Genomic DNA, 55039 nt, shown 5'->3' with positions numbered 1-55039 from the left:
ATGCAGTAGTCCATGACGCGACCGCTCAGTCCTCGGTCCGGCCGGGGCCGGCAGGCACCCGGGCGGGGCGGGAGCCGGCGAGGGGGACACGCCGCGTTGTTGCCGTCGGAGCAGTCATAGCCATGTGCGAACCTCATTCACCGGTCTCGAGGTGGGTCACCGGTTACCGGGGTCAACGGTGCGGACGGAGGGCGTGCTCACCGACCGGCCGAAAAGTGGGATACGCAACTTCGCGGCCGCTCCCCACCAGGGCGCCGGATCGGCTCCGTTCGCGGCCGCGCCCGGGTGGTGTGACAAGGCGACGTATTGCACCGTCCAGGTGATCCGCCCGGAGTGCTGCAACCGCGGCCCGCGCCGTTGGCCTCTGTCCTCACCAAGACCGTCGCAAGCACGCACAGCGGTGAGAACGGAGCATGACATGCAGACACTGAGGCCGATCGCCGACCTGTCCTGGGACCGTGCAGCGGACGAGGACTTCCTGCTGCCGCCCCCGAACCCGGGCCAGCGCATCGCCTGCCACGTCCAGCCCGAGGACATGCGACGCCTGGACCTGCACGCGACGCTGACCGCGGCCGGCATCGCCCCCTCGCCGGGCGACCGGGAGGCGATCGAACGCCTCAGCACACTGCCGGACAGCGTGCACGAGGCCCTCCGCCGCTGGCTGCGCGCGGCGGGCTGAGCGAGGGGCCGAACTTCTCCGCAAGCGGGGGAAGCGTATGGCTGTCGGTGGTGCGCTCTATGGTGCGCCCAGGGTCTTGGAGGAGGTTCCCGTGGGTTTTTCAGGCCACTTGGTCTTCGGTTGCAGCAAGCGGCCGCTGCTGCAGTCGCCCGTCTTCGACGCCATGCACCAGGAATTGAAGGACAGCGTGCACACGTCGTGGCCGCGTTCGGGCGGCTGGCAGACGCTCCAGTTGGATGACGGCCTGTGGGAAGAGGGGGACCTGGCCGCGCTGGTCTCGTGGACTCAGGCACCAGCCTGCGTCGCCGACGTCTACGACAGTGGCGTCGCCCTGCTGACCGGGCGAGCACCTGATGGGCAGAAGTGGCAGGCGTGCCTGAACATGGAGGTGGCCGCGTCGCTCTGGGCCGAGGAACCCGACGACCTGGAAGACATGAGTGCGTGGGTGAGCACACCCGAGTTCAGCGAGTCGGTGAGACGCAAGCGTGCCGAACTCCTGGCGGAGGTGCCAAACTCCGCCCGCGGGGCTCTCGTCTGGGCCGCAGCGGCCGGCCGGGCAGGCACTGCCGAGCAGTCCACGATCGAGGAACTGCTGTGTTCCAACGAGACTTTCGTGGAGGACCTCTTCGACGCCCTGCTGGACGCGCTGGGCTTTCCTCCGGCTGTGGAACCCTCGACCAAGTCAGGGTAACGGACCTGTCAGAGGCGCCGACGACGGTGAAAGCCGTTCGCCTCATGCCAGGTTGGCCTCGGTGATGGCGGAGGCCGCCGCCATGATGCTGAGTTGGGGATTGACCTCGGGGCACGAGGGCAGGACGGAGGCGTCGGTGACCAGGACGCCGGTGACGCCGCGCAGGCGGCCGCGGGGGTCGACGGGTGCGCGGTCCGGGTCGGCGCCCGCGGCGGCTGTCCCGGTGGGGTGGAAGGCCGACAGGTGCAGGTGCCGTGGGGTGACGCCGGCGAGGATCGCGTCCAGTTCGTCCGGAGTGCGGGCGTACGGGGCGCCGGGGATGCCGGTGAGGACCTCCTGCGCGCCGGCGGCGAACAGGAGCCGTCCCATGGCGCCCAGGGCGGTGTGCAGGCGCCGGCCGTCGGCCGGGTCCAGGGCGTAGCGGACCAGGGCGCGGTTCCGGCCGCTCACCCGGCCCGAAGGACGGTCCGCGATCATGGCGCCCAGGATCGCCAGGCGGTCGGCGCCGTCGAGTTCCCGGCGCAGGCTGCGACCGAGGCCGGGAAGGATGAAGCTGCTCATCCCGGGCGGGCTCGCGGTGGCCTCGATCAGGACACCGTGCTCGTGGAGTTCCTCGACGCCGACGCTCTGCAGGACGCCGTGCCAGGAGGTCACGGGTTCGCCGAAGCGGCCCGCCAGGCTGGTCGCCGGATGCACGCTGAGGTTTCCGCCCAGCCGCGGGTGGGCTCCGAGACCGGAACGGCGCAGCAGCGGCGGGGTCTCCAGGGCGCCCGCGGCGGCGACCACGAGCGGGGCGAGGATCTCGAAGGCGCTGCCGTCGGCCCGCAGCACGTGAACTCCGGCCGCGCGGGGCACCCCTGGGCGGTCGTGGTCGACCAGGATGCGCCGTACCCGCGCGCCGGTGACGATGCGGGCGCCCGCGGCGCAGGCGTCGGGCAGTACGGACACCTGGACGCTCTGCTTGGCGCCGGTGGGGCAGCCGACCACGCACTGGCACGAGCCCGCGCAGCCGGGCGCGTTGCGGCGCAGCGGCCCGGCCCGCCACCCGAGCCGTTCGGCGCCGGCCAGGGCGAGCAGCCCGTTGCTGCCGAGCACGTCCAGCGGCTGTGTGCCGACGCGCAGGAGCGCCTCGGTCGCGTCGAGGTGCGCGTCGAGTCCGTCGGCGAGGTCGAAACCGAAGCGGCCGCTCCAGCGGGCGAGGACGTGCGGGGGAGTGCGGTAGCAGGTCCCTGAGTTCACGACGGTGGTGCCGCCGACGGCGCGTCCCACGGGCAGCAGCAGGGGCGGGTTGCCGAGAGCGGCGGTCGCGCCGCCGTCCCGGTACAGGCCGGTGAAGCGCTCCAGGGGCGTACGGCGCTGGAAGGAGGCCGTGGAATGGTGCTCGCCCTCTTCGAGGACCACGACGTCGGCCCCGGCGCGTGCCAGGGCGCGGGCGGCGATCGCTCCGCCCGCCCCCGAGCCGATCACGACGGCGTCGGCGGTGGACCGGGCGGGCCACTCCCCGGCGGGCACACAGGCGAGGGGCGGGTCCGCGCGCGGAACGGGAGAGGGCGCCGGCGCCGTCCGCTCGGTGGCCGCGGCGAGCAGGACCGGCACCTTGAGGAGGTCGAGCAGGGGAAGCAGCCGTGGGCGGCCCGCCAGCGAGGCGAGGACCGCCTCACGGTCGTCGGGGCTCAGCGAGGCCAGCCGGCGGCCCGTGCGGAGTACGCCGTAGACGTCGACGGCGGCGGCCCCGGTGCGTACCGCGGCCCGTACCGGTCGCGGCAGCGCGGCCAGCAGCGTGTCGAGGCGGTGCGGCACGCGTGCGGCCCACGGGTCGTCGCCGGTGTCGGCGATCAGGGCGGCCACGAATCCTTCGGCGGTCACCGGTCACCCACCTCGACGTGCGCGGTGCCGTCCAGCGTCCAGGCCGCCTCGGTGCGCCACCGGCCCCACCAGCGTTCGAGTACGACCTCGGCGTCGGCGCGCTCGCTGTTGCGGCACACCGCCGGGGCGCCGTCCGGATCGCGGTAGTCGAGGGCGAGGGTCCGGTCCGCGGGCTGGGTGACGGTGACGCGGACGCGCCGCAGGGCGGTGCGCCCGGTCACCGTCCACTCCGGCAGGCCGATCCGGGCACGGAACCGCCCGATCCCCAGCAGCCCGGCCGCCGAGCGCTCCGGCCGCGAGGGCCAGGTGCGGCCACGGTGCTTGAGCCGCAGGAAGACCAGAGGCGGCAGACGGCGCAGCCCCGGCCTGGTGGACACGGCCGCGACGACTTCCAGGACGTCCCCATGGCCGAGATCGGCGTGGAGCCAGGCCCAGCGACGGGCGTTCCCATGGCCGTAGATGCGGGCGGAGGCCCCCGGCGCGTCCCGCAGAGTGAGCGTGCGTTCTCCGTCGTGGAGTGTGCCGCTGTAGGCGGCGCGGGAGGCCGGCAGCAGGTGCGTCGCCGGGAGGAGGGTGCGCCGCCACGACCAGCGCGGAAAGGTGAACAGCGGTGCGCCCGACGGGGTCTCGGTGAGGTCCCAGCTGAAGTCCTCGGCCGCGCCGTTCAGTTGTCCGCCCACCGCAGTGACACCGGCGGCGCTGAACCCGCCGGCGGGTCGGGGCCAGGGGGCGGGCCCGAAGCGGGCGTGACGCACCTTTCCCTCCCGCGGGAAGGTGGCGACCCAGCCGTGGGCCGCGGGCGGGGATCCGTCGGTGGGCACGGTGAGTTCGTGGTGCAGCCAGACTCCGGTGCCGGTGGCCGGGTCGGTGAGCGTGGTGTACCAGACCTCGGTGCGGCCGGGCCGGCCGTCCCACCGGGGCGCGGCGTAGCGGTCGGCCTCCTCCCGGCCGGGGAAGCGGAAACTGAGCAGGAAGGGGAGCAGTCCGGTGGCGGCAGGGAAGCGGAGCGTTCCTGTACCGACGCGCGCTCCGTCCTCGTAGAGGGTGACCGGCAGGACCGTCATCGACTTCACCGGATGACGGGCTGTCACCGACTTCCACCCGTCCAGAGTGAGCATGCGCCGGTCGGCGGTGGTGAAGGACAACTGGTAGCGGATACGGCGGCGGGTGAGCGGTGAGATCTGCATGGTGCCCCGCGTGCGCGGGTCGTCGGCCATCCCCGTGATGCGCAGTCGGCCGTTCAGCCGGGCCGTGGTGGTGCGATGCGGCCGCAGCACCTCGTCCGCCTCCGCGCGCAGGTCCAGACGGATACGCCGGTCGTGGTCGTCGCTGTCGAGACGGACCGTGCCCAGCAGCGTCTCCGCGAACGAGGTTCCCCTCACGACAGCCCCTCCAGCATGATCTGCTCGGTCTCCCGCAGGTAGGTGTCGGCGGACGCCCTCGCCCTGGCGGTGTCCGCCGCCGTCACCGCCTCGACCACGGGAGCGAGCCGCCGGTGAGCGGCGTCCGCGTCGGTGAAGGGTCCGCGCAGCGCGGCCCGCACGGGGAGGTAGGCGTTGAACAGGGTGTTGGTCAGCAGCACGTAGACGCGGTTGCCGGTGGCGCGGGCGAGGGCGCGGTGCACCTCGACGTCGGCCAGCTGTACGGCGTCGGGGCTCTCCGCGTCGCGTACGGCGTCCAGCAGGGCCCGCAACTCCCTGCGCCGCGCGTCCGTGGCCCGCTCGGCGGCCCGCTCGGCGATCAGGGCGCCGATGCTGCGGCGCACCTCGAACACCTCATGGATCCACCGCGCGTCGTGACGTACCAGCATGGGCAGCAGATCCGCGCCACCGAGGCGGGCGAAGTCCCGTACGCGGGTGCCGACACCGTGCCGGGTCTCCAGCAGCCCGGCCTGCATCAGACGCCCGAAGGCGTGCTTGAGGGTGGTGCGCGTGACGCCGTACCCGTCGGCGAGCTGACGCTCGGGTGGGAGATAACTGCCCGGCGGGCGGCTGCCGTTCAGGATGTCCTCGCGCAGCCGGTTCTCCAGGACATCCACGATCGTCTCGCGGGGCAACGCCTCCACGGTCCCTCCTCGGGGCGGCTCAGTGACTGAGTGGCTCAGCCACTGAATCAGCGCGCACGAGGGACCGTCAACCCCTGCGGCCCCCAACGAGTGCTGTCTACTGGTGCTGCTGTCCGTGCCTGATACTGCTGATTCCGTGCTTCACGGGCGGAAGGTGACGACGGAGCTGACAACGGACACAAGCAGCAGTGCCATTCCGACCAGGAGTCCGAGGGTTGCGGACCGCTCAGACCGCTCCCTGTGCTCGCGGTCCTCCTCGGCGTTCTCCCTCTGCCGAATGCGTGCATGAAGTCCCGCCGCGGTGGGATCGTCGGCCACTTCGCTCATGCCACGCCTCATCAGGCGCCTAAGGTCTCGATCGGTGATCTTCCATGACGGGGTGGGGGCGGATTCCTCTGCCATGACGCACCTCATGGTCGGCGACTCTGCGACATCCTCGCACAGAGAGTGTCCCTCAACCCGACTCCTGAATAGCTGCGTTGGACGCGGAATGCCTTGGCGACAGGCGACAGGCGACAGGCGACAGGCGACAACGCGGCTCGATCCGCGCCCGGCGGTCTCAGCAGTTCGCGCTGTAGCGAACGCATCCGGGTGGCGGGGTGTGGCTGTGGTCCCACTCGTGCTGCGCGGCCGCCAGCGAGCCGCCTGCCAAGAGGGCCACCAGCAGGTGCGCGATCACCGTCCAACGGGCACGGAAGACGGCCGCGAGAACTGCCAGGACGAGTACGGCGATCAGCAGCACCCGTACCCGCCCGATGTGCGCGAGGCCGGCCGCGTCGATCTGTGCTTGTTCGCCTTGCGCTGCCCATACCTCCAGGCCGTAGCCGTATATCCAATCCACCACGAGCCACGCGGTCTCCAACAGGAACAGCGGGATCGCGAGGGCGAGGTCCACGCCCGGGCGTGTTCGGTGCGACCAGGGGCGCCGGCGTTCCGGAGCCGGGAGGGTCTCGGTCATGGGTGCAGGATGCCGCGCCTGGTGGTGGTGCGGATGAGTACCCGTACCCAAGTCCGTGCGGATCGTGGATCATTCGCAGCGCGATGGCAACGTGCAAGGGACGAGGCCGAGCTCGGCCTTGGTCCGCCCTACGCGAGCCGGCGGACGGTGAGAATTTGTTCGGCCTGGCCGACGGGACCGTGGACGTCGTGCAGGACGCTGCTGGTGAGCCCCTGCCCCGACGGGCCGAAGGTGACGGTGGTGTCCAGCCCCGTCCAGGGGCCCTGCGGCTGACGGTGCAGGTGGATCGTCAGGTCGAGGTTGGGGAACATCCACTCGGTGGGATCCTGCTGCACGGCGATGCCGTTGGCGGTGTCCACGAGGGCGATGTAGGAGGCGAGCGGGCTGCTGGGCTCGCCGGCGACTAGGTCGACGAGCGACGAGATCCAGGCCGTCGTGCGGCCCCTGCGGGTCGGCGGCAGCCGCCGGACGTCGATCGACGAGATGTAGCCGCCGTCCCACGCGTCGCTCATCGCCCAGCGTGAGAGGGTCTCGGGATCGGGGAGCGGTTCGTGCGGGCTGTCGGCCACGGCCGAGGTGTCGTAGGAGGCGAGGAGCCACGCCCGGGCACGCACGACCGTCCGCCCACCGATGGCCACGACGGCTTCGAGGAGTTCTATCGTCCGGCCTGATCGCACCGTCTCCACGGTGATCTCACACTCGTCCAGGGCGATGCGCCCGAGGATGTCGTAGCTGATCCTGGCCAGGTTCAGGTTCCGTGCAGGGTGCTGGGCGAGGTGGCGGTCGATGGCGTGGACGACGAGGCCGGCGAGCGGACTGAAGTGCTGCTCGTCGGTGCTCCAGGCGCCTCCCGCATGGGCCGTGGGCTTGTAGCGGCGCTCGTCGGTGCGCTCGTAGTAGCTCTCACGGGCGCCGGTGCCGGTGGTCACGGGATCCTTCTCCTCTGGCCAGAACAGGACGTCATGCGGAACAGGCAGCTCCGTGCCGATGCTGATGATCGTAGGACGCGCCGTCCGCCTCGTCACCGTGAGGCATCGCACAACAGGACAAGGCGGGCGATTCGGTGCCGCTCGCACCGCGCGCCGGATCCTGCGGACGCCGGCAGAGCGACCGATTCAGCCGGTGCGGCGCAGAACGGCCCAGCACGGCTCTCTACCCACAGGTGGAGTGCCGCCCCGCCCCGGCCGCCGGCAGCCTCACATCGCTCACCCCGCGATCATGCCCGCCAGACGGCCGGACGGCCAGACGGCCGGACGGCCAGACGGCCGGACGGCCAGACGGCCGGACGGCCAGACGGCCGGACCGACCCACCATTCCCCTCAGGCCGGACGCCGCGAAGAGGGGAGTGAGCGCCCTACGGTCAGCTCAGCCCGTCTCCGAAGCCGTTCGTCAGCGTCCTCAAGCAGCCGCCGCGCCGCCCGCAGCCTTGCGGCTCCGCCCCGTGCGTCCAGCAGCCGGTACGCCGAGACACGCACCCACCGGGGACGTTCCGTGCCGAGTCGCTCCGTCAGCCAGTGTTCCGGCAGCAGTTCGGCGGAGGGCAGCAGGGCGAGGGTGGCTTCGCGCACCACCCCCGGCGCCGGGTCGTCCAGCAGCAGACGCATCCGCGCCACGTCCGTCGCGTCCAGCGTCCGCAGCCCGGCCACCGCCTGCGCCCGCACCCGTGACACCGGATGGTCCAGCAGCGGCCACAGCAGGGCGGCGTCTGCGCGCTCCCCGCACTCCGCCAGCCCGATGGCGGCACCGGGCGGGAGCGCGTCGTCCGCCGGGTCGGCGCACCGCTTCCGGTACCAGGCGAGCGGATCACCTCCGAGCCGGCGTACGACATACCGGGCACAGGCCCGTACCAGGCCCGATCGGTCCGTAAGGAAGCCCACGGCCTGCTCCGACCGCCCCAACCTCCGCAGCGCCGTGACCCCGGCCGACCGGGCGCGGGGACTGCGGGCGGCGAGGAGGAGCCCGACGACGTCGTCGGCATCGCCTTCCTCCGCGTCCCCCTTCGCCACGGCCGCCAGCGCGGCGTCGGCGCACAGACTCTGGACGACGGCGTCCTCGTCGCGTGCGGCCGCGCGCGCCAGCTCGACAGGGGAGAGGAGCCCCTGCCCGACGGCGAGGCGGTGCGCGAAACGGCGTACGGCGCGGTCGGCGTCGTCGAGCAACGGCGTGAACCGTTCCTTGGGCGCCCGGCACAGCACCTCGCTCACCAGGGCGACGGCGAAGTCGCCGCGGCTGCGCCGGCCGACGCGCAGCACCAGCGAGGTGAGCCGGACGGCGGTCTCCGCGTCCAGCGCCCGCGACAGCTGACCGCGGGCCAGCTCCCGCACCGGCTCCGCCCAGTCCGCGCATCGCACGACCACCAGCGGCAACAGCTCCCGGTGCCCGACGGCCTGCCCCAAGGCGCGGTGCCGGATCCGGCCGTCCCGGTGGCACAGGGCGAGCACGAGCTGGGACTCCGTCAGCCGTCCGCCGCCCCGCAGCGCCGCGGTCAGCCGCCCCCTGCCCCGCAGAGCAGAGTTCAGCCGGGCCCCTTCCTCCGTCGTCTCCCAGGCCGGGAGGCCGTACGGCGTCGGCGAGTTCCACAGGTCCGCACGCACGCCCTCGTCCAGCGCCAGCCATGCGCCCGGATCACCGATGTCGACGACCTCCCGCACCCCGGCGCCGCGAGCCAACTGCCCGGCTGCCACTGCTCCGCCCCTGACGTCCTCGTCCACTGACCGACCTCCCCCGACCTGCCGTTCTGAGTGATCGTAGGGCCGAGGCCCACGTACAGTCGCCCGGATTACGGTCCGCGCGGCCTCGCGGCCGACAGGGCGTGGAAGGACCGCACTCTCCGTGATCGGTCAGGGCCCAGGCGCGGGCCGGTGGGCCGGAGGGGTCTTCGCGCAAGCGGGGTTGTGTCACTTGATCAACTGCCCTTACCTTGCCTCCCCATGAGCATGTCACGAAGAACGATCCTCAAGGGCCTGGCCGCCGCACCCTTCGTCGCGGCAGCGGGAAGCGTGCTGTCACCCACCGTCGCCGAGGCGGCCGCCATCGACGCCGGCCAGTTCACGCTCGCCGCCCGATCCGGCAACAAATACGGCGAGTTCGCGGCCCTGACCGCCGGCCTGGCGGCCAGGCTGACCACGGTGGACGCCATGACCGTCATCGCCGACACCAACCGCAGCGCCACCCACCTCACCAGCGCCCCCAGCACCGTCGAGGCGTTCGCCACCGGCTTCGCCTGGGACAGCGACGACCAGGCGGTCGACTACTGGATCCCGCAGGGCGTCACCACCAGCGCCGACGCCTACGGCAACGGGGTCTACCCGTCGGGCGGCACCAACAAGGTCGTGCTCGCCTCCTGGTACTTCGAGACCGACCCCGACGGCGACGGCGTCGACGAGTACACGCTCGACAAGGGCCTGCGGCTGACGTTCGTCGACTACAACACCGCCTCCACACCGACGTACCGCCACGTCCTTCTGGTCGAGCCGGTCACCACCGCCACCGGGGAATACTCCTTCAACCCCATCCGCAAGCACGCCGGCGGCATCATGTGGTACGGCAACCTGCTCTATGTCGTCGACACCTACAAGGGGTTGAGGGTGTTCGACCTGAACACCCTCTTCACGGTCGACACCGCCCAGAAGGACGTGTGCGGCCTGCACACCGACGGGTTGTACTACGGCTACGGGTACCAGTACGTCCTGCCCCAGAGCTACGCCTACGACAACGCCGGGACGTACCTGCGCTACACCGCCATCGGGCTCGACCGCGCCAGCACCCCCGACAGCCTGGTGGTGAGCGAGTACTCCCTCTCAGGCACCGTCGACTACACGGACGGCACCTTCAACGGCACCGGCCCCGGAACGACCACCCCCAAGGTCGTCCGCTGGAACCTCGACTACACCAACCGGCAGGTGGGCTCGCTCACCGCGTCCGAAGCCGTGACCGTCGCCCAGCAGAAGATCCAGGGCGTCGTGTCACGCAACAGCAAGCACTACCTGTCGACGAGCGCCGGCCCCTCCACCAAGGGTTCACTGCGCACCTTCACCTCCGGCGACTCGACCGCGACCGTCGTCTGCGACCTGGCCATCGGCTGCGAGGACCTCAGCTACCACAGCAGCGGCGCGTCCGGCTGGGCCTACAGCGAGTCCGTGATCTGGAACGCCAGCGAGTACGTCAACAAGCGGTACGTCTACGCCGTACACGCCGACGGGACGTGAGCGGGTCGCCCTCAGTCCCTGTTCGGGGACGGGTGGCGTGACGGGCCGAACCGGACGGGCCTCGGGACCTCTGCGTAGGTCCCGATCACGCGGTGCCGCGCTACGCACCCCTTGTGACCTGCGGAGACCCGCGTCTCGGTGAGACCTTCGCGGGTCAGGTGGGGGCAGTGGGCGCGGAGGGCCGGGCAGTGATAGGACTGGGGGCCCCGTACACCGTCGCGAGACCGGACCGGCCCGCCATGCGATCCCCTGCCCGGCCGCGAGGCCGTACGGCTTTCTGATGCGTGGGACCGAGGAGGCGGGCGTGTTCGACGAGGCCGGCGAGGATGAACTCCTGCTTGCGGCGATGATGCAACTCGGCGCGAGGGGTGGCGCGATAGGGGGCGCCGCCGGAGGCACGATCACCGGGCACGGTGGACTGGGCAGAGCCGGAGCACGCGGCGGTGCGCGCGGAGCCGCGCGAGGCTTCAAGTGGACGAAGAAGGACGTGAGCACCACTCGCCTACCACTGCCCGGAACAGTCGAGGCGGCTTCCGCACTGCTCCACGGCATCCTGACCGGATTGGGGAGCCTGACAGGAACACAGGCGCGCGACGACGGGGGCGTCACCATGCGGGCGATCGTCGGCGTCGGACTCGGCGGCATGAACCCCGCCGTCGTGACGGCCGTTGTGGCCGCGGCCCCCGACGGGACGGCGGTGCTGGAACTCCGCGCCGCGGGCCGCGAAGGCCTGATCAAACAACACCCCGCCGACAAGGCCCTCGCGAAGATCACTGCTCAACTCGGTGCCGCGTGACGCTCTGATCCCTCTTCACCGTCAACCGCCGCCCGTACAAGCGGAGTAGCCGTGCCCCAAGCTGTTGCGCGCGGGACGCGGCGTGCTCCTGGCCGCCAACAACGCCGGCCCGCTGTTGCGTTGGCGGGCACCCTGGGCGTGGGCGCCGCACTGGTCCTCGACGCAGTCGCCGTCGGCCCCACCACGACGACCGTCGTCCCCGGCGCCGACGGCCTGCGGGACGACTACAACGGTGACGGATACCCCGACCTCGCGATCGGCGTGCCGCAGACCAGAACCGCCGCAGGACCGAGCGCCGGAGGCGTTCGGGTCCTGTACGGCCCGTCCGGCCGTCCGGCCACCCCGGGTCTGCAAGTGCTGGATGCCTCGAAGGAGTACACCGAATCGCCCGAGCAGGGTTACGGCAGTGTCCTGCGCAGCGGCGACCTCGACGCCGACGGATACGCCGACCTGCTGTCGTTCGTCCGCTGGGCGCCGGTCGACGGCGAAGCGGGCCACAACGTCACCGTCAACTGGGGCGGCCCCACGGGCCTGTCCCCACGGCGCACGCTTCTGCTGCACCTGCCCGAGGCGACATGGACGACCGGCTTCACCGTCCGATACGTCGACGGTGACCAGCACCTGGACGTGGTGACGTGGGGCAGCGAGGGCGGCGTTCCTCGCGGGGCGGGTTCCGTACGGTACGGGCCCTTCACCCGAGACGGCGCGGCGTCGAGTATGGATCAGGTCTCCGCCTGGAGCACTGACCGACTGTTCCAGGCGCGCTGTCACGGTCGACGCACCACGGAGCGCGCGATGCGAAACCCCACGTCGTCGATCCGAAAGGTCGGGTGGCTGCGCCGTCGCACCGAGGCCCGGCAGCTCCAGTGCTCGTCGGCCCATCCACCGCCACGGAGCACCCGATAGGTGCCATACACCTCGGCGTCGTAGACATCCCAACACCAGTTCCATACATTGCCCAACATGTCATACAGGTCCCAGGGGTTGGGCTGTTTGCCGCCGACAGGGTGGGGTGTCCCATCCGAGTTGCCCCGGTACCAGGCGGTCTCGTCGAGCCTGCCGTATCGCGGGCCGGTGGTCCCCCCACGACAGGCGTGCTCCCATTCGGCCTCGGACGGCAGCCGGTATCCGTCTGCGGAGCTGTCCCATTCGGCCGTATCGGCGTCGGCATGGAGGTGGTACGCGGGCGTCAGCGCCTCGCGCTGGGACAACGTGTTGCAGAACCGAGTGGCGTCCCACCACGAAACGCCCTCAACGGGCAGCCGGTCGCCCTGGGCGCTGCTCGGACGCTGACCAGTGACCTGTGCGTACAACGACTGCGTGACCGGGAACGCCGCCATCTGGAATGGTGCGACTTCGACTGGCCAACTGCGTCGCGTCCGCCGGTCCGAGAGCATCACTCGCCCTGGTGGAACTGCGACCATCTCGTTTCCTGCCCCCGTCTCCATGACGGGCACCCTACGTCGGGTGAAGCCAGGCAAAGGTGCGCTCGAAAGGGACGGTGCCCAGGCCCTCAAGCCAATGGCCGCAGAGTTCGGTGGGTAACCGGCTCGAAAAGATCAGTCGGCTACGGGTCCCCATGGCGGGCGCCCGTCTCCTTCTCCCCACGACTCTGCTGCGTCACCTGTTCCGGCAGAGCGCGCACCAGCGTGCGGAGTTGCGGGTGGTCGCGGCGGCGGATCGTGGCGATGCCGATGTGGCGGGTCGGAGCCGGCGGCTTGATCGGGACGGTGCGTAGACCCGGTACCTCCGGGGTCAGTGCGATGGAGGGGATCAGTGAGATTCCCATCCCCGCGGCGACGAGCGAGCGCGCGAAGAAGTAGTCGGTCGTGGTGCCGCGCACCTCGGGCGTGAAGCCGGCGTGCTCGGCGTAGCGGCGCAGGTAGGCCTCGGTCTTGAGACACCCGAGCACCCAGGGCTCTTCGGCAAGCTCGGTGAGTTCGAGTGCCTCGCGGTCGGCCAGGCGGTGCGCGGCGGGCAGGACGACGTGCAGGGGGTCATCCATGAGCGCTGCCCACGCCAGGCCGGAGTTCGGCCCCGGCCGCCCCGGCAGCGGTCCGTCGAAGTGGTACGCGAGTGCGAGGTCCACGGTGCCCTGACGGACGAGCGGGAGGCTGCCCTCGGGCTCGTGTTCCCTGACATGGACCACGGTGTCGGGATGGGCTGTCGCCAGCCGGGCGAGCGCGCCCGGCAGGAGAAGGCCGCCGACGCCCAGTCCGGCTCACGCGCCCGCCGGCGGCCTGCCCCGGCCGACCGTGTCGAGCAGCAGCTTCGCGGCCACCTCCGCCCCGTCGGTACGGATGTCGCCGGCCACGGCGGCCGCGCGTGCGCGGGTGTCGGGGGCCAGGGCCGTCCTGAGCGCGGCCGACAGGGACGCGCTGGTCGGCGTCGGACCGTCGTGGGCCACGCCGACACCCAGGTCGGCCACACGGCCGGCCCAGTACGGCTGGTCCGCCGCCTGGGGTACCACCACCTGAGGCGCCCCGGCCCGGGCTGCCGTCGTCGTGGTGCCCGCGCCGCCGTGGTGCACGACGGCGGCCACCCGGCCGAACAGCGCCTGATGGTTGACCTCGCCCACGACGAAGCAGTCGTCCCGGTCGTCGACCAGGGCCAGGTCGGCCCAGCCGCGCGCCACGACCGCGCGGCGGCCCAGCGCCCGGATCACCTCGACGGCCACCTCGGCGACGTCCGCCGACGTGTGCATGGGCATGCTGCCGAAACCTACGAACACAGGCGGTGCGCCGGCGTCCAGGAACGCCACCAGATCGGCCGGCAGCGGGCGGACGTCGGGGAGGACCCACGCTCCCGTCTGTACGACGTCGAGGTCCGCCGGCTCTCGCCACGGGTCGAGGACCGGGTCCGTCGCCAGCCACGGCCGGTCACCGAGGACGTAGTCGCGCACGCTGTCCACCCGTGGCAGGCCGATCGACGCCCGGTTCGTATGGAGCGCCGCGCCGAACAGCGCGTCGATGCTCTGGGCGTCGAGGTCCCACAGCACCCGGTTGTCGGTCACCCCCGGCGGGAACGGCCGCCCCGGGTACGCCAGTGGCGGGTGGTACGGCGACGGCAGAGTGAGCTGCTGGAAGGTCACGGACACGGAGGGGATGCCCAGGTTCTCGGCCACCGACAGCGCGCCGGCCGCGGCCGGCAGCACGCCCGTCGCCACCAGCGCGTCGCACCCGTCGGCCGCCGAAAGGACCACGTCGAGCTGATCGGCGATCAACTCGGCCGCGCGCTGGGGCAGGGACGACGGTGGCGGCGCCTCGTTCGTCAGCGCCCGCGCCGACCGGCCGACCGGGATCAGCGGCACGCCCACACCGGCCAGCCGCTGCGCGAAGTCCTCGTCCGGCGGCGCGCACACCCGCACCTCCGCGCCGAGCGCCCGCAGCTGCACCGCGAGTCCCCCCAGCGGTTCGACATCCCCGCGCGAGCCGTACGTCGACAACAACACACGCACCTGGCGACTCCCATTTCCTCGATTTCGGGCTACAGGCTTCGGGCTTCGGCGGGCGATTCTGCGGCACGACCCGGGTCTTGCCGCAAGCCCCCCGGTGCGCTATACGTTGTAAATGGAAAGGAGCGGGTGACGCCCTTTCCCGTTTTTTTGGCGGTTCGCCGTGGACGACAAGCCTCTTCGCGACACTGTCCTCAACCATGATCGGGCGCGATAGGGGGCTGCACGGTGGGGGAGAGAGGCGAGCGCGCCACGCGGTGGCGCAGGCGAACCGCGGTCGCGGTGTCTGCCGCTGCGCTCCTCGCACCGGATCAGGCTCCGTCGGGCACGAGCCCCGACCTCGCGGTCGTCCGCACCGACGGCCGCCTGCGGTTGTATGTCACCTCCGGCTCGCCGGGTGTCCTCTGCGACTTTCTGCTGCGGCCCGTCGCGGCACCCCGTAACCGGACGCAAAGAGGTTCCGTCCCGGCCGACCCCGGGGCCGACCAGGACGTGCCTGCCGCCGGTTCACAGGCCGACGATGCGCGCCACGAAGAAAGCCGCGATGACCACTGACCCGAGGACGATCAGGCCGAGCCAGAAGTAAGGGTGCTCCCAGACACCGCCGTCCGGCCGTTCCTGATGGGCTTCCGCGGTGCAGCCCTCCCCCGGAGGGGTCTCACCGGGCCGGCGCAGGGGTTCAGTCATGTCGTATCCCACTTCCGTGCGGGGTGACGGTTCAGCCGTCTGTCGCCGGGCGGAGACGGCTGACCGGTGGGCCTCACCATCTATTATGTCGCTTTGAAACGCTTTTCGCCCATTTCTGTTCTGTTGGATGCGGTGTCCGAAGCGGAACTTTCGGTGGAAGGGCATTGATCGCTGTCGATGCCGCGCTGAATCCGCGGCCTCGGCCGGCATGGGCGGGGTGCCCGTAGTGCACCTCGGTGTCGCCGATCGTCGGTCCCCGAGTGGACCTCTCGGCTGCTCCTCGGGCTTCCGCCGCGGGGCCGCCCGCGGCCTGCCGCGCGCTGGGACTGCAACCGTTGTGCGCTTTTCGCCGGAAGTGAGAGCGAGGTGGGCGGGGCGTGGCTTCGCCTTCGACGAGTGACAGGAGGCGTCGTGGACCTCTCGGCCCGCAGAGGATCGACCGGACGAGCCGTCGCGATCAACGCGCCGTCCGACGGGCCGCGGTATGCCTGAGACGCACCGGGGCCGACGGCAGCCCCACGAGGCCGCGGAGGTCGAGCCACTCACAGCTCTGGCGCCCCGCCCACTCCGTCATGTCCTGTTCCGGCAGTTCTGGCGGGACCTGGTGTTCTTGCACTGGGAGGCCGACCCCTTCGAGGTCGCCCGGCTGCTCCCGCCCGGAACCGTTCCCGACCTGTACCGCGGCCGCACCTACGTGGGCCTGGTCTTCTTCCGCATGCAGGACCTCGCCTTCGGCCATACGCCGCCGCTGCCGTACCTCGGGGCATTCAACGAAGTCAACGTGCGCCTGTACAGCAGGGACGCCCTCGGCCGCCGAGGGGTGGTGTTCCGCTCCCTGGACTGCGACCGGCTGCTGCCCGTCGCCGCGGCCCGCATGGGCTTCGGACTGCCCTACCGCTGGTCGCACGTTTCCCGCGAGTGGTACGGGCGCCGGCTGCTGTACCGCACCCGTGGCCGTACGGGCGCCCGCCCCGCCGGTCACGTCCGGCTCGATGTCGGCGACGAGGTCGTGACGCCGCTGCCGCTGGACGAGTTCCTGACCCGCCGCTGGGGCCTGCACGAACGCCTTGTGAAGCGCACGTACTACATGCCCAACGCCCACCCGGTGTGGACGTTCCGCAGATGCGACCTGCTCGGCTGGGACGCGTCCCTGATCGCGGCGGCCGGCCTCACCCCGCCTCGGACCGAGCCGGCCAGTGTCCTGTACGCCCCTGGAGTGCCGGTCCGGTTCGGCCCGCCCGTCCGGCTGCGGCCGGGTCGTCGGGAAGTTCACCACCCCCGCGTGACGAGGCCGCACAGCGGCGGGGCGTAACCGCGTTGCCCCCGGCGGCTGTTGTAAGAAAGTTCGCACCCGCCGAAAGGGAGACCGACCGGATCCTGGCCGCAGGACGCGCCCCGGTCGAGCGCGGTTTCGCCCATCCGAAGAACTGGTGCACCCGCACCAAGCTCCGCACTGACCACGCTCGCGCCACCCACCTGCTTCGCGCGCTGCTGGTACTGATGAACGTCGAGGCCACTACAGGAAATTGATCTCTGCCGAAGTCAGCCCACGACCAGCCAAGCACCCCGGGACAGCGTCACTGCGCCTGGTCGTGGTGATGGACAGACCGTTCGAGGACGGTGAACTCATCGGCCGAACCGCCCTGCCGGACGATCCGCACCCCGGACTGCCGCCCGCGACCAGTACGCCGGTCTCCGGTCCAGCCGAAAAGCCTCGCTGCTGCTGGGTGTTCGGCCCCATGGCAGGAGCAAGAGTTGCTCCGCGGGTGCCGACAGCATGGCCACGGTTGTTCCGGGACCGTATGTCCAGGATGCCTCGATATCGGTGGCCTCGAGTCGCCGCGCGGCCCGGAGCGGATGCGCTCGGACCCGGGCCATCTGCCGGGGCACGATCGTGTCAATGACTTCCGCCGCCACCCCTCCTCCCGCGAGATCGGGGCCGAGTGGACGCACTCTCCCGAGCGCGCGTTCGGCGTCCCGTCGGTGCAGGCGAACGGCCCGGTAGGCCTCTCCGATGCGTCATGCCCTGCCCAGGCGGCCCGCGACTGCCAGGTCCTCGGCCGGAATGCCGGCGTAGAGGCGGGCAGAGATTTCGGCCGTCTCCGCGGTGGTGCTGTCGTAGAACTTCCCTCCGGCGGCCGTGAGCCGTATCCGGGACGTCTTGGAGGCGCACAAGGGTTCGGGACCGGTGGGATAGGCGAGCCGGCGCCGGCTGGGCCGCAGCCCCGAGCGCGGGACCGCCGCCCGCGGGCTCCGGGCTGATGCTCGTCACGTTGTCCGCCCCGTCATGCCGGCCCTCGAGGGTGTCGCGGTGGCGCCGTGGCGTGTGCGCACCGCCTCCATAGCGCGACTCGCCTTGGTGTCGGAGGAGCGACACGCGGGCGTATTGGGTGAGCGGGCGTCAGTAGATCACCTTAAAGGGCTAATCGTATGTCAATACGCTTATTTTTAGAGGGGTTTGTCGCGCACCATGCGGCCGAAGGGAAGGGGCGAGGGCGCCGGAAATACCCCATTTGGCGCTCCGGGACCGGCTCTCCGAAACGCCCGATATGACAGACGTGGGGGTGATCGTTACGTTCAATCTCGTACCGGCTGTCGAGCCGGTGTCCGTGAGACAGGAGAAGCGACATGAAGACCTCTCGTTCCACTGTTGTCACCGCAGGTGTCGCGGCTGCCGCGGCTCTGGTGGCGACGGGTATCACCTACGCCTCGGCCGCTTCGGTGCCTGCGGCGGCGCCGGCGGCCCCGGCGGTCCAGGCGGCTCCGGCCGCTCCCGCGGCGGCTCCCGCAGCGGCTCCCCTCGACGGTGGCGCCCCCAAGGGCGGCGACTACGACGACGGCCGGATCTTCATCAACGAGCGCTCGTACTCCTCCCACGCCGGTGACTGCATCACCGTCATCAGCGGCCTGGGGGCCAAGACCCTGAACATCCGCAACGACAGCCGCAAGACCGTCGAGGTCTTCCGCGGTGTGGTCTGTGACAACGGCGCTCCCATCGCCACCGTCGGCCCGCACAGCTCCAGCGACGGCGTGCACGTGCGGCACACCAGGGGTGTCAAGGTCAAGAACGGTGTCGTGGGCAGCTTCCGCGTGGTCGACCACGACTACAAGGACTGATCCCGCGCCGACCGAGTAATGCGGAAGCCCCGGCCCGCCGGAATCGGGCCGGGGCTTCGGCCTGTCCATTGTCCGACACCCGCGCCCCGCGCACTCCCATGGCGGTGCCGGACAGCAGGCACTGCCGCCCCCTGCCGGGCAGCCGCCCGCCCGTTCCACTGACCTCAACAGCCGTGCGCTACCCGCCAGACCGCCACCTGTCGGCGCGGGCCCCTGAGCGGTGACCGCCTGCTTCCTCCCACCCGCTCGGGTACCGCTGAACGGGTGACGACAGCGCATAACGCCTGCCGTGTGCGGATGCTCTTGGTGAGTCCGGGGTCGGGGCCGCCGGGCCTGGGCCTGGGGATCCGGACCGGAAACGGGACCGGGAGCGCGGGCCGGGACCGGGAGCGCGGGCCGGGAGCGTGCCCGGCGGGGAGGGACGTGCCGGGGCTGTGTCACTGGGCGGGACGCGGGGCGGGGGAGGGCGGGAACGATGGGTGGGGGAGTCGCCGGAGTCCCTCCCGGTGAACGTGCGACTCCGCCGGCACGTCGAATGTGCCGCGGCCCCGACAGCGCGGGCGAGGGCAACGGGGGGCGGCATCTCGTGGAGCGTGGGAGCTGGGAGCCGGTCCGGCGATCAGCTGACGCGGGCGGCGATGGTGCGCGCGCACTCCAGTGACTCGGAATGCGTGGTGTCCACCTCCAGGTCGTAGAACACCCCGTGGTGGACCGCATCCGCCTGCGACGCGGCCATTCCCCTGATGCGGTCTCCGCGTGCGACCTCGCGGCCCGCGGCGACGGCGCTCTCACATCTGACGCCGACCCACAGCACGGCCAGCGAGCCCAGAGCCTGCTGCCACCGCTGCTGGGACGCGGCTCCGCCGAGGAAGACATCGTCGATGATGATCCTGGCGCCCGCACGGGCCATCGCCACGACCCCCTCCGTCCAGGCCGCCTCCAGGGCACGGAACTCCGCTCCGACGCTCACTTCGCCATCCGCTGAGAACGCGATCCCTCCGTCCGACGCCTGCATTCTCGCGGGCAGAGCGTCGACGAACGAGTCGCAGCCGAACGCCAGCCATGGATCCGGCAGTACGGCCTGCAGACACCGTACGATCCCGGACTTCCCCGAACTGGAGCCACCGTTGAGGATGATCATCTGAGTCGTCACCGCGCCACGGTAAGGCCCTTCCCTCACGGCACGAAACGAATATCGGCACACACCGCTCCGCTCCAGCCTCCACGGCTGGGGCCGCTGGTCGAACTCCGGGAGGCCGCCGGCATCGCTGCGACAGCGCGCCGTGCGCCGCGTGGGCGTGGCCTCTGAAGTGCGCGGCGCGTAAGCCCTCACGGCCGGCTCCGGGGCCCGGTCCGGCGTCGGCGGGCCAGACGCAAGGCCCGGCCGGCGACGTCGCGGAGAGGCCTTCCAGTACTGCTGAAGGATGCTCGGCGCTAGTAGTAGCCGACGCAGATGCCGAAGTCGGGCCACCCGAGGTCGTCGTCCGGTTCGACGTACGAGAAGTCTTGCTCGCCCACGGTCACGCCGTAGCCGTTCTGGCGGCCGACGAGCCGGGACACCGCTCCGTCTCCGCCGGATTGGTACACCTGAAGTTCGGCACGGCCGTCGCGGTTCTGGTCGGTGGTTCGTACCCCGTGGACGAAGGACGCCGATCGTATACGGATGGTGCCGGTGCGTTCGCTGCTCAGGTCCTGGGCGAGCGGTCCGTAGCGGACCTCGTGGACGGGCATGTAGGAGCGGGGCGTATCGCCGTTGTCCCGCTGGCTGTAGAACAACGCGAGATCGACATGGCCGTCACCGTCGAAGTCGCCGAACGTGCCCCGCGTCGCCATGGCCGAGTGCAACGCACCCGAGGCCTTCTGCCAGGGACTCCGAGCCTCGTCGACACTCACCCTGCGCCGGTCGTCACGAAGTAAGAAGACGACGAAGGCTTTGCCGTCACGGCCCGGGTCGTGTATCTCGTCCAGGATTCCGTCGCCGTTGACATCGGCGCGCAAGCTGCTGCCGTCGTCGCTGGAGCACACCGGCATGGGGGCGTGGTCACCCGGTCCGGGGCCGGCCGGGTGGAGCAGCCATACGGCCCCGGCCAGGACCAGCAGACCGATGACCGAGCGGCCTACCAGTTGCCGGCGGCTCTTCCCCCCTCCCGGGGGTGAGGACAACAGGCCGAGGTGCTGAGGCGATTGGCGCTTCGTGGAGTCTGGCATGCCGAAACCCTAGGTGTGCCATCTCATGGCGTTGGTGCCACGGTCACGATCACTGCGCGGCGACGTCGTCGTAGTCGTCGAGACGGGGGCTGTGGCGTTCGGTGAGGGGGCCGACCCCGAGATCTTCACGCATGAGCTTGCGCATCTTGGCGGCTGCTTGGCCGCGCGCCTCCCAGCGGGCGCGATCCTCCGGACTGCTGACGGCAATGCCGTCGACGTAGCCGTCGCAGATGCGTCGCAGGCAGTGGAACACGCTGTTGGAGGCCTTGACGACGGGTTGGGGCGCGATGAGCCACATCCGTTCTGATGCGATGGCTATGCCTGACTCCCGAAAGGCTTCGCGCAGCGCGAGCGCCCGCTCGTCGTCGGAAGGGTGCTCCCGCTCGGCCAGGGCCCGCAGGCTCTCGCCGAGGACCTTCACGGTGGTGGTGTACTGCGTGTAGATGTCGAGCCGCAGCCGCAGAGCTTCTTTGACATCCTCGTGCTTCCACCGGTTCCGGTCGGCGATGAGAGTGGCGACGATGCCGATCGCGGCACCGGTCAGGGTGGAGAGCAGTGGCAACCAGTCCATGCGGGCCAGCTTGGGCCATCCCAGGGCGGTGGCACCAGGTGAGCCTCGAGGGCGAACCTGGGCAGTCGAGTGCCGGTGCCGTCTTCTGGGCTGTTCCCACGGAATCCTTCACCTCCCCTGCGAGGATGGAGGGCATGGAGCTGCGCGGGGAGAGGGTCGTCCTGCGGCCCGTTACGGACGGCGATGATGAGATCCTCGACAGGATCGTGAGCGAGCCGGAGGTCGCGCAGTGGTGGCCGCCCCCCGACGACTACGCCGGCATGCTCGCCGTCGTTCACGAGGGTGAAGTGATCGGAGCCGTCCAGTTCGAGGAGGAGACCGACCCCGAGTTCCGCCATGCCGGCATCGACGTCTTCCTGGCGGCGCGGCAGCATGGCAAGGGTCTGGGCACGGACACGGTGCGCACGATGGCCCGGTGGCTGGTCCGGGAACGCGGCCACCACCGGCTGACCATCGATCCCGCCGCGGCCAACACCACTGCGATCCGCTGCTATCGCCGGGTCGGCTTCAGGCCGGTCGGGGTCATGCGGGCCTACTGGCGCAATCACCGAACGGGCGTCTGGCAGGACGGGCTGCTGATGGACCTGCTCGCACACGAACTGGACTGACCGAGCCCGCTGCCACGTCGCGCCCGGAGCGGGCCCACTGCCTGGCCTCAGGACGCGTGTGGTCGGAGCGGTTGGAGCCGGGCGTGCAGGAGGCAGAATTCGTTGCCCTCCGGGTCGGCCAGGACGTGCCAGTTCTCGGCGCCGGTCTGGCCGACGTCCGCGGGCTTTGCGCCGAGTGCGAGCAGTCGCTCCAACTCGGCGTCCTGGTCGCGGTCGGTGGCGTTGACGTCGATGTGCAGGGGGAGCTTCCCGGTCCGCGGGGCGCTGCTGGGGCTGAGGACGAGGGTGGGCTGCGGACCGCCGAAGCCGGCGTCGGGCGGCCCGATCTCGATGCTCCCGTCCTCCTCCCGGCCGAGTTCCACATAGCCGAGGACCTCGCTCCAGAATGCGGCGAGCCGCTCGGGGTCGGCGCAGTCGAGGATCAGCTCACTGATGCGGCATGCCATGCCCGTCAGTGTACGGAGCCGGCCCGGGAGTCGAACGTCGCTCGCGTGCTGAAGGGCGACGCGCTCGGCGATCGCGATGTGCTCGGCGGCGTCGACCGATGCCCGGTGCGCACGGACGAGCGGGGCAGCGCCGGAGAGGACGTTGTCCGCGAACGTTCCCCAGCGGAAAGACCCGTCCTAGAGTGAGGAGTCAGCGGGCGGATCAGGGGCCATCTCTGTCGACGGGGGTGCGCGATGGTGGCGATCGGGTTGCTCTTCGGGCTGCTTGCGGCCGTGGTGCTGACGCTCGTCCGGGTGCTGCTGCGGCGCGGCAGCAGGCCGACCGAGAACGCGGACGGCCTGCTCATCGAGAGGACGCGACGTCAGATGGCCGCGCACGACCGGCAGTCCTTCAGCGCGATAGCCCAGCACAACACGACGCCCACCATGGGGGACAGCTACCGCCTCAAAGGCTGATGCCCGCCAGAGTACGGTCGTGGTCCCCGGGCGCGGCACGAGCTCATTACCCGGCCGTGCAGTCGCGCGCTGCCGGCGCCCATGACGAGCGCCGGAGCCGCCGTCAGCGGATCACGTCGAACACGTTCTTCTGCACACCGTTGGCGTAGGCCTCGTGCTCGACCAGCTTCAGCTTCTGCGTGTCCTTGTCCGTGGTGCTGAACAGTCGCTTGCCCGCGCCGAGCAGCAGCGGGAAGACGAGCAGGTGATAGCGGTCGATCAGACCGGCGTCGGAGAGGGCGTGGTTCAGGGAGGCGCTGCCGTGGACGATGATCGGGCCGCCCTCGGTCTCCTTCAGTTCGGCGACCTCGTCGAGCGAGCGCAGGATCGTCGTCTCGCCCCAGTTCGACACCAGGTCGTCCTTGCCGAGGGTGGTGGAGACGACGTACTTCGGCATCACCTTGTAGTCGGCGAAGTCCTCCATGTCGGGCCACACCGGGCTGAACGCCTCGTAGCTGGTCCGGCCCATGAGCATCGCCGTGGCTTCCCGCTGCTCACGGCCCTTGATGTCGAAGGCCTCGGGGAGGAACTCGATGTCCTTGAAGGTCCACCCGGCGTTGCGGTATCCGGGCTCGCCGCCCGGGGCCTCCACGACTCCGTCGAGGGATACGAAGGCGGTGCTGATCAGGGTGCGCATACTGGTTCCTCGATGTCTCGTGTCCGGTTTTCGGCGAAGTCGGTCGGCGCGGGATCCGGCAGCACTCGCGGCTGGCGCGCACCGAACATGGTCTCTGACTGCCGATGGGGAAGAAACTCATCGGCCGCCCCGCGGGTACGCGGCATTTTTTCGGGGCCGCTACCGCGGAGAATCGTCGGCCCCGCTCGCGGACCGTGGCCCGCTCAGAAGTCGTAGCAGACGTAGGAGCCCGCGGGCGCGCGGGCGATCCGGTCCGAGCCCCAGCAGTGGAGCATCGGCGCCACGCGGTACAGGACGGCGCCTCCGGTCAGCAGGACCAGGACGGCGAGCACGGCCGTCACGATCCGCATGGCCGTCATCCGCCGTACGAGCCGCCAGGCCCCGGCGATCGCAAGCGTCCCCAGTCCCAGCATGACGGCCGACACCGGGGCGGTGTTGTTCTGGATCCCGGGAAAGCGGTCGGGGTGGGTGGCGTGCTGGACGGCGGCGAAGGCGAAGAAGAACATCAGCAGTCCCAGCAGCAACAGTCCGACGGAGCCGGCGCCGCGGCCGACGGCCCGGCCGCGGCTCCGCGGGGTTCCGGACGCCTCGGCGTCCGCGCGCACGAGCCGCCGGTCGAGGACCGCCCGCAGCCGGTTCACCTCCTTCGGGTCCGCGACGGCCCGCTTGGGCAGGACAGCGAAGCCGACGGCTGACTTGTCGGAGCTGAGCAGTACGAACAGCTCCGGGGTCTCGACATAGCGCGAGTAGAGGTGCCAGGCGTGGCCGGCCGAGCTGTGCTCGGTGGTGAGCCGGACCCCGGTATCGTCGACCGTCCCGCAGATGTCCCCCTGCCGTTCGGCGAATCGGTGGAGGCGGCGCGCCTGCAACCACGGCACCGCGGTCGTGAACGCGGCGAAGGCCGCCAACCCCGCATACAGGGGCCACGGTGTGCCATGGCGGCCGGAGCCGGCCGTCGACAGCAGGGCGCCGACGGCCGAGAACGCCAGCGTCCAGACCAGCGCCCGGCGCTGGAAGCGTCCCGCGCCGGTGTGCCTCGCGCGTGCCCGCAGCGCGGACGCCAATTCGCCGACGGTCGGCCGGTAGGCCAGCTCCACCGGTCTCTCGGCGACCGTTTCCGACTCTCGGCCCTCGGCCATGTTCCCTCCCCGGTTCGGTGATCAACCGGATCGTAGACGCTCGCTCAGCCGCTCCGGCGACCTGCGGGGGCCGGGTTCGACGGGGGGCATCGCACTTGGGCTACGCGTCATCAAGGCGCCGGGTGACCGGCTGTCTCGGTGGCGTCGTCGGCGAGGAGTGGTGCGATGTGAGCCAGAGAGCGTATGCGTGGTATCGGTGAGGGGAGTAGCCAGAGCAGTGACAGCGCTCCTCCGACGGCGGCCGTGATCAGGGTTGTCCTGAGCCCGATGATGGTGGCGAGCATCCCTCCGACGAGGGCGCCGATGGGGCGGATGCCGTAGTTGACCGTGCTGTAGGCGCCGGCCACGCGACTGCGCATGCCGTCCGGTATGACCGCGGTTTGCAGGGAGTTGAGGTTGACGTCGAACAGCATGACGCCGAGTCCGGCGAGGAATTCCGCGAGACCCAGGGCCCCCGCGCGGGCCCAGAGGGGGCCGCCGGCCATGGCGGTGACAGCGATGGGAGCCGGGAACAGCACTGCGCCGACCGCGATGCTTCGGCCCAGGCCGATCCATCGTGAAATAGCCGGGGCGATCAACGCGCCCAGGAGAGCTCCGGTTGATCCGATACCGAAAGCCAGCCCGATGACGTCTGCGGACAGGCCGAGCACGCGGTCGGCGAACAGCACGGTCAGCCCGGTGGCCGTCATGAACGTGAAGAAGTTGACGGTCGTCGCGCAGCCGAGACTCGCTCGCAGGATCGGGTGACGGATGACGAAGGCCAGCCCTTCTCTGGCACGGCGCAGCAGAGAGTGGCTTGCCTGCCCACCACTGACAGCGGCCGGTTGGTCCGCTTGGATCGGCCCCACGAGGGCGGCAGAGGCCAGGAAGGTCAGGGCGTCCGCGATCACGGCGACGGGCGCGGTGACGGCCTGGACGAGAGCCCCGCCCATGGCAGGGCCGGCGACGTAGGAGGCGGACCGGCTGGCGCTGAGCTTGCTGTTGGCGTCGACGTAGGAGGAGCGCGGCACCAGGCGGGCGAAGAAGGGCGGATAGGCGGTGTTGAACAGCACCCCTGCGGCGCCGGTCAGCAGTGCCACCGCGTACAGGTGGATGAGCGTCACGCCCCCGAGCAGGTATGCGGTCGGCAGGGTCAGCAGCAGGCACGCGCGTGCCAGATCGGCGAGGACCATCAGGCGGCGCTTGTGCACTCGGTGATCGACCCAGGCGCCCAGCACGATGGCGAGGAGGTTCGGCGCCCAGGCGAGCGCGGTGAGCCACGCAACCTGATTGGCCGAGGCATGAAGAGCCGCTACGGCAATCAGGGGTAACGCCAGTTCGGAGATGCGGTCACCTAACTGGGAGGCCGACTGCCCGGCCCAGAAGCGAACGAACCGTCGGTCCCGCCACAGTGATGTCGGCGGGCTGCTCATACGATTTCGCCGGTCTGCTCTTGGGCGCTCTCCGGGAGGTGGTAGCGCAAGAGCCGGACCCCGCGGGCGCCGCTCGGCCGGTCGGCCGGGTCACGCGTGATGTAGGGAGCGAGGACGCTCTCGATCGCGTTTTCGATGTCCGCCAGTTCTTCGGCGGACACCACCACGCGGGTGTTGGCCAGCCCCGCGAGCCTGCGCCACTCCGGATCGAGGCCGGGCTCGGTCTGCGTCACCCATCGATGCGGCAAGTCGGCGGAGTGGAGGAACATCTCCCGGGACAGCACCCTCGCAGCCGACCGGCCCTCCTCGTCCTCGGGCACTTCGAACCGGAACCCCCGGGCCACGGCTTCCCACCGTCGCGCCCGGCGATCCGTTCCGGGCTCGGCGTCGCGGACGAGTCCGAATCCCGCCAGATGGCGCAGATGCCAGCTCGTCACGGACGGAGTCGCTCCTACGTGCGGTGAAAGTTGCGTCGCTGTGGCGGGTCCGTGCCGTTGCAGTCGTTCGAGGACGGCGAGCCGTACGGGATGCGCCAGCGCCCGCATGGCCTTCGGGTCGGTGATCTCGATATCACCCAGGTGATTGCCACGGTCCATATGTGAGAGTGTTCTCTCACAAGGCGTGAGAGTCAACTCTCACACCTGACGGGACTGAGAAGCCGCTGTTTCGACATTCCCCTATGTTGACGTTCCTCGATTCAAGGCGCAGGCTGGCATCAACCAACGTCGATGCAGGCCGTTCCCGGCAGCGCCTTGCCCCGTGGCCCAGGAGGGCGTCATGGTTGAACACTCCACCGACCTGCGTGAGACCGTCCGCAGGCGGTACGCGGCGGCGGCCGTGCAGGTCACCGAGGGTGGCACCGCGTGTTGCGGCCCCCAGCCGGTCGAGGTCGACGAGACTTTCGGCTCCGCCCTCTATGGCGCCGACGAGCGCGACGCCCTGCCCGCCGAGGCCGTGGCCGCCTCCCTCGGCTGCGGCAACCCGACCGCCGTCGCCGCACTCCGGGCCGGTGAGCGCGTCCTCGACCTCGGCTCCGGCGGCGGCATCGACGTCCTGCTCTCCGCCCGCCGCGTCGGTCCCACCGGCAGGGCCTACGGGCTGGACATGACGGATGAGATGCTCCAACTCGCCCTGGCCAACGCCGAGAAGGCGGGCGCGACGAACGTGGAGTTCCTCAAGGGCACCATCGAGGCGATCCCGCTGCCCGCGAACACCGTCGACGTGGTCATCTCCAACTGCGTGATCAACCTGTCCACCGACAAGCCGGCCGTGTTCGCCGAGACCTTCCGCGTCCTGAAGCCCGGCGGCCGGATCGGAGTCTCCGACGTCGTCGCCGACGACGCCCTCACCCCCGCACAGCGGGCCGAACGCGGCGACCACGCCGGCTGCATCGCGGGAGCCCTGTCCTTCGCCGAGTACCGCCAAGGCCTGGCCGCCGCCGGGTTCACCGACATCGAGATCATCCCGACCCACCCGGTCGCCGACGGCATGCACTCCGCGATCGTGCGCGCAACGAAGCCCCTGAACACCGACGCGCCCACCGCGAACGCCGAGGCCACGGACGCGTGCTGCGGCGTCAGCGCCTGCTGCACCCCGGCGGAGACGTCCACCGGCCCCGCCCTGACCATCACCGAGGCCAAGACGGCGGCGGGCTGCGGCTGCCAGCACTGATACACGCGCCGCGGGATCCACGTATCGACGTATCCATGTATCGACGACCGTGCGGCCCGAGACCGGCCCGGCGCAGGGCCGGCGCCGTCCTCCCTCAACTGCGGGGGCGGGGGCCCGTGCGGCTGGTGAGAGCGGCGACGAGTTCGGAGACCTCGGGCCGGCGGTCGGTGGCGCGCCAGGCGATGGCCAGCTCCGCTTCGGGCAGGCCGAGGACGGGCCGGTAGACGAGGTCCGGGCGCTGGTAGAGGCCGACGTTGCCCTCGGCGATCAGTGCGACGCCCTGTCCCGAGGCCACGGCTTCGAGTACCTCGTCGGTCGAACCGGCCTCCGCGCCGATACGCGGTGTCCGCCCGGCGCGTGCCGTGGTCGCGAGCCAGAAGTCCCTCAGCGGGCCCGCGCTGCGGGGGAGGGCGATGAAGGGCTCGCCGGCGAGCTCGTCGAAGTCGATCTCCGTACGGTCCGCCATCCGGTGTCCGACAGGCAGCGCCACCCACACCCGCTCCCTGACCAGAGTTCTGGTGGCGAAGCCGGCGCCGGGAAGCGGCAGCCAGACGAACGCAAGGTCGCAGGTGCCGTCGGCGAGGCCGGCACTCGGGTCGTCCCACGCCACCAGCCGCAAGGTGATGTGCCAGCCCCGGTCGCGGAAGCCCGGCGAGCACGTCGCGCTGCACGTCCCGGCCCACGGCCGTCTGGATGCCGACGGTCAGCGACACCGGTGCGACGGCGCCGCGCGCCGTCTGGAGGGCCTCCTGCCAGTCCGCCAGCAGGTGCCGGGCCGGAGTCAGCAAGGCCTCCCCCTGAGGGGTGAGCTCCACCTTCCGGCGCTGCCGCTCGAAGAGCTGGAAGCCGAGCTGCCGCTCCAGCGCCCGGATCTGCTTGGACAGGGCCGGCTGTGAGACGTAGAGCCGTTCCGCGGCCCGCGTGAAGTGCAGCTCCTCGGCCACCGCCACGAAATACCGGAGGTCCCGCAGGTGAACGTCCATAGCTCATGGTTATACCCCAAGGTCTTGGACGCGGAGGCAGACAGCGGCGGAGAGTGGGACCACGGCCGCAACCGGCCTTGCACCCGCATCCCGCTTCCCACGTTCGCATCCCGAATTGCTTCAGGAGTTGCTTCCATGGCTGCCCTGCCCACCCGCCACCTGGCGGACCTGCAGACCTCGGCGATCGGCTTCGGCGCGATGGTCCTCTCACCCGGCATGTACGGCGAGATCGACGACCACCGCGCGGTGGCTGCCCTGCGCACCGCCCTCGACGAGGGCGTCACCTTGATCGACACCGCTGACGGCTACGGCGCCGACGGCCACAACGAGCGACTCGTCGGCCAGGCCCTGCGCGGCCGCCGCGACCAGGTGACGATCGCCACCAAGTTCGGCTTCCGTATCCCCGAGGGAGCACCGGCGCACCGCTTCCCGGTCTCGTACACGTTCGGGGAACTGGCCGTCAACGCCGAGCCGCGGTACGTGCGCGGCTACGCCGAACAGTCGCTGCGCAACCTCGGCACCGACGTCATCGACCTGTACTACCCGCACTTCCCCGACCCCGAGGTGCCGCTGGAGGACACCGTCGGCGCCGTCGCCGATCTGGTCTCCGAGGGGCTGGTGCGCCATCTCGGTCTGTCCAATGTCACCGCGGACCAGCTCCGCAAGGCCCACGCGGTCCACCCGGTCACGGCCGTCCAGGTGCAGTGGTCGATGTGGCAGCCGGTCGATCCGGACCTGCACGCGGCCGCCCGTGAACTCGGTGTCGGTCTGGTGGCCTGGGGCCCACTGGGCGGAGGCTTCCTCACCGGCACCGTCCAGGAGGTCGCCGAGGACGACTTCCGCCGCAACCTGCCCCGCTTCGAGGCCGCCAACCTCAAGGCCAACTACGACCGTTACGCCCCGCTGCGCGGCATCGCCTCCGACCTCGGACTCACCCCGGCCCAGCTGGCCCTGGCCTGGCTGCTCCACCAGGACGAGCATGTCGTCCCGATCCCGGGCAGCCGCACCCCCGCCCACATCGCCGACAACCTCGCCGCCGCGCGGGTCCGACTGCACCCCGACACACTGGCCCGCATCGACGAGGCGCTGAGCCGGTTCACCCCCGAGGGCACGGGCACCCTCCTCGACCACTGACTACACCCGGCCCCAGCTGCACCCCACCGGGTCCCAGCCCCACGACGACCTCAGCGGCGCCGGCGGCCGGCGCCCCGCGGCGCGCGGGTCGGGCCGGCGCCCGGTCGTGTCAGCGGCCGGCGGTGTCGCCGCCGAGAAGACGGGCCCCCAACGGACTCAGGGCGTGCAGGACCGCACCGCCGGTGCGCGTCGTGGTGATCAGGCCGGCATTGCGCAGCACGGCGGTGTGCTGACTGGCAGAGGGCAGCGACACGCCGACGCGGTCGGCGAGCGCCGTGGTGGTGGCCGGATACTGCAGCGAGGCCAGAACGGCCGCCCGGGTGCGCCCGAGCAGGGGGCCGAGTGCGTCCGAGCCGTCGCCGGGGGAGTCGCCCGTGTGCATCGGGTAGATCAGCACGGTGGGCTCCCCGGGCCGGTACATCAGCGCGGGCCCGCCGAAATACGACGGGACCAGCACGAGCCCCTGTCCGCACAGCGGCACGTCGACGGTGGCCGGGCCGGGCCAGGGAATGTGCAGGACAGGTGGTTCCCAGCGCCAGCAGGTGCCGAGAGTGGCCAGCAGGCCGTCGACGCCGCCGCGCAGCAGCGCCTCGGACCGTAGTGCCCGGTCCGCACCGGCACCGGCTCGGACCCGCGGCCACAGGTCGGCCAGACTGGAGCGGAAGTAGCGCCGCAGGTCCTTGGCCAGTTCCTCACGCGCCTTCGACGCGCCTTCGGCCAGTTCCCGCAGCCGGCGCCCATTTCGCGCCGTGCCGCGCAACTGTGCTATGTCGGAGGCCAGTTGCTCGGAGGGCGTCTGAGCCGCCCTAGCGGCGCCGATGTCGATGTCGTCCGTCAGCTGGACGAGGAAGTCGGGTAAGAACCCGTCCTGGGGGACGAGATCGAAGAGGATCCCGGCCTCGGTCGCGGAGCGGCTTCGGCGGTGCCATCGTGCAAGCTCGGGCCGCCTGCGGTGCGGCCCGGTCGGTCCGGCGCGCCCGCAGCGCACGCTGAAGGCCGCCTCCTCCAGGGCGTCGGGCCCCTTGAGGGTGATCTTCCTCAGGTCGGCTTCGGTGAAGTGCAAGCGCATCATGTCGGCTGATCCTTGCTCAGCAGGGGCCTTTCAGCCAGGGCCCAGAGGCATGGCGGCGTGATCTTCCAGCGCCCAGGGTGTCACCGACACATGAAGTCGCCCCTTCCTTGCGCCTTTCGAGGTAAGGGCCGGGGACTGTCACTGCTTCCGGCGGGTGGGGGACCGCGCTGCAAGTGCTCACCGGTTGGGAAAACTAACAGTACTTATATAAGTGCTGTTACGGTTGCCTCATGCCCGACCTTCAGTCGCCCGGCCCCCACGCACTCGACCCGACGCACGAGAGCCTCTGGCGGCCCCTGCGCCTGCTCCAGGACTCGATGGACGCCGACATCGCCCGGATCTACTCCGAAGAACGCATCGACGGGCTCAAACCGAGTTTCGTCATGGAACTGCTTCGCCTGCACGCCCGCGGCCCCATGACCATCACCGAACTCGCCGACTCGGTTCACCGCACGCATTCGGCACTCAGCCAGAAGGTCGCCGCGATGCGCGCGGCCGGCTGGGTACGGACCGTCGTGGGCGACGATGCGCGGAGCAAGAAGGTGATGCTCACCGACCAGGCCCGCCGCGTCGTCGGTCGCCTTGCGGCGGAATGGCGCGCCACCGAGGCCGCTCTAGCGGACCTCGAAGCGGAGATTCCCTACCCGCTCTCCCGGGTCGTCGCGGATATCGAGCAGGCTCTGGAGCGCAAGACCTTCCATGACCGGATCGCCGAAAAGCTGGCAGAGGACCCCGCATGGAGCTGAGGCGCACGCTGCTCGATGTGACTCCGTTACGGTCGTCACCGGCGTTCCGGCGGTTGTGGATCGGCCAGACACTGTCCGGCTTCGGCAGCCAGATGACGCTCGTCGCCGTCACGTTCCAGGTCTGGCAGACGACGAAGAGCGCCACATGGACGGGCGCCATCGGGCTGGCGCAGGCGCTTCCCCTCGTCGCGCTCGCGCTCTTCGCCGGATCGCTCGTCGACCGGGCGGACCGCCGGAAGTTCTATCTGCTCACGACCGGTGGGCAAGCCGTGTGCTCGCTCCTCCTCGCGCTGCAGGGCTTCCTCGGACACCTCCCGGTGGCCGGTGTCCTGGGGCTGGTCGCGGTCCAGTCCTGCCTGGTCGCCTGCGGTGGCCCGGCTTCCCGGACGTTCCTTCCCCACCTGCTGCCCCAGGACCAGCTGGCGGCGGGACTGGCGCTGAGACGGATCTCCTTCCAGGGCGCCATGCTGATGGGTCCCGCCCTGGGTGGACTGATCGTGGGCGGGTGGGGCGTCGGCGGCTGCTACCTGATCGACGCCCTGACGTTCGTCGCCGCGCTCTACGGCGCGTTCGGCCTGCCGCACATGGAAGCCGGCGACGAGGGCGCGCGGCCCGGTCTGCGGGGAGTGCTGGACGGTCTGGCCTTCCTCGGCCGCACTCCCGCCATTCGCGGGGCCCTCCTCACCGACCTGGCCACCACCGTGCTGTCGATGCCCATCAGCCTGTTCCCCCTGGTCAACGCGGAACGGTTCGGCGGCAGCCCGCGGACGCTCGGACTCTTCCTCACAGCCATCGCCGTAGGCGGCGTGGCGGCGTCCCTCTTCTCCGGTACCTTCACCCGGCTGTCCCGCCCCGGCCTGGTCATGCTGGGCGGAAGCGCCGGCTGGGGCGTGGCGTTGACCCTGTTCGGCATGTCTTCCGACCCATGGACCGGATTGGCCTTCCTCGTCATGGCCGGCGCCGCCGACACCGTCTCCGTCGTGTCCCGGAGCACCGTCGTCCAGACGCACACCCCCCGCGAACTGCTCGGCCGGGTCAGCGCCGCTGAACAGATCGTCGGGCAGGCCGGCCCCGACATCGGCAACATGCGCGGCGGCCTGGTCGCGGACGCAACTTCCGGAGCAGCGGCTCTCGTCAGTGGCGGCCTGCTGTGTCTGGGCGCCGTCGCCTTCGTAGGCGTCACCACGACGGACCTGTGTACTTCCTCGGCGGCACCCCCTCCCCACACGGCCGCAGCCGGCCCGTGAGCCCGGCTCAGGGAGCACGAGGAGGACGCCTGGCCGGCGCAGGCATCGAGGCGCCGCGTCGGCCTGGCTCCAAAACCCGGTGCGAGCGTGCAGAGGGCTTCCTACCCTGCGGGCATGCACCTTCGCGAGGAACTCCTCAGTGACAGAGAGACCGTGCGGAACCTCCACCTGCGGACGTTCGGCGACCACGGCCGTGTCGTGGCCGATCTGGTCGGCACCCTGCGGGAATCGGTCACTCCGGGGGACGGTCTCTCCCTGGTCGCCGAGCACGACGGACAGACCGTCGGGCACGTCATGTTCACCCGCAGTCTGCTCGACGCCCCTCGGCGACTGGTTCCGGTGCAGGTGCTCAGCCCCCTGGCTGTCACGCCCGAGCACCAGAAGCGCGGCGTCGGATCGGCCCTGGTCCGACACGGACTGAAGGTCCTTGCCGACCGGGCCGTCCCTCTTGTCTTCCTGGAAGGCGATCCTGGCTACTACTCCCGTTTCGGGTTCGCACCCGGCGGCGAACAGGGCTTCCGAAAGCCGTCGTTGCGCATTCCGGACGGCGCCTTCCAGGCCATCAGGCTGCCGGGGTACGAGACATGGATGACGGGGACGCTGGTCTACGCGGAACCGTTCTGGAGGCACGACGCGGTCGGCCTCCGCGACCCGGGCGCCTAGGCCCTGTGTGACGGGTCGAGTGACTCACTCGGCGGTAGCTCGTTCCGGCTGATGTGGGGCCGGGTGATCTATCGGACGACGAGTGGGCTCGACTCGAACCGCATCTGCCCAAAAACCTTGGGCGGGGTGAACGTTGGCTGTGTCACCGGCGCGTGATCAACGGGATCCTGTTCCGGCAGCGCACCGGCCTGCGTGGCGAGATCTTCCGACCCGCTTCGGGAAGTGGAAGACGGTCTATGACGGACGTCGCAGGTGGTCCGCGGATGGTCCGTGGGAGAGTGTCCTGCGGACGGTTCAGACCGACGCCGACGTCGAGGGACGGATCGACCGGAGTGTGGTGAGCGTGGATTCGCCGGTCTGCCGCTCCCACCAGCATGCGGCCGGGGCTCATCACCGCCCGCCCCGGGCGCTGGGGCGTGGGCGCCGTCGACGGCGCGGTAGCACGGCGGGCGGCCGACCGGCTTCGACAGCACCACCTACAAAAGGAGGAACGAAGTCGAGCGTTGCTTCAACGCTCTCAAGGGAGCCAGAGCCGTGGCGACCCGCTACGACAAGAGGGCCTACGTCTTCCACGGCACGGTCACTCTTGCCGCGATTCGGCTGTGGCTCCGCTACTGATCTCAGCCGCCGCGGCGGATGAGCTGTTGGTTGGCTCAGTCATCGGCCGCAACGACGAGTGCGATCTGCCCAGTCGAGCGGTCGATGAGCACGAACTCGTGGAAGTAGTCGTGCACACGTCCCCAGTCATGAATCGCCTCATCACCGAGCTCGCTGAGGTAGTAGATGCCATCGGCTGCGGCCAGGCGGTCGAACACCTCCCGCTGCAGACCTGCCTTCAGCTCGGTGGGCACGTCCCAGAGCGGATCCACCCACTCCCGCAGGATCTGCACGGCCTTCTCCTGGCTGACGGGCTCGTAGAGGTCGGGAGTGATCAACCGCAGCCAATACGGACCGTGCCGGGGTCCGTCCTGCAGCACTCCACCACCTGCGTAGTCGTCCCGGAACTGCTCATGCCCAATCAGTGCGCCAAGCAGCCCTCTATCGTCCAGGAACCCCGCAGAGAAGCGGAGTTGCTTGATGGCGACCCACCGATACCCGTGCTCCTTCGGATCCAGGAGGTGATGTCGAAAGTTGATGAAGGCGTTTCTCTCGAGAGTGAGCCCGTTGTCCATGGCGCCAGCCTAGAAGGCAAGCAAGGGAACCCTGCCGACCCACCGGACACGACCTAGCGCCGCGAGACTGCTGCCGGCCTGACGAGAGGCGCCGTTCGGACGCAGCTCGGGACGGCGCGGAGCTCGCCGGACGACCCGGGCGACTGCGTGCACGACCTGTTCGCGCACACCATGTTCGGCGACAACCCGCTCGGTTGTCGCCGGCGCGGCCCACCCCGGGAGCGGATCACAGGGACGCCCCGCACCAGGTGGCACCCGGCACCAGGGGGCGCGGCCCTCGCGGTCGTGGTCGAACCGACACATTCCCTCTGTCGCGCCGTCCGGCGGCCCGCTCGGTTCGGAACCGTGGACGCCCACCGTGATGAGAGGCGAGGAACCCGTGCCCCCGTGACCCGTCCACTTGACGCGTTTTGCATAATGCAAAGGTACGGAAGGAGTGCGATGAGTGCCGTACCGGCGACAGCGGACGGGAAGCAAGTGACCAGCAGCGCGACAAGTGGCTTCACACGCGGGCCGAGGCTCGCAGGACTTCGGACCGCACCAGCGAGCCTGATGGCACTGGCCGTGGTGGTGGGCGCCGGGGCGGGCGCGGGCTCGGTCGTCTTCCGCTGGTGCATCACGACGTTCACCCGTCTCCTTTCGGGTCATGCCGATTACGCCGCCTCGGCCGGCGCGAGCAATGGGCATGTGCCGTGGCTCGGTCCGTACTTTCTTCTCCTGGCTCCTGTCATCGGCGGTCTGCTGTACGGGCCCTTGGTGCACCGCTTCGCCAAGGAGGCACGGGGTCACGGAGTGCCCGAGGTCATGCTCGCGGTGGCCCAGCGCGGCGGACGGATCAGCCCCAAGGTCGCCGTGGTCAAGACGCTCGCCTCTGCCCTGACCATCGGTTCCGGCGGGTCGGTGGGCCGTGAGGGCCCGATCGTGCAGATCGGCTCGGCGCTCGGCTCGACGCTGGGCCGTGTGGCGAAGGTGAGCGAGGGCCGGATGCGACTGCTGGTCGCCTGCGGTGCGGCGGGCGGGATCGCTGCCACCTTCAACGCGCCCCTGGCCGGTGTCTTCTTCGCCATGGAGCTGATCCTGGGCACCTTCTCCGCCGAGGCGTTCGGTGCGACGGTACTGGCCAGCGTCACCGCGAGCGTCATCGGGCGCGCGGCCTTCGGCAACGCGGCCTTCCTGCGCCTGCCGGCCTTCCGTGTCGAGCACCTCGCCCAGTACGGCCTGGTCGCCCTGCTGGGCGTCATCGCCGCGGCGGTCGGAGTGGGCTTCTCGCGGTTCCTCTACCTGGTCGAGGACGCTTGCGATTGGCTCTGGCGCGGCCCGGAGTGGCTGCGCCCGGCGGTCGGCGGCCTCGCCCTGGGCCTGGTGCTGCTGGTCCTGCCCGAGATGTACGGCGTCGGTTATCCGGTGCTGCAGGAGGCGACCGCGGGCGGCTACGCGGTCGGCTTCGTGCTGCTGTTGCTGGGCGGCAAGATGCTGGCGACCAGCCTGACGATCGGGATCGGCGGATCGGGCGGGGTCTTCGCGCCCAGCCTGTTCATCGGCGCGATGCTGGGTTCGGCGTACGGCATCGGCGTCCACCGGTTGCTGCCCGGCGCGGCGGGCCCGGTGGGCGCGTACGCACTCGTCGGCATGGGCGCCGTGTTCGCCGGGGCGGCCCGGGCGCCTATCACCGCCGTGGTGATCCTCTTCGAGCTGACCGGCGAGTACTCGATCATCCTGCCGTTGATGCTGGCCATCGTGCTGGCCACCGCTTCCAGCCGCCTGCTGACCAGCGACACGATCTACACCCTCAAGCTGCGCCGCCGCGGCATCGACCTGGAAGGCCCCGCTCTCGGGGCGCGTATCGGCGCTCAGCAGGTCAGCACCGTCATGGAGGTCCTGCCCTCGCCCCTGCCGGCAGCCACGGGGTTGACGGACGCGGCCGACCTGCTGAGTCTGTCGGGCCACGGAGCGCTCCCGGTGCTCGACGAGGCCGGAGACTACGTCGGCGTCGTCACCGCCCAGGCGGTGGCCGAAGCGCTGGCGGAACAACCGGAGGGCGCACCGAGGCTCGTCGGGCAGCTCGCCGAGCCGCCCGCTTCCGTCACAGTCGACCAGCCCCTGGCCCAGGCTCTGCACGCCCTGCTCTCAACGGGAGGGACCGGCATGCCGGTCCTCGAGTCGGCCCACGGCAGGCCGGTCGGCTGGCTCAGCCACCAGAGCGCGCTGCGCGCGCTGCACGCGCCCGCACAGCGACGCCGCTCGCTCCCACGGCGCCCCAACGCATGACCGACGAGGAGCCCACCCGGGAATCCCGGACCAGCGACCGTCGACCACGCCGTCTCCAAGGCCGTCGCAGGGATCACCCGCTGCCGTGTCATCGTCATCGACGAATCGGCATGCCGCCCTGCGGCCAGGCCACCGGCGGTCGGGGCGTCGTCCCGCTGAACCAGTCCGGCTGATTCCCGTGAACCAGTCGGGCTGATTCCCGGCTGCCTCACGCCGGCTCCGGAAGCGGACCGAGGTGTTTGATGACCCGCTCGCGCAGACGGCGGTATTCGTCCCGGCGTCTCGGCAGCGGGCCCGGCGGGCGCTCGACGACGCGGGCAGCCGTGACGGTCTGTCCGCGCTGGAACTGCTCGCGCGTCAGGTCGAGTTCCACGCCGCTGGGCAGCCTGTTCCACCAGTGGAAACCATGCTGGGTCCCGTCAAGGCGCACCTCACCGACTATGAGATCGCCGCCGAAGATGTCGTTGACGATCAAGGCAGTGATATCGCAGTGCCCCCAGGCCGGATTGTCCGGCTGCCAGTCGGCCCGGTCATCGGGCGAGCAGGTGTCTGCGGCCCAGCCGGCTCGCAGGGCCTTGTCGAGATCAAGCAGGTTCCACGTGATCATGCCGTCAGCATCGCAGCGACCACTGACACTCGTACGCAGCTCGCCATGATCGTCGTTTTCCTCACCGCCTGCCCGGTCGACGGCCGGCTGGTTCGGACGGGCTGGAAAGCCGAAAGGAGCGAACCACGGCGACGGTGCTCCCGACGACGAGTGCGACGACCCAGGGGGCCAGGTCGCGCAGCGGTCCCGTCGGCGTCGTCCCGACTCCCAGGCCACGGGGGGCGACCCGGCCCTTCGGGTCGTAGAGGACGGCGAGAGCGTCTCCAGGCCGGGTTGCCCGCCCGCAGCCGCGCCAGATGCGCACCGTGAGCGGCGCGCCCTCGGCGTCCACCACCGAGCAGAGGTAGCGGTCGCGTCCGCCGCCCGCCGCGCGCCCCGCCTCGACGGAGGTGACCACCACGGGCTGCACTCGTCCCTCTGCCGAGAGCAGCACCCCCGCGGCGGCCTGCGGGGCCTGAAGCGCAAGGCATGCGGCGATCACGGCGACGATGCCGAGCAGCGCCCGGCCGGCCCGCACCAGGAGCAGATAGAGGACGAGGGCCGCGGCGCAGGCGAGGCCGGCCTCGCCGTTGGCCAGCGAGGGTCTGCCGGTCCAGACGCCGACCACGGTGGTGCCGACGATCGCTCCGGCTGCGAGGAATCCCGCGAGAATCCCCTCCACCAGCAGCCACCTCGGCGGCAGGCCGACGAATTCGGCCGGCCCCCACACCATGGACCGCACATGCGCCATCAGGTGTGGCTCCGCCGCGGACCGGCGCACACCCAGTCGGCGCATCCCGTGTCTCGTCCGCAACGTCATTTCCCGTCCGTCACCGGCTCCGTGTCCTGCCGCCCCGGACGCGGACCCGCCTGCTCGGCGAACGCGCTCGCAAGACCCGGACTGCCACGTCAGAGCCCGGCAACGAAGCCTCAAGCCCCACCATTCGCTTGCATTATGCAAAAACAGTGCGGGTCCGGGGAAGGGGGCCAAGGGCGGCACCGAACCCGTGGCGGGTCACCTGTCGTGCGCCACCGTGGCGTCCACCACCCAGCCGAGCGGGTGCGGCTCGAGGGCGTCCACCGCTGGAGCGGGCGGTTCCGTCCCTGCCTCGTTGAAGGCGTTGAGCGCCTCGACGAGCGCCAGCCGCTGCGTCGGGCTGAGGCGGGCCACGATCGAAGCGATCTCGGCGCGTCGCCGGGCGGTCACATTCTCGACCGTACGGCGCCCTTCCTCGGTGAGCCGCAGCAGTGTCTCGCGGCGATTGTCGGGGTTGGCCTGCCGGTCGGCGAGCCCGGCCGCGATGAGCCGGTCCACCATGCGCATGGCCGTCGACGGAGCCACCTGAAGCAGGTCCGCGAGCGCGACGAGCTTGGTGGCGCCCCTGGTGGACAGTACGACCAGCATCCGGAACTGCGGGACGGTCACCCGCTCCTCGACCTCGGCGAGGGATCGGGCGGAGACGGCCACGAGCAGCCTGGAGGCGGTCAGCACCGCCCGGGTGACCGCATCGACATCTTCCATGGCCCCCACGGGGGTCTCGCGCTCCGGCATGTGTCCTTTCTACCGTGGTGAAGTCCCTGCCTCGCACGCCAGGGGGGCGGATTCTTCTTCCGGTCGGCCGCGGTACCGGAGCAGCAGCATCGCAGCGTCGTCCTGGAGCGGTCCGGCAGCGTGCCGTACCAGGTCCTCGCGAAGGGCCTCCAGGGCGCGCTGTGCGTCGGGACCCTCGAGCAGGGCCGCGCGCTCACCGAGAGGGTAGAAGGAGCCGCGTGCGTCCCGTGCCTCGGTGACGCCGTCGGTGTAGAGCAGAAGCTGATCGCCAGGCCCGAAGCCCACGCGATAGGGCTCCGGGGCCTCGCTGTCGTGCGCGCCCAGGCCGAGGGGCAGGGCGTAGGAGGGAGGCTGCGGGAAATCGACGGTGCCGTCCTCCCGGACCACCATCGGGGCCGGGTGACCGTGGTTGAGGAGGACGACGTCCTGCCCCGGGGCGAACTGGGCCAGCACAGCGGTCACGAACTTCTCCCCTCTCAGTTCCCGGGCCACGCTCCGCTCCAACCGCTCGCCCAGGCCGACCAGGTCGGGCTCGTCGTACGCCGCCTCCCTGAAGGCCCCGAGCACCACGGCGGCCGTCTCCACCGCGGCCAGCCCCTTGCCCTGCACGTCCCCCACGATCACCCGGATCCCGTGCGGCGAGGCGACCACTTCGTACAGATCACCACCGATCCGCGCCTCGGCGACCGCCGAGGTGTACGACACCGCCGCCTGCAGCGGCCCGGCGGTCCGCGGTACCGGCCGCAGCAGCACCCGCTGGGCCACCTCCGCGATCGACTTCACGCCCGCCAGTTCCTCTTCCCGGTGCGAGCGCATCACGGCCGCCGCGATGCCCGCGCCGGTGACACCCGCGACCGACGCCATCGCCGTGAACCCCCGGCGTTCCACGAACAGCCCGTCGTACAGACCGAGCCCCACGCACACCAGCAGGGCCACCACGCCGATCAGCGCGGTACGCCGCCATCCGCCCAGCAGCCCCGAGAACGCCGGGCCGAGCGAGACCAGGGGCAGGAACCCGATGCCCGGCCCGGCGACGACATCCGCCGCGGCCACCACGGCCATCACCGCCACCGGCATCCAGAACAGCACCGAGACACCGGCTGCCGACTTGGCCATGGTCATGAGGTCCTCCCGCTGGACAGCAGTGCTCGAGAGCGGCTCCGGCGCTTCTGGCCGCCGCCCCTCTCTACGTTTAGACTATGCAAAGGTTCTGCGGTGCAGCAGCCCCGGCCGCGATCCTTGGCCCATCGATGCCGAGAGCCGTTTCCGACCCCTTGGAAGGTGACGATGCCTGACAGGCACACCGAGCCGGAGCGGCCCCCGCTCCCCACCGGCTGGCGGCGCCTCGCCGTTCGCTTGCCGCTTCTCTTCTTCCGCTGCGGCCTGGGATGGGTCTTCGGCCGACGGCTGCTCCTACTGCACCACCGAGGTCGCGTCACGGGCCTCGACCGCCAGGTGATCCTCGAGGCAGTGGGGTACGAACCGTCCGACGGCAGCTGGATCGTCGCCTCCGGCTTCGGTCCGGGGGCGGCGTGGTACCGCAACCTACGGGCGGAGCCCAGGACGGTCATCCGCGTGGGCGGCCGCCGGTACGCCGTGACGGCCCACTTCCTCACCTCGGACGACGGGGCCGAGATCATGGCGCACTACGCCGCCCTGCATCCTCGGATCGCACGCCGCCTGTGCGCGTTCATGGGCCTGCCGTCGCACGGGACCGATGCCGGATTCCGCGAAGCCGGAAGGTCGATTCCCTTCGTGCGCCTGGTCGCCGGAACCGACTCTCCGCCGCCCTGACCGCCCTCGTCCTCGACAGCTACACCGATCCGACGAGCGACGAGCCTGGGACGCGGCTTTCGCTGTAGGCGAGTTGAAGGCGCCCAAGATCGGGGTCGGCGTGTATCCCGTAGTGGGTCGCCCGCCGTTTTCACTCGGCGTCGAGTTGGTGGTCGGCCCAGACGTAGCTCTCGGGGAGAAGGTCGGCGATACCGACGGTGCGCACGCGGTCGCCTTCGCCCACGATGACCTCGATGGCCGGGAAGTAGTCGAGAAGGACCTGGCGGCATCGGCCGCACGGGGGGACGACCCCCCGGTCGCGGTCACCCACGGCCACGATCGTGTCCAACTCGTACACCCCCTGGGCGGCCGCCGTTCCGATGAGCACCAGCTCGGCGCAGGGGCCTCCGGTGAAGTGGTAGGCGTTCACCGCCGTCACGATCCGGCCGTCCCGAGCGCGGCCCGCGGCCGCCATCGTGTGGTTGTCACCCCGGCAACGAGTGCGGGCTACGTGCGCCGCAGCCTGGATCAGTTCGTGGTCGACGGGATGGCTCTGCACGGTCGTCTCCTCTGTCTTCGTCAAGGTGTCAAGCGACGTTGACCTGAGTGACGTTGGGGGCGCAAGCGAATATCATCTTGCCCCGCCGCTGCGTCATCCGGCCGAACAAGAACAAGCCCAACCGGGCAGCGATGCGCGCGCGTGCACCTGGCGCAGTTCTCCCCGTTCAGACGCCGGCGGGCAGAAGCTGCACCGGGCCGACCGAGGGCCCCTCGTCCGCTCCGGTGTGGACGGCTCGGACCCTCCAGCGGCCGACGGGCAGCGGAACCATCGCCTGCCCACCGCCCGCGCCCACGGCGATCGCCGCGGCCAGGTCGTCCACGCAGGCTCGGTCGTAGTCGTCCGGAGCGGTCGCGTCTCCCACGACCATCCCCGTCTCCATGCACTCCCTCCACGCGGCCGGCGCCGAGAGGGGGACGACGCCCAACGGGCCGCCCATCGATTCCACCCAGACAGGGGGCTTGGGCCGCATCAGCTGTGGCGGACCAGGAGAGGCTCATCCCGTCAGTGTGCCCCCAGCCACTGACAGTTCCCCGCCCGGGCGCACCCCGGATGCGGAGCTCCCGCCGACACCGGGCCGACGTGCCGACATGCGGCTGCCGTCGAGTGGTCGCCCTGAGGGGGAGGGGAAGTCGGGGGACGCGTTCAGCTCCTGAAGACCCTCCTCTCGACCTCGGGAAACCGTTCCTAAAGACTGAGCGGGAGTGAGTCTTGTTGCCAGGACTCGTGCTCAGCCGTGTGCTCCGAACGGTGCTGGGCACACTGGTCGCCCGCTTTCGCGCCGCGTCCCGGGTGCACGGATCGTGTCCGTGGTCCGGGGATGTGGGGGCGGGCTCCCTCACGTCCCGGGGTCCCCGGTTCGGCCTGGACGGTCCGATGCCCGCATCCATCGCTCTGGTGGGTGGGGGGCGGTGCCGTCCGTCGCCGGATCGGGTGTCCCAGGGCGCGCCTTCCGATCGCCACCGCTGCCGCGTCGTGGCGAGTGGTCTTGCGAGTTGTGCTGCTGAGGGGTTTCTGCCAGTGCTGGGCACCCCAGCGGCTGGTGTAGGCGGGGTCGACGGCGATGACGGGGATGCCGAGTTCGGCCGCCATGCTGACCAGCCGGGCCCGCAGCCGGGCGACAGGCATGCCCGAGATCAGCTTCCGGAAGCGTTTGCGGCCGCCGTGCTTCTCGCGGGTCTTCTCCGCGGTGAAGTCGAGGTCCTCGACCGCGATCGCGAGGCCCAGGCGCTGGGCCCAGTGCAGCAGGCGGATCAGGGCGTGCCTGACTTGCGCGTCGCGGTGCGAGGCAGTGCCGGTCAGGTCGTAGCCGAAGCGACGGGGCTGGCCAGCGGGGTTGCCGTGCCGATCCAGGCGCCAAGCCGCCAAGTGGTCGGCGTTGGTGTCGACACCGACCAGGCCGTTCGCGCGGACAGCATCCAGCGGTACGGTCCTGGTCGGTGGGATGGTCCAGGACGCGGTCAGGTACCAGCGCCCCCGCTGCACGTCTTCGTGGATGCGGTAGGCGACCGCCCGGTGGGCGGCTACCCGGTCCGCCCACTGCTCACCCCGGTGCGCGAACGTCACCTTCGCTGTGAAGACGTACCGGCCGTGCGGTGCGTTCGCCAGGTACGCCAGCGGCGCAGGGAGCTTGAGTGAGACCTCGCCGTCGGGTGTGACGCGGACGGTCTCGTTGCCGTACCGCTTGCCGGATTCGCCGTCGGCATGAAGGAACCGGCGTTTGGCCTCCCATCGAAGCCGCCACTGCCCGGGGGTCAGTTTGGCGGTCTGCAGATGGTGGCGGGTGTTCAGCAGCCGCTTGCCGCCGCGCACCACACGCACGACGCCGGCCTGCCAGTCGGCCTGCGCCGCCCGGAGCCGGTCTTCGAGGACATGCAGTCGGCGGGACTTGGCGAACCACTCCCGCCTGCTGCGATAGCCGCCCGGCGCCTGCTTCGATCCCTTCTCTCCTACGGGCAGGGACAGTCGGTGCCTGATCATGCGTACGCCCGCCTGGAGGCTGTGGATGTGCGCGAGCCGCCCACGCCGGGCGAGCGCCCACTGCTCGTGCGTGGCCTTGGTGACCGACCCGGCCCAGCGGGAGGAGGACTCCACGGTCAGGACACGCTTGCGCTCAGCCCACTGGTCACTGTCGTGATCCAACCCCGCCGAACACCGTGCCTTCAGATCACGGCAGGCGAGCACCCCGAGATGATCACCGACCCGGCGCAGGACCTTCTCGTCCTCGGCCGTCAAGCCTTTGAGCCGGGTACGGACCGCGACACCCGAAGGGTCAGGCACCACGAACGGCGCCGCCGGCTCCCGCAGCGCGCCCACCCGTCCACCTCCCTGTGTCGCAGAAATCCGTCACGAATCCCAACGACAGCCACCGGTAAAGGTCACGCATTCGAGAGGAGAACACAAGTCTCCGCTTCGGGGCTCACGAACTCATGACCGGGGGACTCCCTCACACATGCCACAACGCGTTCTCGCACAGTTAGCAGGGAAAGTTCCGAACCCCTTGTCCCACCAGTGTCCGTAGCGCCGGTAGACGGCTGGATCGCGGTCGGCGAGCAGCACGGACAGCTTCTGCGCCTCCTCGGTCAAGCCTCGCCACGCGGCCTTGTCGAGCTGGTGGAAGGCGGTCAGCTCCAGTCCGCCGTCGGTCGTGCGCCACACTCCGGCGACCCGACCGTCGACGAGCAGGCAGGGCAGCACGTCGCCGTTGCGCCGCACGACCAGCGGCCGGTATTCCTCGGGCACCACCCGTCCTGCCCCGGCGTGGGCCAGCAGGGTGCTGTCCCACATCGGCAGCAGCCGCGGCGGCGCGGGGGTGTCCTCGGAGGGCACGGTGGCACCCGCCAGGTCGAACAGGGCGGCGCGGCCCGGACCCGTCACCCGCACCACCTGGTCGCCGAGCTCGTGCAACGCCCGGGTGATCACCGGGCGCGTCAGCAGGGTGAACCGGGCGAAGTCCTGGGCCGACGCAGGCCCGAACGCCCGCAGGTAGGCGACCAGGAGCCCCTCGACCCCGGCGCCCGCTTCCTGCGACGCGGACCCGGGGGCCGCCGAGGAGTCCCGGTAGGCGTTCGGCTGTGTGAACGACCACGGGCCGCCGGTCGGCGCATGGTGCACCGGCGCGTACGTGCGCAGCGCCCACCACACGCGGTGCGCGTGCTCGCCGTACCGGCCCGTGAGCTCGCTCTGCACCTCGGCGCCGGTGCGGGGCCGCGCCAGGAACCCCGCGAGCTCGGGAAGCAGTGCGTCGGCGTCGGCGGGGTTCAGGCCTGTCGCGGTGAAGCGGCGGTCGTAGAGCCGTGATGCCCGCAGACTGCTCAGCATCGCGGCGCGGTAGGGCGCGTAGTCCTCGGCGTGCACGGCGTGCAGCGTGATGCGCATCAGGGTCGCCTTCACGACACGGCCGTCCGCGAACGCCGCGTCAAGGTCCCCGGGCGCGAAGTCCTGCACGCGGTTCCACAGCGCCAGGTACGGTGAGGCCGGTGTCTGCGCCTGCAGAGCGCACACCCGGCGAACCGCCTCCGCCACATCGAGGCGCCGGCGTTCGAGCAGGAGCTGACGGTCCAAGGTGGCCAGGGCGAGCTGACGCGCGGTGAGGGTCATGGCCGGATCGTGCCACTCCCGGCTGTCACTGGCGTCAATCGTCGGGAGAAACCGGTCAGTTGAAGAAGCTCGCACGGCCCAGGGGGATGCGGGGACGGCGGCACGACGAGCCGCGTGCCGCCGACGCCATGATGCTCACCCCGCGCCGTAACGCTCAGCGATGTCCTGGGACGTCGCCCACCGGCTGTAGGTGGGCGACTGGGGCCAGCCCTCGGGCGAGTCCTGCCATTCCTCCTGCCGTCCGTAGGGCAAGACGTCGATCAGCGCGAAGGTGTGGCTGAGCTGCTCGGTACCCCGGCCGTTGGTGTGCCAGGTGCGGTAGACGGTGCCGCCGTCGCGCAGGAACACGTTGACGGCGAACCCTCCGTCCGGCGGTGCGCCGACGTCGGCCCCGAAGGAGCTGTCGGCGGTCGAGTACCACGCCATCCGATTGCCGACCCGCCGCTTGTAGGCGAGTGCCTCCTCGATCGGGCCCTGGGTGACGACGACGAACCGCGCGTCGTAGGCGTCCAGGAACTCCAGGCGGGTGAACTGCGAGGTGAACCCCGTGCAGCCGGGGCACTGCCATTCCTTGCCCGCGAACCACATGTGGTGGTAGACGATCAGCTGCTTCTTGCCTTCGAAGACGTCCGCCAGCCGGACCGGGCCGTCCTCTCCTTCGAGGGTGTAGTCGGGCATTTCGACCATCGGCAGGCGGCGGCGCTCGGCGGCGACGGCGTCGAGCTCCCGCGTCGCGGCCTTCTCCCGGGCACGCAGCGCCTCGAGCCGGTGCTCCCAGGTCGCGGCGTCGACGACGGGTGGTAGGGCGTGGTTGGTCATGGTCCCCTCACAGAGGTCGAGCGCGGCTTCGCTTCCGTAGAGACAGACCCCGGCGGCCACCGGAACTCATCGGTCGCCGGCGAAGCCGGTCACCTCGCTGATGATCTACTGGCACACGGAGCCCGGGAACGCGGCAACGTCGATGCACCGGTGAACCCGGCACGACCGCGGTCACGTCCGGGCGCCGCACGGACCATCGTCGGACGAGTGGGCGCGGGAGGGCGCAGTGGGACACTTCGAGGGCTTCGACATCGCCGGGTTCTGGGAGGACTCGACGTACGCCCTGGAGCAGTACCTGGAGGAGGCCCCGCCCTCGCCAGAGTTGATCGCTTCGCTGGAGGAGGAGCTCGGTGGCTACCGGCTGCCGGCCTCCTACCTCGCGCTGATGGCCGCGCGCAACGGCGGTGTTCCGACCCGGGCCCACTTCCCGATGACCGAGCCGACCTCCTGGGCCGACGACCACATCGAGATCACCGGTATTCGGGGTGTCGGACGGGCCCGGCCGCAGTCGCTCGGCGGCACGTTCGGCAGCCGGTTCTGGATCGACACGTGGGACTACCCCGACATCGGCGTCTACTTCGCCGCCACTCCCTCCGCCGGCCACGACATGCTCGCCCTCGACTACCGCGCGTGCGGCAGGCTCGGCGAGCCGAGTGTGGTCCACGTCGCCCAGGAGTACGACTTCGCGATCACTCCGGTCGCGGAGAACTTCGAGGCGTTCATCACGGGCCTGGTCGACGGATCCGCCTACGACACCTCGGAGCAGGACCGGCTCGCCGCCCTGGCCGCGGTGCGCGACGGCAGTTTCTCTCCGGTCCTGCTGCGTGGCTTCCGCGAGGTCGCGGACGTCCTGCCCGACGCGGACCGGCGCATGCGGGCGCTCGCGGAGGCCGTCGTACGCGACAAGGGGTACTTCGCCCTCCACGCCGACGCGCGCTCCATGTTGATGTACGACTACCTGTTCTGGCTGTTCACCAGCTTCAACCAGGTCGGCTCCTTCGAGGGCTACCTTGCGAACCCTCCCCAGTCCCGGCGTTCCTACGCGCAGCCGTACTACGGGCTCATGATCGCCTTCGGCGTCGCACGCGATCCGTACGGCTTCTGCACCGGCGGATACGCCCCCGGCTTCGTCGAACAGTGGTGGAAGTCCCGCCTCGCCTCGGGCCACATAGCGGAGACCGCCGACGGCTACCGGTTGACCGAGGCCGCCGTGGCCGCGCTGCTCCACGAACTCGCTTCCGCGGCCGGAGAGGATGGGTAGCCGGGCACGTGAGGGCGACGCGCTGAACGGCGGACGAACCGGCACTCCCAGGCTGCTGGGAAAAGCAGAAGGCGGATGCCGGTGCATGGTTGGCAGGATGGCCGCGCTCCGCATTCGATGGGAAAGGACCCGACGACCATGGCTCGTGCCGTCACCCTGATCCGCTCCGACTCCCTCTCCGACGTCGCCGAGTACGCCTATGCGGCCACGGCGCCCGCCGAGTCCCGCCTGATCTTCCTCGCTGGGGCGTGTCCCTTGAACGACGACGGCTCGACGGCGGCGATCGGGGACTACGCGGGCCAGGCCGCGAAAGCCGTTGAGAACATGCAGGCTGCTCTCACCGCCGGGGGCGCGTCACTGCGGGACGTCATCAGTACGCGGGTGCTTGTCGCATCGGCCCGGCGGGAGGACCTGGTCGCTGCCTGGGAGGTGGTCCGGGACTCGTTCGCCGACCATGACGTCCCCAGCACTTTGATGGGCGTCACCGTGCTCGGCTACAAGGACCAGCTCGTCGAGATCGAGGCCGTGGCCGCCGTACTCGATTCGTGAGACCCGGCGCCGCGCTGCGGCGGCAGAGCGTGGCCACGGATGGATGTGTATTGCGTGGCTCCATCGCCCCGGCTCGGTCACCCCAGCGCCCGTAGACCGGGCGCTGTCCGCTTCTGAACTGGTGTTTTGTGTTGACGGCGGCGCGGCGGGTGGTGCCTTCCCGCCGGGGGAGCCGTCCCGGCGATCCTCTTGTGTCACGTCTGCGCTGGTTGCCTGCCACCAGACCGGCCGCGCTCCCTTCGTCCAGTCGGCGGTCCTCGCGCGACGCTCACGAGTGCCTACGGGTGCGCGTCCTGTGCGGCACCGGGAGACTCGAAGACGGGACCGACGGTGAGGCTGTGTCACTTGTGCCAGAACAGGTGATGCGTCACGCCGCTCGGGCTGGGGACGACGTCGAGGTGGAACCGGTCGAGCAGCTCCTCGGGGGACTCCCAAAGACGTAGCCCGGTTCCGAGTTTCACCGGTGAGACCGCCACGTGCAGGGTGTCGACGAGGTCGGCGTCGAGGAAGCTCCGGATGGTGGTGACCCCGCCGCCGAGGCGCACGTCCTTGCCGCCCGCTGCCTCCCGCGCCTGCTCGAGGACCGTGGCCGGGTCGCCGTCGACGAAGTGGAACGTGGTGTCGGAGAGCGTGAACGAAGGACGCTTGTGGTGGGTCAGGACGAACACCGGGGTGCGGAACGGGGGCTCCTCTCCCCACCAGCCGCGCCACTCGTGGTCGTGCCAGGGCCCGCGCTGGGGACCGAACTTGTTGCGGCCCATGATCTCGGCGCCGATGTTGTGCGCGTAACCCCGCGTGAAGTAGTCGTCCAGGCCCCGGCTGCCTCCGGGGTCGGTGCGCATGGGCCAGCTCGCCGTGGCGCCGGCCCAGGCGAACAGCCTCTCGGGGTCGACGTGACCGAACGGCCTTTCGAGACTCTGGTCCTCACCGGCGGCGATCCCGTCACTCGAGACACTGAAGTTCTGGACTCTCAGCAACTGCGGCATGTGCTCCTCCTGCGTTGTCGACGACGGTGATGACTCCCCGGGCCGGCAGGACTCATCGGGCACCGCCCGTCCCCGGGCGACCCGGGGGAGGACGAGACGAAGCGGTCTGCGGCGGCGCCGTGCCAGTATTCCTCGCCGGAAGCGGGTGAACCCGCACGTCGTCGCCGACACCCCGCTGATCGGCACCAGTTGAGGGCACCGAAGTACAGGGCGGATGCGCCTCCCGTACAACCCTTCCTCCGCATCCGGCGTCAAACACGGCACCGGACACAGGAACGGGTCCTGTCCGGACACCCCCCGCGCCCCCGAGCAAGCCGGTCGTATCTGAGCCAAGGAGCCGCTCATGCGCAAGCACCGCTCGGCCGCCGTCGCGGCGGCATCGTTCCTCCTCGTGACGGGCGCGGTCATCGCGACCGCTCCGAGCGCCTACGCCGGAACACCCGGCGGAACACAAGCCAACGACCGCAACACCGACTTCAACGGAGACGGATACGACGACGTCCTCATCGGCGGCCCCGGGGCGGCGGTCGGCGGGTACAAGGGCGCCGGCATGGTCACCGTGCAGTACGGCGGGCCCAAGGGCATGGGCACGACCAGAGCGACGGCCTTCAGCCAGAACTCCACGGGTGTACCCGGCGCCGCCGAGACCGGAGACGGCTTCGGCACGTCGCTCGCCACCGGCGACCTCGACGGCGACGGCTACGACGACGCGATCATCGGCATCCCCGGCGAGGACCTCGGCACCGTCGCCAACGCGGGCGGCGCCGTCATCCTCTGGGGCACGCCGAACGGCCTCACCGGATCGGTCAGCGACTGGCTCCAGTCCGACGACCCCATCACGGGCGGCCGGTTCGGCGCCTCGCTCGCCGCGGCCCGCTTCGACGACACCACCCCGGGCGACCTCCTCGCCGTCATGGACTCGGTCGGGCTGACGGTCTACGCCTTCGAGGCCGCCCCCCAGCCCATCGCCAAGAGCACGGATCCGCAGGCCCGGCGCCCGGTGCAGAAGTCGCGCACCACGCTCACTTCGCCTCCCCGGAAGACGCTCAGCCGGGCCTCGGCCGACGCGCCGGGCATCCAGCCCAAGTCGATGACCACGGGCGACTACGACAACAACGGCTTCGCCGACCTGGTCGTCTCCGGCACCAGCGTGGGCGACGAGCCGGGCTACGGATGGTCGTACATCCTGCCCGGCACCGCGTCGAGCCAGGAGCCGCTGCCGGTCACCGCGGTACGCGGCGGCCCGGTCGTCGCGTCCGGCGACGTCAACGGCGACGGCTACGACGACCTGGTCACCGGCGAGCCGCACAGCCCGGACGACGGTGGCGCGAGCATGACCGGCGGAGTGGTCGGCGTCTACTACGGCAGTGCGGACGGGCCCGCCGGCCAGGAGGGGCCGGGAACCCCGCCCGTGTGGTGGACACAGAACTCGGCGGGCGTGCCGGGCGCGAGCGAGCAGGGCGACGGCTTCGGCACCGACCTCTCCGTCGGCGACAGCAACGGCGACGGGTACGCGGACGTGGCGATCGGTGTCGCGGGCGAGGACATCGGCAGCGTCGCGGACGCGGGCGCCTTCACGGTCCTGCGCGGCTCGCCCAAGGGCATGACGTCCACGGGCGCACTGTCCGTGACCCAGGGCACCGCGAACGTCCCGGGCACCGTCGAGAAGGGCGACAAGTTCGGCGGCCAGGTCTCCTTCACCGACCCGAACGACGACGGCCGCTTCGGCCTGCTCGCCTCGGCACCCGGGGAGAACACCAACGACGGCTACGTCTGGGTGTTCTCCGCGGGCAGCTCGGGCCTGACCACCTCCGGCTCCTGGAACTACGGCGCGAGCGCGTTCGGCGGCCTGCCGACGGACGCGCGCTACGGCGCGGCGATCGACGAGTAGACGATCCGCCTGAGCGATCCACGGCGAGCGGCCCGTACGCGGCCTTCGGTCACGTACGGGCCGGCGGACCGCCACGCGTCCGGCTGAGAACCCTTGTCGAAGCACCGCATGCCGTGGCCTCGCGGCCGGGGCATGCGGCGCCCCGAAGCCGGCGCTTCGACTGCAACGACGGGACGGCGTGCGTCAACTCCGCAAAGACTCAGGACGACTATCGCTCGCGGTCGATTGCGCCGTCGTCGCTGTACTTCATCACCTTCTGCGCCGGCTGCCGGAGGCGCGGGAAGAACTCACGGACTGGCAGGAGCAAACCCGTGAGCGACAGGACGATGAACACCACCTGATGGATGTGATCTTTGCCTGGCGGCAGCCGAGCCACCCAGTGCACCACCCAGAAGACCGGATAGAACCACTGCGTGAGCCATGCCCATTGATCCCGGCGGCGGAACGGCCCCAGTGTCGTCGCCATCCCGAACAGGCCCATGCCGATCGACGCCATGCCGTCAGCCCGCATGAGTGGTTCGGGGGGAGGTGGTGCCACGACTGTGACGATGCCGAAAGCCAAAATGCCGGCACCGACGAGGGACAAGCAGATCCAACTGGTTCTCATACGGGTGCTTGCGCGCTGCACAGGGGAACCTACCCGTCTTCGATGGATGAGGGATCAGGTTCGACGGCGTCGAGGGCCCCGTCAATCCCTTCCGACAGGGCGTGGTCGGGGCCCTTGATCAAGACGGGTGACGTCACCCTCGCGCCGGTGGGCAAGCGGCGCGGACGCCGTTGTATCCCAGCACGCCGTCGAGGCCGGACAACACCTCAGCTGATGCGCACTCCCGTTCCGCCGACACGGACGCGTGAGTCGCCCGCGCGCAGGGTCACCGTGAGTTCGCCGGGACGGCCCAGGTCCTCGCCCTGACGCAGATTGAGAACCGCCTCCTCGGGGACCAGGCCCAGCTCGCGGGCGTACGCACCGAACGCGGCGGCCGCGGCGCCGGTCGCGGGGTCCTCGACGACGCCGCCGACGGGGAACGGGTCACGAACATGGAAGACGGTGGGCGACTCCCGCCACACCAACTGGACCGTGGTCAGGTCCAGGCGGTGCATCAGGGCTTCGAGACGCGCGAAGTCGTACGCGAGGTCCGCCAGACGCGCGCGAGTCGCCGCCGCGAGAACGAGATGGCGGGCACCGGCGAACGCGATTCGGGGCGGGAAGGCCGGGTCGAGATCGGCGTCCGGCCAGTCGAGCGCGGCGAGCGCCTCCGCGAGGTCGACGTCAGCGATCTTCTCGACGTACGGCTCGACACTGGTGAGTGTGGCCGTGACCGTCCCGCCCTCCTCGGTCACCTGCACCGGCACGGTGCCGGTGCGCGTCGCGAAGAGCAGTTCACCGGGGCCTGTCCGTTCGGCGAGCGCGACGGCGGTCGCGACTGTGGCGTGCCCGCAGAAGGGCACCTCGGCCTTGGGACTGAAGTAACGGATGCTGTAGGCCCGCCCTTGCCTGCCGTCCAGATCCTCCGGGGGCCCGGTAAGGAACGCGGACTCCGAGTATCCGAGGCCGGCGGCGATGGCCAGCATGGCGCTGTCGTCCAGGCCGGTGGCATCCAGAACGACGCCGGCGGGGTTCCCGCCGTCGGGGGCGCTGGAGAAGGCGGTGTATCGCAGAATCTCGGGCCGCGGAGCGTTTGTCGTCATGGCTGCGGCAACGCGGCGCGGCCCGCGGCTATTTCACCCATGCGGCGCGGGCGGCGCCGCTGCGCCGCTGTTGGTGTCAGGGAAGCGTCTCGCCACTTCCGGAAGTGATCGCCAAGCGCGCCGCCGGCCTCACAGCCGCCGCTTGTCTCTGAGGTAGGGGACCACCAGAAAACGCGGCCTGTTGAAGATCCCGATCAGGATGATCAGCAGCCAGCAGATCGTCATCCCGCCGATTGCCACCGCCGAGATCCCCGACCAAGGCTCGGCCGGTTTCCGTGTCCGCGTGACGGCGAGTCCCAGGACCAGCGCGATCACCATGATGGCCATGAAGACGAAGTTGGCCGCGACGACCACGACGCCACGTGTGAGGACCCATCCCGGCGCCCCTCGCACACGGAACGACCGCGCGGCATCGGCAGCGCGCTCGGGATGCCCCCAGAGCCGGACGGCCACCACGACGTACCGGACAGCCAGCGCCACCAACAGGGCCGGCGCGATGAGACCCCCGATCACTTGCCTACTCCACTCATGTGTCGCCCGCACGCAGCCGGCTAAGGACAGAACCTCATCTCATCGGCAGGACAGCCATGCACACGGGCTGTGGCCTCCGGCTGCGCGGCTGGTGGACCGGGGGCCTTCTCGCTGGTGGGGCACACTCTTCAGGAAGCCTGTTCGGGGCGGCGGCCCCAGCAGGTGACGAGCGGGGCGGTGGTGATGTCCAGCCCCTCTTCGCTCAGGTGGGCCAAATGCCGGTCGATCTCCGCGTCCGTGGCCAGCCCACCCGCCACCAGCTGCTTGCGCAGCTGACGCACGGTCGCGGCCTCCAGTTCCCGGCAGGCCGGTGAGGTGAGGGGAAAGAAGCCCTCGGCCCGGACGTCGCACAGCCCGGCGTCGCGCAGCAGGACAGGCAGCGAGCGGCCGAAGGCGAGGTCCACACCGCGCTGGGCGAGCAGCGTGCGAAACCCGCGGCGGATCCGGTTCGCCAGCTCTTCGGCCTGGCCACGCTCGTGAGGGCAGGCAAGAGGCTGGAGTGCCGGGTCGGCGTCCTCCACCACCAGCCAGCCGCCCGGACGCACCGCTGAGGCCATCCGGCGCAGCGCCTCGGCCCGGTCAGGCAGGTGCACCAGCACCAGGCGCGCGTGCACCAGGTCGAAGCCTCCGGCCGGCGGCTCGTCGCGGGCCACGTCGTGACGCATCACCTCGACCGATGTGGGGATCGGGCCGGTCAGCCAGGAGGTGTCGACGTCCGTCGCCACTACCTGCCCGGTGGGCCCCACGCGCTCGGCGAGCGCGGTGGGCACCGAGAGTCCGCCCGCTCCCACCTCCCAACAGCGCCACCCGGCTGCCGGCCCCAGTCGGTCGAGGTGGTCGAGCGTCCAAGGATCGAAGAGCTCGGCCAGTGCGTCGAAGCGCCGACCGGCCTCGTGCTGCCGGTTGTCCAGCAGGTAGCCGTCGTCTGTTGTCATACGACTCATCCTCCGGCATCGACCGTCACCGCTTCCCGTCTGCCCCTGTTCGTCCCCTGTTTGCGGCACGGTGACCCGCAGAAACCCAGTGACATCCGGGCCGGCGCCGGCCTTCCCCGCGATCACTCGGAGGCGGGCCGGCTCTGTCGTGTCTGCGGCGCTCCAGGGGCTGACCAGTAAAGACGCCCTTTCCATGGGAGGGTTTGTGACTGCGCCCCCGGCAGGATGCGAACCCGCCCATACGGCTCCTCGGCCGCCTCACTTGCCGGTGAACCCCCTGCGTCCGCGGGGCAGGGCTTGGGACCGGTCCATTGGGGGAAGAATGCTGCTGGCGCAGACGTCCTGCGGGGGCCACACGGTTGGCACCACGCCCGCGCGCACCCATCACCTCGAGTACGACGATCGGACGGCCCCGTTTGACTACCGCCTCCAGCGAAGCGCCCACCGAGCGCATTCCCGGACGGTCCTGGACCGTACGGCTCACCGGGCACGCCGACCGTACGGCTACCGTCACCTGCAGCACCGCCGCCTGCCGGATGCCGGCGCGCTCCAAGGACCTGGCCGGACTGCGGGCTTTCGCCGCGCGGCACGCGGCCGCCCACGCCCGGGCCGCCACCGTCCGCGCCAACGCCTCCTGCCACTGCCGCGCCGAGCACTGCGAGGCGCACCCGCAGGCCAAGGGGCACCACTGCACGGGCGGCGTGCTGCTCATCCTGCGCCACGACGCGACCGTAGGCCGCGTCTGGCAGATCGAAGAGGTCTGCGAGACCTGCGCGCCGCTGATCCCGCACGCCTCCGTCGTGGGCCGCGCCCAGCACCGCCCCGCCCCTGTGGTGCAGCGGGCCGAGACGGTCCCGGCAGCGGACGTTCCCCGTGTGCCCGGCGGGTTCTCCTCGCCGGGTGCCGCCGACACCGGGCCTCAGACCGCACGCAGGCCGCGACGGTCACCGCGCCCGCCGCGCGGCCGAAGCTCCAGGCAGGGACGCTGACGCCCTGAGCATCTGCTGGGGGCTGCCCGTTGAACAGCGCGCCGCCCCCGGTTGTCGAGCGGAATGTCCCCTATGGGTGACCGGACCGCTGCCCTGCTAGTGACCTGAGTCGGAGATTCGTCGGCAGTAGGCGGCGACTTTGTCGAGGATCTCGTCGGCGGTCTTCGTCCAGACGAAGGGTCTGGGGTTGTCGTTCCAGTCGGTGAGCCAGCTGCGGATGTCGCGTTCGAGGGCCTGGACGGAGCGGTGGACGCCCCGCTTGAGCTTCTTCTGGGTGAGTTCGGCGAACCACCGCTCCACCAGGTTCAGCCAGGACGAACTCGTCG

The 55039-nt window shown here is 70.7% G+C and carries 54 protein-coding genes and 4 pseudogenes; 21 read left to right on the top strand and 37 right to left on the bottom strand.

Annotated elements, in window-relative coordinates; genetic code table 11:
- Positions 1 to 418: 418 nt before the first annotated feature.
- The gene (locus ACIPM1_RS15485) at positions 419 to 679 is read left to right on the top strand and encodes a hypothetical protein (RefSeq protein ID WP_402434158.1); all 261 of its coding nucleotides are present in this window, start codon (positions 419 to 421) and stop codon (positions 677 to 679) included.
- Positions 680 to 770: 91 nt separating this feature from the next.
- A complete protein-coding gene (locus ACIPM1_RS15480; RefSeq protein WP_402434156.1) occupies positions 771 to 1370 on the top strand; it encodes a hypothetical protein in 600 nt (199 codons plus the stop codon).
- Positions 1371 to 1412: 42 nt separating this feature from the next.
- Here the strand turns inward: ACIPM1_RS15480 and ACIPM1_RS15475 are convergent, their stop codons facing one another.
- The 6 genes from ACIPM1_RS15475 to ACIPM1_RS15450 all read right to left on the bottom strand — a co-directional run bounded on the left by ACIPM1_RS15475 (position 1413) and on the right by ACIPM1_RS15450 (position 8970).
- Entirely contained in the window at positions 1413 to 3236 is a 1824-nt protein-coding gene (locus tag ACIPM1_RS15475; RefSeq protein ID WP_402434153.1) for a GMC family oxidoreductase N-terminal domain-containing protein, read from the bottom strand.
- The gene (locus ACIPM1_RS15470) at positions 3233 to 4618 is read right to left on the bottom strand and encodes a hypothetical protein (RefSeq protein ID WP_402434150.1); all 1386 of its coding nucleotides are present in this window, start codon (positions 4616 to 4618) and stop codon (positions 3233 to 3235) included. The genes ACIPM1_RS15475 and ACIPM1_RS15470 overlap by 4 nt, the downstream gene beginning before the upstream one ends.
- Positions 4615 to 5301: a GntR family transcriptional regulator gene (locus ACIPM1_RS15465; RefSeq protein ID WP_356192080.1), complete on the bottom strand. Its 687-nt coding sequence runs from the start codon at positions 5299 to 5301 to the stop codon at positions 4615 to 4617. The genes ACIPM1_RS15470 and ACIPM1_RS15465 overlap by 4 nt, the downstream gene beginning before the upstream one ends.
- Positions 5302 to 5860: 559 nt before the next feature.
- A complete protein-coding gene (locus ACIPM1_RS15460) occupies positions 5861 to 6259 on the bottom strand; it encodes a DUF6234 family protein (protein WP_402434146.1) in 399 nt (132 codons plus the stop codon).
- Positions 6260 to 6387: 128 nt separating this feature from the next.
- On the bottom strand, positions 6388 to 7188 hold the full coding sequence (locus ACIPM1_RS15455) for a thioesterase family protein (RefSeq protein WP_402434143.1): 801 nt from the start codon (positions 7186 to 7188) through the stop codon (positions 6388 to 6390).
- 390 nt (positions 7189 to 7578) lie between these two features.
- On the bottom strand, positions 7579 to 8970 hold the full coding sequence (locus tag ACIPM1_RS15450; RefSeq protein ID WP_402434140.1) for a hypothetical protein: 1392 nt from the start codon (positions 8968 to 8970) through the stop codon (positions 7579 to 7581).
- A gap of 219 nt (positions 8971 to 9189) precedes the next feature.
- On the opposite strand from ACIPM1_RS15450, the gene ACIPM1_RS15445 reads away from it, so the two are divergent.
- The 3 genes and pseudogenes from ACIPM1_RS15445 to ACIPM1_RS15435 all read left to right on the top strand — a co-directional run.
- Entirely contained in the window at positions 9190 to 10467 is a 1278-nt protein-coding gene (locus ACIPM1_RS15445; protein WP_402434137.1) for a hypothetical protein, read from the top strand.
- 304 nt (positions 10468 to 10771) lie between these two features.
- Positions 10772 to 11263 (top strand): hypothetical protein, encoded by a 492-nt coding sequence (locus tag ACIPM1_RS15440; RefSeq protein ID WP_402434134.1) that lies wholly within the window; start codon positions 10772 to 10774, stop codon positions 11261 to 11263.
- Between the two features lie 51 nt (positions 11264 to 11314).
- Positions 11315 to 11563: pseudogene (locus tag ACIPM1_RS15435) on the top strand (FG-GAP repeat protein); the annotation flags it as partial.
- A gap of 467 nt (positions 11564 to 12030) precedes the next feature.
- Here the strand turns inward: ACIPM1_RS15435 and ACIPM1_RS15430 are convergent.
- From ACIPM1_RS15430 to ACIPM1_RS15415, 4 genes are all read right to left on the bottom strand, one after another.
- A complete protein-coding gene (locus ACIPM1_RS15430) occupies positions 12031 to 12711 on the bottom strand; it encodes a formylglycine-generating enzyme family protein (RefSeq protein WP_402434131.1) in 681 nt (226 codons plus the stop codon).
- 119 nt (positions 12712 to 12830) lie between these two features.
- Entirely contained in the window at positions 12831 to 13457 is a 627-nt protein-coding gene (locus ACIPM1_RS15425) for a LysR substrate-binding domain-containing protein (protein WP_402434829.1), read from the bottom strand.
- 27 nt (positions 13458 to 13484) lie between these two features.
- Positions 13485 to 14714: a glycosyltransferase gene (locus tag ACIPM1_RS15420; RefSeq protein WP_402434825.1), complete on the bottom strand. Its 1230-nt coding sequence runs from the start codon at positions 14712 to 14714 to the stop codon at positions 13485 to 13487.
- A 510-nt stretch (positions 14715 to 15224) separates the two neighbouring features.
- Positions 15225 to 15404, bottom strand: a complete 180-nt coding sequence (locus ACIPM1_RS15415; RefSeq protein WP_402434128.1) for a DUF6480 family protein — start codon at positions 15402 to 15404, stop codon at positions 15225 to 15227.
- Between the two features lie 484 nt (positions 15405 to 15888).
- Between ACIPM1_RS15415 and ACIPM1_RS15410 the strand changes: the two genes are divergently transcribed.
- Both ACIPM1_RS15410 and ACIPM1_RS15405 read left to right on the top strand, forming a co-directional pair.
- Positions 15889 to 16716 carry a YqjF family protein gene (locus tag ACIPM1_RS15410; protein WP_402434125.1) on the top strand — a complete coding sequence of 276 codons (828 nt, stop codon included), beginning with the start codon at positions 15889 to 15891 and terminating at the stop codon, positions 16714 to 16716.
- 1316 nt (positions 16717 to 18032) lie between these two features.
- Positions 18033 to 18521: a hypothetical protein gene (locus ACIPM1_RS15405; RefSeq protein ID WP_402434122.1), complete on the top strand. Its 489-nt coding sequence runs from the start codon at positions 18033 to 18035 to the stop codon at positions 18519 to 18521.
- Positions 18522 to 19140: 619 nt separating this feature from the next.
- Here ACIPM1_RS15405 and cpt read toward each other — a convergent pair.
- From cpt to ACIPM1_RS15390, 3 genes are all read right to left on the bottom strand, one after another.
- Entirely contained in the window at positions 19141 to 19674 is a 534-nt protein-coding gene (cpt, locus tag ACIPM1_RS15400) for a chloramphenicol phosphotransferase CPT (protein WP_402434119.1), read from the bottom strand.
- A 281-nt stretch (positions 19675 to 19955) separates the two neighbouring features.
- Entirely contained in the window at positions 19956 to 20729 is a 774-nt protein-coding gene (locus ACIPM1_RS15395; RefSeq protein WP_402434117.1) for a hypothetical protein, read from the bottom strand.
- A 49-nt stretch (positions 20730 to 20778) separates the two neighbouring features.
- Entirely contained in the window at positions 20779 to 21300 is a 522-nt protein-coding gene (locus tag ACIPM1_RS15390; protein ID WP_402434114.1) for a hypothetical protein, read from the bottom strand.
- 134 nt (positions 21301 to 21434) lie between these two features.
- Between ACIPM1_RS15390 and aac(6') the strand changes: the two genes are divergently transcribed.
- Complete coding sequence (gene aac(6'), locus ACIPM1_RS15385) at positions 21435 to 21908, top strand: aminoglycoside 6'-N-acetyltransferase (RefSeq protein WP_402434111.1); 474 nt, start codon at positions 21435 to 21437, stop codon at positions 21906 to 21908.
- Positions 21909 to 21955: 47 nt separating this feature from the next.
- On the opposite strand, the gene ACIPM1_RS15380 is transcribed toward aac(6'), so the two are convergent.
- Positions 21956 to 22354 (bottom strand): VOC family protein, encoded by a 399-nt coding sequence (locus ACIPM1_RS15380; protein WP_402434108.1) that lies wholly within the window; start codon positions 22352 to 22354, stop codon positions 21956 to 21958.
- A gap of 234 nt (positions 22355 to 22588) precedes the next feature.
- Between ACIPM1_RS15380 and ACIPM1_RS15375 the strand changes: the two genes are divergently transcribed.
- Positions 22589 to 22810 carry a hypothetical protein gene (locus ACIPM1_RS15375; protein ID WP_402434105.1) on the top strand — a complete coding sequence of 74 codons (222 nt, stop codon included), beginning with the start codon at positions 22589 to 22591 and terminating at the stop codon, positions 22808 to 22810.
- A gap of 103 nt (positions 22811 to 22913) precedes the next feature.
- On the opposite strand, the gene ACIPM1_RS15370 is transcribed toward ACIPM1_RS15375, so the two are convergent.
- The 4 genes from ACIPM1_RS15370 to ACIPM1_RS15355 all read right to left on the bottom strand — a co-directional run bounded on the left by ACIPM1_RS15370 (position 22914) and on the right by ACIPM1_RS15355 (position 26582).
- On the bottom strand, positions 22914 to 23486 hold the full coding sequence (locus ACIPM1_RS15370) for a dihydrofolate reductase family protein (RefSeq protein ID WP_356192042.1): 573 nt from the start codon (positions 23484 to 23486) through the stop codon (positions 22914 to 22916).
- Between the two features lie 203 nt (positions 23487 to 23689).
- On the bottom strand, positions 23690 to 24625 hold the full coding sequence (locus ACIPM1_RS15365) for a YcxB family protein (protein WP_402434102.1): 936 nt from the start codon (positions 24623 to 24625) through the stop codon (positions 23690 to 23692).
- Positions 24626 to 24735: 110 nt separating this feature from the next.
- Positions 24736 to 26037, bottom strand: coding sequence for an MFS transporter (locus ACIPM1_RS15360; protein WP_402434099.1), 1302 nt, complete (start codon positions 26035 to 26037; stop codon positions 24736 to 24738).
- Positions 26034 to 26582: an ArsR/SmtB family transcription factor gene (locus tag ACIPM1_RS15355; protein ID WP_402434822.1), complete on the bottom strand. Its 549-nt coding sequence runs from the start codon at positions 26580 to 26582 to the stop codon at positions 26034 to 26036. The genes ACIPM1_RS15360 and ACIPM1_RS15355 overlap by 4 nt, the downstream gene beginning before the upstream one ends.
- A gap of 232 nt (positions 26583 to 26814) precedes the next feature.
- Between ACIPM1_RS15355 and arsM the strand changes: the two genes are divergently transcribed.
- Positions 26815 to 27708, top strand: coding sequence for an arsenite methyltransferase (gene arsM / locus ACIPM1_RS15350; protein ID WP_402434097.1), 894 nt, complete (start codon positions 26815 to 26817; stop codon positions 27706 to 27708).
- Positions 27709 to 27802: 94 nt separating this feature from the next.
- Here the strand turns inward: arsM and ACIPM1_RS15345 are convergent, their stop codons facing one another.
- Positions 27803 to 28318 carry a LysR family substrate-binding domain-containing protein gene (locus ACIPM1_RS15345; protein WP_402434094.1) on the bottom strand — a complete coding sequence of 172 codons (516 nt, stop codon included), beginning with the start codon at positions 28316 to 28318 and terminating at the stop codon, positions 27803 to 27805.
- A gap of 241 nt (positions 28319 to 28559) precedes the next feature.
- Positions 28560 to 28691: pseudogene (locus ACIPM1_RS15340) on the bottom strand (LysR family transcriptional regulator); the annotation flags it as partial.
- Between the two features lie 135 nt (positions 28692 to 28826).
- Here ACIPM1_RS15340 and ACIPM1_RS15335 point away from each other — a divergent pair.
- Entirely contained in the window at positions 28827 to 29825 is a 999-nt protein-coding gene (locus ACIPM1_RS15335) for an aldo/keto reductase (RefSeq protein ID WP_402434091.1), read from the top strand.
- A gap of 109 nt (positions 29826 to 29934) precedes the next feature.
- On the opposite strand, the gene ACIPM1_RS15330 is transcribed toward ACIPM1_RS15335, so the two are convergent.
- Positions 29935 to 30897 carry an ArsR family transcriptional regulator gene (locus ACIPM1_RS15330; protein ID WP_402434088.1) on the bottom strand — a complete coding sequence of 321 codons (963 nt, stop codon included), beginning with the start codon at positions 30895 to 30897 and terminating at the stop codon, positions 29935 to 29937.
- A gap of 230 nt (positions 30898 to 31127) precedes the next feature.
- Here ACIPM1_RS15330 and ACIPM1_RS15325 point away from each other — a divergent pair, with 230 nt between their 5' ends.
- The 4 genes and pseudogenes from ACIPM1_RS15325 to ACIPM1_RS15310 all read left to right on the top strand — a co-directional run bounded on the left by ACIPM1_RS15325 (position 31128) and on the right by ACIPM1_RS15310 (position 34171).
- Positions 31128 to 31643, top strand: coding sequence for a MarR family winged helix-turn-helix transcriptional regulator (locus ACIPM1_RS15325; RefSeq protein ID WP_402434085.1), 516 nt, complete (start codon positions 31128 to 31130; stop codon positions 31641 to 31643).
- Complete coding sequence (locus ACIPM1_RS15320; RefSeq protein WP_402434082.1) at positions 31634 to 32890, top strand: MFS transporter; 1257 nt, start codon at positions 31634 to 31636, stop codon at positions 32888 to 32890. The genes ACIPM1_RS15325 and ACIPM1_RS15320 overlap by 10 nt, the downstream gene beginning before the upstream one ends.
- A 114-nt stretch (positions 32891 to 33004) precedes the next feature.
- Positions 33005 to 33553 carry a GNAT family N-acetyltransferase gene (locus ACIPM1_RS15315; RefSeq protein ID WP_402434079.1) on the top strand — a complete coding sequence of 183 codons (549 nt, stop codon included), beginning with the start codon at positions 33005 to 33007 and terminating at the stop codon, positions 33551 to 33553.
- A 53-nt stretch (positions 33554 to 33606) separates the two neighbouring features.
- Positions 33607 to 34171: pseudogene (locus ACIPM1_RS15310) on the top strand (IS5 family transposase).
- Between the two features lie 35 nt (positions 34172 to 34206).
- On the opposite strand, the gene ACIPM1_RS15305 reads toward ACIPM1_RS15310, so the two are convergent.
- On the bottom strand, positions 34207 to 34725 hold the full coding sequence (locus ACIPM1_RS15305; protein ID WP_402434076.1) for a hypothetical protein: 519 nt from the start codon (positions 34723 to 34725) through the stop codon (positions 34207 to 34209).
- Between the two features lie 552 nt (positions 34726 to 35277).
- Between ACIPM1_RS15305 and ACIPM1_RS15300 the strand changes: the two genes are divergently transcribed.
- Positions 35278 to 36993 carry a chloride channel protein gene (locus ACIPM1_RS15300; RefSeq protein WP_402434073.1) on the top strand — a complete coding sequence of 572 codons (1716 nt, stop codon included), beginning with the start codon at positions 35278 to 35280 and terminating at the stop codon, positions 36991 to 36993.
- Between the two features lie 208 nt (positions 36994 to 37201).
- Here the strand turns inward: ACIPM1_RS15300 and ACIPM1_RS15295 are convergent, their stop codons facing one another.
- From ACIPM1_RS15295 to ACIPM1_RS15280, 4 genes are all read right to left on the bottom strand, one after another.
- The gene (locus tag ACIPM1_RS15295; protein ID WP_402434070.1) at positions 37202 to 37600 is read right to left on the bottom strand and encodes a hypothetical protein; all 399 of its coding nucleotides are present in this window, start codon (positions 37598 to 37600) and stop codon (positions 37202 to 37204) included.
- Positions 37601 to 37661: 61 nt separating this feature from the next.
- Positions 37662 to 38330: a hypothetical protein gene (locus ACIPM1_RS15290; RefSeq protein WP_402434067.1), complete on the bottom strand. Its 669-nt coding sequence runs from the start codon at positions 38328 to 38330 to the stop codon at positions 37662 to 37664.
- Between the two features lie 264 nt (positions 38331 to 38594).
- Entirely contained in the window at positions 38595 to 39131 is a 537-nt protein-coding gene (locus ACIPM1_RS15285) for a MarR family winged helix-turn-helix transcriptional regulator (RefSeq protein ID WP_402434064.1), read from the bottom strand.
- Positions 39132 to 39140: 9 nt separating this feature from the next.
- Positions 39141 to 40253 (bottom strand): PP2C family protein-serine/threonine phosphatase, encoded by a 1113-nt coding sequence (locus ACIPM1_RS15280; protein ID WP_402434062.1) that lies wholly within the window; start codon positions 40251 to 40253, stop codon positions 39141 to 39143.
- A gap of 165 nt (positions 40254 to 40418) precedes the next feature.
- Here ACIPM1_RS15280 and ACIPM1_RS15275 point away from each other — a divergent pair, with 165 nt between their 5' ends.
- Positions 40419 to 40925, top strand: a complete 507-nt coding sequence (locus tag ACIPM1_RS15275; protein ID WP_402434059.1) for a nitroreductase family deazaflavin-dependent oxidoreductase — start codon at positions 40419 to 40421, stop codon at positions 40923 to 40925.
- Positions 40926 to 41055: 130 nt separating this feature from the next.
- Here ACIPM1_RS15275 and ACIPM1_RS15270 read toward each other — a convergent pair whose 3' ends face one another.
- From ACIPM1_RS15270 to ACIPM1_RS15250, 5 genes are all read right to left on the bottom strand, one after another.
- Positions 41056 to 41487: a cytidine deaminase family protein gene (locus tag ACIPM1_RS15270; RefSeq protein ID WP_402434056.1), complete on the bottom strand. Its 432-nt coding sequence runs from the start codon at positions 41485 to 41487 to the stop codon at positions 41056 to 41058.
- 142 nt (positions 41488 to 41629) lie between these two features.
- Entirely contained in the window at positions 41630 to 41902 is a 273-nt protein-coding gene (locus ACIPM1_RS15265; protein ID WP_402434053.1) for an Imm21 family immunity protein, read from the bottom strand.
- A 248-nt stretch (positions 41903 to 42150) separates the two neighbouring features.
- Positions 42151 to 43779: an IS200/IS605 family accessory protein TnpB-related protein gene (locus ACIPM1_RS15260; RefSeq protein WP_402434051.1), complete on the bottom strand. Its 1629-nt coding sequence runs from the start codon at positions 43777 to 43779 to the stop codon at positions 42151 to 42153.
- Between the two features lie 111 nt (positions 43780 to 43890).
- The gene (locus tag ACIPM1_RS15255; protein ID WP_402434048.1) at positions 43891 to 45063 is read right to left on the bottom strand and encodes a winged helix DNA-binding domain-containing protein; all 1173 of its coding nucleotides are present in this window, start codon (positions 45061 to 45063) and stop codon (positions 43891 to 43893) included.
- Positions 45064 to 45198: 135 nt separating this feature from the next.
- Positions 45199 to 45882 carry a DUF899 domain-containing protein gene (locus ACIPM1_RS15250; protein ID WP_402434045.1) on the bottom strand — a complete coding sequence of 228 codons (684 nt, stop codon included), beginning with the start codon at positions 45880 to 45882 and terminating at the stop codon, positions 45199 to 45201.
- Positions 45883 to 46108: 226 nt separating this feature from the next.
- On the opposite strand from ACIPM1_RS15250, the gene ACIPM1_RS15245 reads away from it, so the two are divergent.
- Together ACIPM1_RS15245 and ACIPM1_RS15240 are read left to right on the top strand one after the other, a co-directional pair.
- Positions 46109 to 47143, top strand: coding sequence for an SMI1/KNR4 family protein (locus ACIPM1_RS15245; protein WP_402434042.1), 1035 nt, complete (start codon positions 46109 to 46111; stop codon positions 47141 to 47143).
- Between the two features lie 138 nt (positions 47144 to 47281).
- Positions 47282 to 47692 (top strand): RidA family protein, encoded by a 411-nt coding sequence (locus ACIPM1_RS15240; RefSeq protein WP_402434039.1) that lies wholly within the window; start codon positions 47282 to 47284, stop codon positions 47690 to 47692.
- Between the two features lie 341 nt (positions 47693 to 48033).
- Here the strand turns inward: ACIPM1_RS15240 and ACIPM1_RS15235 are convergent, their stop codons facing one another.
- Positions 48034 to 48678, bottom strand: a complete 645-nt coding sequence (locus ACIPM1_RS15235; protein WP_402434036.1) for a dihydrofolate reductase family protein — start codon at positions 48676 to 48678, stop codon at positions 48034 to 48036.
- 343 nt (positions 48679 to 49021) lie between these two features.
- Between ACIPM1_RS15235 and ACIPM1_RS15230 the strand changes: the two genes are divergently transcribed.
- Positions 49022 to 50569 (top strand): FG-GAP and VCBS repeat-containing protein, encoded by a 1548-nt coding sequence (locus ACIPM1_RS15230; RefSeq protein ID WP_402434033.1) that lies wholly within the window; start codon positions 49022 to 49024, stop codon positions 50567 to 50569.
- Between the two features lie 208 nt (positions 50570 to 50777).
- On the opposite strand, the gene ACIPM1_RS15225 is transcribed toward ACIPM1_RS15230, so the two are convergent.
- The 4 genes from ACIPM1_RS15225 to ACIPM1_RS15210 form a co-directional block, all read right to left on the bottom strand.
- Positions 50778 to 51065, bottom strand: coding sequence for a hypothetical protein (locus ACIPM1_RS15225; protein ID WP_402434030.1), 288 nt, complete (start codon positions 51063 to 51065; stop codon positions 50778 to 50780).
- Positions 51066 to 51382: 317 nt separating this feature from the next.
- Entirely contained in the window at positions 51383 to 52258 is an 876-nt protein-coding gene (locus ACIPM1_RS15220) for a PhzF family phenazine biosynthesis protein (protein WP_402434027.1), read from the bottom strand.
- Positions 52259 to 52387: 129 nt separating this feature from the next.
- Positions 52388 to 52771 (bottom strand): hypothetical protein, encoded by a 384-nt coding sequence (locus ACIPM1_RS15215; RefSeq protein ID WP_402434024.1) that lies wholly within the window; start codon positions 52769 to 52771, stop codon positions 52388 to 52390.
- Between the two features lie 146 nt (positions 52772 to 52917).
- The gene (locus ACIPM1_RS15210) at positions 52918 to 53733 is read right to left on the bottom strand and encodes a class I SAM-dependent methyltransferase (RefSeq protein WP_402434021.1); all 816 of its coding nucleotides are present in this window, start codon (positions 53731 to 53733) and stop codon (positions 52918 to 52920) included.
- A gap of 407 nt (positions 53734 to 54140) precedes the next feature.
- Between ACIPM1_RS15210 and ACIPM1_RS15205 the strand changes: the two genes are divergently transcribed.
- Positions 54141 to 54713 carry a hypothetical protein gene (locus ACIPM1_RS15205; RefSeq protein ID WP_402434018.1) on the top strand — a complete coding sequence of 191 codons (573 nt, stop codon included), beginning with the start codon at positions 54141 to 54143 and terminating at the stop codon, positions 54711 to 54713.
- 96 nt (positions 54714 to 54809) lie between these two features.
- On the opposite strand, the pseudogene ACIPM1_RS15200 reads toward ACIPM1_RS15205, so the two are convergent.
- Positions 54810 to 55039: pseudogene (locus tag ACIPM1_RS15200) on the bottom strand (IS630 family transposase); the annotation flags it as partial.

The sequence above is a fragment of the Streptomyces sp. NPDC086766 genome (assembly GCF_044746005.1).
Classification (GTDB): domain Bacteria; phylum Actinomycetota; class Actinomycetes; order Streptomycetales; family Streptomycetaceae; genus Streptomyces.
This window is presented reverse-complemented; position numbering and strand designations above follow the sequence as displayed.

Excerpts from the sequence above, each read along its gene's own strand:
- ACIPM1_RS15485 (WP_402434158.1), top strand. The coding sequence starts at position 419 with ATGCAGACACTGAGGCCGATCGCCGACCTGTCCTGGGACCGTGCAGCG.
- ACIPM1_RS15460 (WP_402434146.1), bottom strand. The coding sequence starts at position 6,259 with ATGACCGAGACCCTCCCGGCTCCGGAACGCCGGCGCCCCTGGTCGCAC.
- ACIPM1_RS15445 (WP_402434137.1), top strand. The coding sequence starts at position 9,190 with ATGAGCATGTCACGAAGAACGATCCTCAAGGGCCTGGCCGCCGCACCC.
- ACIPM1_RS15430 (WP_402434131.1), bottom strand. The coding sequence starts at position 12,711 with ATGGAGACGGGGGCAGGAAACGAGATGGTCGCAGTTCCACCAGGGCGA.
- ACIPM1_RS15415 (WP_402434128.1), bottom strand. The coding sequence starts at position 15,404 with ATGACTGAACCCCTGCGCCGGCCCGGTGAGACCCCTCCGGGGGAGGGC.
- ACIPM1_RS15410 (WP_402434125.1), top strand. The coding sequence starts at position 15,889 with ATGCCTGAGACGCACCGGGGCCGACGGCAGCCCCACGAGGCCGCGGAG.
- ACIPM1_RS15405 (WP_402434122.1), top strand. The coding sequence starts at position 18,033 with ATGAAGACCTCTCGTTCCACTGTTGTCACCGCAGGTGTCGCGGCTGCC.
- ACIPM1_RS15395 (WP_402434117.1), bottom strand. The coding sequence starts at position 20,729 with ATGCCAGACTCCACGAAGCGCCAATCGCCTCAGCACCTCGGCCTGTTG.
- ACIPM1_RS15390 (WP_402434114.1), bottom strand. The coding sequence starts at position 21,300 with ATGGACTGGTTGCCACTGCTCTCCACCCTGACCGGTGCCGCGATCGGC.
- ACIPM1_RS15380 (WP_402434108.1), bottom strand. The coding sequence starts at position 22,354 with ATGGCATGCCGCATCAGTGAGCTGATCCTCGACTGCGCCGACCCCGAG.
- ACIPM1_RS15375 (WP_402434105.1), top strand. The coding sequence starts at position 22,589 with ATGGTGGCGATCGGGTTGCTCTTCGGGCTGCTTGCGGCCGTGGTGCTG.
- ACIPM1_RS15370 (WP_356192042.1), bottom strand. The coding sequence starts at position 23,486 with ATGCGCACCCTGATCAGCACCGCCTTCGTATCCCTCGACGGAGTCGTG.
- ACIPM1_RS15365 (WP_402434102.1), bottom strand. The coding sequence starts at position 24,625 with ATGGCCGAGGGCCGAGAGTCGGAAACGGTCGCCGAGAGACCGGTGGAG.
- ACIPM1_RS15360 (WP_402434099.1), bottom strand. The coding sequence starts at position 26,037 with ATGAGCAGCCCGCCGACATCACTGTGGCGGGACCGACGGTTCGTTCGC.
- ACIPM1_RS15355 (WP_402434822.1), bottom strand. The coding sequence starts at position 26,582 with ATGCGGGCGCTGGCGCATCCCGTACGGCTCGCCGTCCTCGAACGACTG.
- arsM (WP_402434097.1), top strand. The coding sequence starts at position 26,815 with ATGGTTGAACACTCCACCGACCTGCGTGAGACCGTCCGCAGGCGGTAC.
- ACIPM1_RS15335 (WP_402434091.1), top strand. The coding sequence starts at position 28,827 with ATGGCTGCCCTGCCCACCCGCCACCTGGCGGACCTGCAGACCTCGGCG.
- ACIPM1_RS15330 (WP_402434088.1), bottom strand. The coding sequence starts at position 30,897 with ATGATGCGCTTGCACTTCACCGAAGCCGACCTGAGGAAGATCACCCTC.
- ACIPM1_RS15325 (WP_402434085.1), top strand. The coding sequence starts at position 31,128 with ATGCCCGACCTTCAGTCGCCCGGCCCCCACGCACTCGACCCGACGCAC.
- ACIPM1_RS15320 (WP_402434082.1), top strand. The coding sequence starts at position 31,634 with ATGGAGCTGAGGCGCACGCTGCTCGATGTGACTCCGTTACGGTCGTCA.
- ACIPM1_RS15315 (WP_402434079.1), top strand. The coding sequence starts at position 33,005 with ATGCACCTTCGCGAGGAACTCCTCAGTGACAGAGAGACCGTGCGGAAC.
- ACIPM1_RS15305 (WP_402434076.1), bottom strand. The coding sequence starts at position 34,725 with ATGGACAACGGGCTCACTCTCGAGAGAAACGCCTTCATCAACTTTCGA.
- ACIPM1_RS15300 (WP_402434073.1), top strand. The coding sequence starts at position 35,278 with ATGGCACTGGCCGTGGTGGTGGGCGCCGGGGCGGGCGCGGGCTCGGTC.
- ACIPM1_RS15295 (WP_402434070.1), bottom strand. The coding sequence starts at position 37,600 with ATGATCACGTGGAACCTGCTTGATCTCGACAAGGCCCTGCGAGCCGGC.
- ACIPM1_RS15290 (WP_402434067.1), bottom strand. The coding sequence starts at position 38,330 with ATGGCGCATGTGCGGTCCATGGTGTGGGGGCCGGCCGAATTCGTCGGC.
- ACIPM1_RS15285 (WP_402434064.1), bottom strand. The coding sequence starts at position 39,131 with ATGCCGGAGCGCGAGACCCCCGTGGGGGCCATGGAAGATGTCGATGCG.
- ACIPM1_RS15280 (WP_402434062.1), bottom strand. The coding sequence starts at position 40,253 with ATGACCATGGCCAAGTCGGCAGCCGGTGTCTCGGTGCTGTTCTGGATG.
- ACIPM1_RS15275 (WP_402434059.1), top strand. The coding sequence starts at position 40,419 with ATGCCTGACAGGCACACCGAGCCGGAGCGGCCCCCGCTCCCCACCGGC.
- ACIPM1_RS15265 (WP_402434053.1), bottom strand. The coding sequence starts at position 41,902 with ATGGGCGGCCCGTTGGGCGTCGTCCCCCTCTCGGCGCCGGCCGCGTGG.
- ACIPM1_RS15255 (WP_402434048.1), bottom strand. The coding sequence starts at position 45,063 with ATGACCCTCACCGCGCGTCAGCTCGCCCTGGCCACCTTGGACCGTCAG.
- ACIPM1_RS15250 (WP_402434045.1), bottom strand. The coding sequence starts at position 45,882 with ATGACCAACCACGCCCTACCACCCGTCGTCGACGCCGCGACCTGGGAG.
- ACIPM1_RS15240 (WP_402434039.1), top strand. The coding sequence starts at position 47,282 with ATGGCTCGTGCCGTCACCCTGATCCGCTCCGACTCCCTCTCCGACGTC.
- ACIPM1_RS15235 (WP_402434036.1), bottom strand. The coding sequence starts at position 48,678 with ATGCCGCAGTTGCTGAGAGTCCAGAACTTCAGTGTCTCGAGTGACGGG.
- ACIPM1_RS15230 (WP_402434033.1), top strand. The coding sequence starts at position 49,022 with ATGCGCAAGCACCGCTCGGCCGCCGTCGCGGCGGCATCGTTCCTCCTC.
- ACIPM1_RS15225 (WP_402434030.1), bottom strand. The coding sequence starts at position 51,065 with ATGGCGTCGATCGGCATGGGCCTGTTCGGGATGGCGACGACACTGGGG.
- ACIPM1_RS15220 (WP_402434027.1), bottom strand. The coding sequence starts at position 52,258 with ATGACGACAAACGCTCCGCGGCCCGAGATTCTGCGATACACCGCCTTC.
- ACIPM1_RS15210 (WP_402434021.1), bottom strand. The coding sequence starts at position 53,733 with ATGAGTCGTATGACAACAGACGACGGCTACCTGCTGGACAACCGGCAG.